The organism is Lacrimispora xylanolytica (assembly GCF_026723765.1).
In the GTDB taxonomy this organism is placed as follows: domain Bacteria; phylum Bacillota; class Clostridia; order Lachnospirales; family Lachnospiraceae; genus Lacrimispora; species Lacrimispora xylanolytica.
The window spans coordinates 2,587,471-2,645,141 of sequence record NZ_CP113524.1; the positions used below are offsets into that span (position 1 = coordinate 2,587,471).

Here is a 57,671-nt window from a genome sequence, read left to right on the forward strand (position 1 = left end):
CTCATTTCAGCAAACTCGTCAAAGATAATACAGGTAAGACCTTTATACAGCTTATCCGGAATATACGGTTGGAAAAAGCATGCCGTGCCCTTAAAACAACGAATTTAAGTATTTCTTCTATTTGTGAAATTATCGGTTATTTAAATCCCGAGCATTTTAATCGTATTTTCAAAGAAACTTATCATATGACTCCGAGTGAATATCGTAGGAACCATACAAATTAGTGCAAGGTGGTTTTGTTTATGGTAATTAAGGAGTTTCCTTAGTCTCACATCATTTCTATAGATACTCTAATACCAATCGTTTAATATTTGAATGGTAATCCTCCAGCCGCACCATTTCATCAATAAAATATTGCTCTAGCTCTTCGGTTCGTGGATACCGCATAATGCATCGCAAAATATGCTCGTAAACGTAACCGTTATGGTTATGGCTCATAAAAAATCGCCCCATTTCAATTCCTCTTGGCAACTTTAATCCTGACAAAGCCGACATCAAATGGCAAATATCTGATTCATCACAAAAAATGATTCCATTTTTAATATCATCTATTCGTTGGTCATTAATCTCCCCGACCCGGTCAATCTCCGCCTGCTCTTCCACCATCGGATAGGCATCAGCCAGCCCTTTAATATCCACTGGAAATGACTCATCTGAATGTACAAGCATCAATTCCTGTTGCAATTGATTGGCTTCCGTTATTTCTCTGCATCCACCATTAAACTTAGCTGATAATTCCTGCTTCTCACGTTTTGTCATTTGCAAATCAACACTGGTAAAATTCATATCACCCATCCGACATCCAATGGTAAAATTCTCGTTCTGTCCATTATGTAACGATCTGTACCACAAAGTTCCTTGCATAATAACAAGAGCATTTACGTCCTTACCGTCAATAGCAGCAGCTAATGCTTTATGATGACCATCTAGCAAGGTGGTCAGATAACCCTCCATATAGTATGCAATCCCCCGACAGCCAGGATTTTCCCGATAATAGTTAATCCGTTCCTTATTGCATTTGTGAATCGGCTCCGAAGCAATCGTAAAGTAAGGACGTAGATTCCCCCATTCTCCATCACCATAATAATACATACAAGCACCTTTAGACACGCCTTGATAGGGGGATTCCCAGAACAAGTGGCCATTGCCATCAGTTGGGTGCAGGCAAGTATCTAAAATCGCATAATAACCACTTTTTAATAAACCCAACAGTGGAAACAGATTTCTCACTGCATCAATAAGTAAAACCTCCTGCTTACTCTTATTGATATCTGGCATCTCAAGATGAAAGCTTTGATCCATCCCATATCCGCTGCGGACGATTTTTTCACAGGTGGGACAAAAATATTCATCGCCTTGAAACTGAATTAGCGGTCTGTCTTGCATGGCAAGGCTCCATATCTGGTTTCCTTCATAGCTGGAATATACCTCTCTCAATATTCCTTTACCGTTTTGTACTCTAACCAGTACTCCATCTGCATAGAAGTTATCATGAGCTTGCCATTCTTTTAAAATATCAATCTGGATATCATTTTGCTTAAATAATTTCTTCCAAAACATATATTAACCTTTCTGCTGTTTTCGTTCCGTCCCCTGAATATCGCAGCAATAGAAACAAATCGCTTCCTAATTAATGTTATACACATAATATCGTTTTTAAAACTTATATCCTTGATTTGTTTCCTCACGCCTTATCTTAACACTCATAAAGTAAAACTTCATATGCTAGCCAATCCACCGACCTCCCTAAATAAGTAATCGATGCTGCATATTGTTCCACAATTGTATAAGAGTTTTCAATGTATTCATGGGTATTAAAACAAATTGTTTCATCACCCTGAACATTGCACTGTAAGGAATTACATATAAATGTAAAAATGAGATAATATCAAAACCCAAAATATCAGAGTCAATACACTGCCCCCGTGGAACCTCATTTCCCAGATGCTTCAAGTGATTTTGTATAATCGGAAGATATTATTCTGCCAGAGAAACTTCTAGAATCAAGAATGAGCCATCTGCAAAATAATTTTTATAAACACGTTGGGCATCTGCCAAGCATAAAAATCGGTCATATGTATCCAATAGATTTCGTTCAAATAAATTGCTTACTTCCATTAACAACTTTGTAAAAGCTATATCATCCAAATTCCATCGTTTCCGATACTACTTTTTTCTCCCTCATGCCCCAGCAAAAAAGCAGCCAATAAAATCTTGATGTTGCTTGTTAATACAAGGACTAACCGAATACATCTGTTTAGAGAGTCCTTGAAGAAAATCTAGTGTAACAACTCTCTCATAAAGATTACATCCAATAACTTAAATGAAACACTCACCTTTCAAATCAAAACTATTGTTGTTACATTTACAATTGCTTTCTATCATACAAAAAAATATCGTAATCAATATAACAGATTTAATATAAGTAAAAACATTATATTTCTTAATATTTTAAGAAGGATACGATTTCTAACATATTCCACTTCGATTCTTATTAACTCTACGATTTCTTATTTCCACTTTTATCAATCAATTTGCAAAACAATTGCTCTTGTAAACTATTATTTATGTTTATAATTTCTAATGAACTTACATTTTTTCTCGTCATAACATTTAGAAATATCGCTTGTTGTTCCATACTTAATATCTTCTTCCATAGCCTTTGCTAAGGCAATTCTTTCATGAGCAAAATTATCTTTCGCGCCTTTTTCAATAATTAAAGAAAGAAATTCTCTATCAATATCTCTATACCCTTCTTTAAAAATTTCAATATGCTCTTTTAACATCTCTAATTGTAATTCCAAAGAATCATAAAATACATCAAAATGACCCTTTATATTTTCAATGTCCTCCCCCTTTGCCAGTACTATATTTTCATATAATTTTGTAAAAACAAATAAAGTACATATTAATGCCCAAAAAGGCCCATTCACTTTTTCAGTAGAAAAACTCATGTTTTCACTCTCGAAATAACAATACATAATATCAAAGCTACAATGACTGTACTTACATAAAAAATCATACAATGGCCTAAAGTATGTCTGTTCGCTTTCGCCAACATATTTGGAAGGGCCTGATACTAATTGCCCCAAAAATTCATCTTTATCATTTATAATTACATACTTACCTTTTAGCTTGCCTTTTTTAGCATGCCCCATCGCCATTTCATATGGGTTCATAATGAAATCTACAATTGCTTTCTCCATTTTTTCAACATCTTTTGAGCGGATTGATGTACGGATATATTGACTCATTATATAATTTTCCAAAAGACTCCTTACCAAAATAAGAACATCTTCATTCATAGGTAAATTATTATTATTTAACAGTTTCCTAATTGCCTTTAAGGTTTTTGTACTTTTAGTCATTACAAAATAATCAAATTCATATATGTATGTATACTTTGATGCACGACTTCCCCGCCCTCTATCCAAACAATTCAAATATTCAATCAGACCATCCGGGGTGGCTAGGTTTTCACAAAATCGTTTCGAATATAGTATTAATCTATTAATTATTTTATATACTCTTGTGTAGAGATACTCTATTTTTTTTAAACGTTCTTTCTCTTCAATATTTTTCAATACTATTTCACCTCAATTTTATTTTGGAATTATCAATTCTATATACTGATATCTAATCTTTCAATAATGGCTCATTTATAACTACATCACCGACTTGATCAAATTAATGTAAAGTTTTATATTATGTAAAATACGGTTAATTATTCTAGTATTTTATGCTTCATAAATATATATTCTTGATTACCCTTGTACAACAAAGATGAAAATTTCACAATTAAAAACAAGGCACATATTATTATTACTGCCCTTGTTTTATAAGACCGATTCATACACAATTAGGGGCAACTCATGATACTTTTTCAATTTAATTCGACAACCATTTTCACATTCCTTGTTGTTGTAATTCAAATGAAAGTATAGCCCAATACACCCTAGCGCTAAGATATGTTTATTATAAATAGCTACACTAATTATAACATAATAAATCTTGCTTTTTATATCTATTTACTACCTATCATACCTATATAAAACCGTTATAAAGTAGCTTGAATAACTCTATTATAGCAGAATGGTTATTTTCATATAGCAAACAACGTTATTTACGAATAAGGAATAATTGATATTTAGTACGCTATCTCTGATAGCACATTGGGCTCTATATAATTTCTACTAAAATTTTATTTCATATTATTTTTGTCCAACATAATTGCCTAGCAAAAAGGCGATTATACTATGCATGTGTTCTTCAATTTCCTCAAAATTACATCACACTCATAGTACTAAAAAAATTGGTACCTATTTAACACTGGTTCAATTAACTTTTAAAGATGGCGAATACTTTATATCAAGTCATCTTCAAGTATTTCGAAGTCACGATCTAATAAATCTTGTAATCTTATAACTATATTTTTTTTCTTTTCTAATCTATTTCCATCAATTATTTCCATCAATTCTCTTGCCTGTAAAAATAAAAACATAAATAAACTAATAAAAGACAAAATATATAATGCCATTATTATTATATCTTGAGCAGCAATTCCAGAAGTAATCCTTCCTACTGAAAATCCAACTACTGGTAAAATATATGTATTTAAAAATTTGATATTTCTCTCACCCCTGCGTTCACTTTCCCTTTCTATTTTTTCTATGGATTGATTATATCTCCGAATAAGTTGTTTTATTTTGTATTTTTCATATAAGTCATATTTTTCTAATTTTAAAATATTTTTAAGAACGTCTAATGAATCAATATACTTATCCAAATTAATATTCCAATTCTTTCTATTAGAATGCTCCACAAGACTCATTAAAACGTATACTATAAAAACGTACAAAAATAGTCCAATCAAAAAAATACTTTGGTACTTGAAATGAACATAAAGAGGTAACAATGAGAGACCCGAAAAAATAAATATCAATGTGATTTTATTCAATAAATTAGCTTGTGTTATATTTTTAACAAAATGATCTTTTTCATCTAATTTTGTTATATAAGTATTGAGTAAATTTTCTATCATTGATTCCTCCATTGATTAATTTTTTGCCTTAAGTATTATTAGTATCTACTGCATCTTTTAATCTTACAATTCTTATAAGAATAGAATCCACATTTTTTTACTTATCCTTAAATTGCATTTTCTAAATAATAATTCCTCTCCGAAAAAAATTCCTTTAAAACTCTTTTTTAACAAGCATTATATTGACAAAGAAGAAAATGCAGTTTTTAAGATAATTCTTTAAAATATCAAAATAAATCAATTATCATTTCCCTGCTTAGTATGAAGGTATTCTCTCAATCAGGATTCTTTGAAAAGTGGAACACTTGTTGTCTTCCAAAATCACTAATATCTTTTATCCACTGCTGTATGGCCTCTTTTGAATATCGTAGCAAGCCTTGTTCATCTCTACTTTTTATAAGGGCTGTATACATAACAGCATATTCCATCTCTAGAGATGTATGAAAAATACCCTGATCATCTGTATTAATTGAAACATTCAGCCGTGAAGACGGGTGCATTGAAAGATTTTTCCCATACATACGCAATATCGGATGTTCTTCATATTTCTGAAAGGGCCCAATTAATTGATTAGAAGAAGGGTTACATTCCACCGCAATTTCTTTTATAGTGAGTATAAGTCGCAGTTCTTCTTGGATTTTGGTTATAAGTGGATAATAAAGTTCATTCACTTTCCAAATCTCGATCTCTGACCCCTTATCTCTCACCTCTTGATTAAAATGATAATCTCGATAATAATTACGGCATGCCTCTTCCATACGAATGTTTGTCATTTCCTCTCCTTCCAGATAACAACATTCATTCATAGCATCTATTCCCACATAAAATTCATCCTTTAGGTATTCTTCAGGTCTATCGCCTCGCAGTTTCCATGCATTATAATAAACAAGAAATTCCAAGGATTCCTCCTCATACGTTGGCGCTGCTTCGCACTGAGCTTTCCGTACCTCTTCTGGCTGTTGCTGTTTTCTTTCCCGCATATATATTTCTTCCGAATACAATAGAAAACAGTTTCTCAGTTCATCCCTAACATCCTTATCAATCACAATACTATGTTCATAGCAAAATCCCAATACCCAGGTAACGTTATCTAAGATTTCCAATTTTTCTAATACAGATCTGTTCTTTTTCAAACTATAGTAACTTTTCGCATCAATTCCTAATGCCATTCCATGCCCAATTCTACTATGCTTTGGCAGATTGCAAAATCGAAGCGTTTCATCAATTGCACGCAAGCCACTGAAAATATCTAAGAAGTCTTCACCAACGTGATAAGTAAACTGTACCTGAGTTAAGCCACTCTTCTTATTATATTGCTGAAGTTGTCTGTAAAACTGGCCAAACACCTCGGGCCGACAGCCTATCTCACCTGCACAGGTATCATACCCTCGTACTCTCGGAATCTTACCATGATATTGATAATTAGACAGTTCTACTTTTAACAGAGCATAAGCTTCTCTTATTTGTTGATCTAAATAGTCACGAAGTTCATAATTTCTCGGTTTCAAATCAGCAAAGTCAGTATCTCTTCTTTTCGGAAAATGCAAAACATAAAAGAAATCCAACTGGCTGTCTTCCATTCTTCCATCATAATATTCTATCCGTTTTAGTGTTTCAATATAATCTTTTGGAGTGATACGAAGTTCCATTGAAGAAATCGATTGTAATCTACTCAGTGACTTAACAGCTAAGTTCATAATTTGTTCTTGGTAGCAAGGATAATCCTCTATAAAATCCTCCTTGCGATCTTGATATTCTGCAAAATTTGAAAATCCTCTCTTCCCGTTTACCTGTATCATCTCTGCTCTTATCCTCAAGCAAATAACCAAATAACGATAAAATATATTTTTTTCTAAATCCTCGAATTTATTATCAAATATAGCCTTAAAGCAACAGTATAGAAAATAACGCTCACCTATAACAGCAATCTGTTCCTTAAGAATTGGCCTTTGTTCACATTTTTTCTTGTATTCAGCCCATTCATCTCCCTTTGTGATAACATTATTCCATTCGTCACCAATTGCATAATCAAGACATTCTATTATTTCATATGAGTTCATAAACTTTTCATGCTCTGCACGACAAGCATTAATCTGGTCTTGTAGTTCATTCAAATTCTCTTCTTCTAACTCCATTGTATTATAAATAGGCGAATTTAGAAAGATCTTATTCTGATGCAGTATATTATAGAGGTATAATCGATAAAATGCTGCTTGAAGGCAGTTATCCATAAGCAATAAATGATTCTGTTGTTTTTCTTCATAGAGATACTGTGGATCTAAAAACCTATCAAAATGCTGAAAAAAAGTCTTATTAATATCTCCTATATGGTTCATCAAACAAACCCAGTTTAATGTGAATACTGGAATTGAGCCTTTTAAATGGAAATGATTCTCCGCCATGTCAATCATTCCCACCTTTTTTTTATAAGTACTATCAAATGTGGGGAATGGTGTACATAGCCATTCTGATAATTCTTTCTTTTCAATCGATGATTTGGCAAGAAGCGCAGCCATAAAAATCTCGTTTCCCATGCTTACTGAAAGTTCTCTCCAGCGCAATAGCTGTAAGTTATGTATTTCTTTTTTCTCCCCTGCATACTCTCTACAATAAAATTTAAACTCTTTCATTTCCAAAAAACACTCGGCAATATCAACAATAAAAGTAAATATACCATGTACAGCTTCTTTTCTTTTTTCTCCTTTTAGTCGGTATTGAAGCCATAGGTATATCTGTGTAATTTCATCACCGGAATAATGATTTAATACAGTTTTAGCAATTTCTAAAAATCGTTTTTCGCTTATACTATTATAAGAAATATCTTTTTGACCCTTAATCAATTCAATTTCTGTATAGTTGACTCTTCGTAATAATAATTCTAAACATATTCTTTCTGTATCCATCTCTTATATTGTTACAGACATTAAAGATCTGCGAATTGTATTATAATTTTTCGATAAAGATTCGTTAATCACATCAGAACTTTCATAATTCTTTATATAATTATTTAGCTCAATGTTTAAATTAGTAAAACTATCACTTAAAAATGCTTGCTCCATAACAGTATAATCCCCCTTGTTATTTTCATAATAATTCCTTAATTTATTTAATTTATTTTTATAATTTTGTACAGTACTATCTTTTCTAACAAATGATGGTATATTAGAAATTAACTTATCAAATGAGTCACCAATCTCTGTCACATCATCTATTTTTACTTGTTCTAAATCATCTAAAATCGGAATCATAAGTTCCTCATCAATTTGCTCTTGCTTAGTCCGTTTTATGCTTTCCCAAAAGTAAGCTAATTCATTTACTAACTGACTATAATCTCCCTCAGGCTTGGGATTTATAATCCAAGCTATTTTTAAATCTATATAACTATTAATCTGCAATAATCCCTCTATTAAACTCTTGAAAAAATGATTGTAGTAAACCTTAATATCATTATTTGTTCTGTCTTTAATATCTCGTGTACTTTCCAGATATTGAGCTATATAATAGATTGCTTCCATATTACAAATCAAAATATTACAAAGTTCTATAAAATTTTTCCAATATGCAGATAACTCCTGCTCTAATTCTTCAGTAGCTTTTATCCCCCACTTTTCAGCACTAATATTATTAAAAACAATTTTACTATCAAGTTGTCTAATGAACAAATTGTTCAAGGAAAAATCTGCTTTTGTTGCCACCATATTATTATCAGATACCATCCCTATTGTAGCTGAATCTTTTGTCCATTTGAAGGTTGATACACACCCAATCGTATACAAATGTTTTTTTAAATGCATCTCGCCATTATCAAATCTATTGAAATAGTTTCGTACTGCCGATACATTAATATTGGCAATATCTATTAAACCTGACTTTTCACCTCCTATCTTTTCAATAGATCTCTTCCAATACTCTGCAACATCGTATTTATAATGAAGCCTTGATTTATTATAAAAATTTCCTGTCTCCTCTCTAATCAGCTGGCAAATACCAAACATATCTTCACCAACAAATTCCTGTAATTTCCCTTTGGCGTTATCATAATTCAATTTAAGCATAATTATTGAAATATAGGTATTTATAGCAAAGAGTAAATTATTTAAATCATATCCCCTTACCCTATAGCACAAGCGAATACAGTTTATAATATCTCCATTATTAGGTCTCCTCCTTTCTTTCATCACTAATTCAAACTCTTTCTGTACACTACTTTCTAGAATATCCATATGAATTGATGTATCTAAGAACCCATTATTAGAAAGCCACTTACATAAATAAATGAAAATAATAGCCTGAACATCTTTCAGCCCTATCTGCCTAAGGGATACAAACCATTGTCTTTCCTTTTCTTCCAAATGATTTTCAGCCCAGGAGTCAAATAAATAATCTTCAAACAAATCTATATTTCTTTTCTTATCCCTCTCTCCCATATTACCAATTACCGAAACCATACCGACAAGCTCGCGGAGCGTATTAGGGATAAGAGGATGAACTTCGTCTTCTTTAGCAATCAAAACCAACCCTGTCTTCTTGTATAATACATTCATAAGCCCTTTTTCAATTCCCAACTTATGAGAGTCAAAAATAATTTTTTTACCATTTCGATAAAGAATATTAACTACACTAGTTCCATCGCTTGCAATTGTTCTGATATCTGGAAGCATAATTCTTCTTGTCTGAGGAAGTAGTTTTTCCAAATATTTATTTGCCATATTTTTTGCTTCCAAATTGATATCCCAACGGGAAGATTGCTCTAATCCTTCCATATCCAGCAAAAATTGCCTTTCTACACAAAAGGTCAACTGCTTAATATTCACTGCCATAACAATAATCAGTTCTGGGATTATCATATATTTCCGAATTTGCTCCATCATTTTATATGCTGAACTGATGTTTAAATCCAAGTCATCAAGGCAAACCATTAATATTTTTTTATTTCGATATTTCAGATATTCTCTTACTAACACTTGAACATCATTCTTTAAATTCATACTGTCAGCAATATCTACTAGATTTTGTATAGATCCGTTATAAATATATTCGTCTTTGATAAACCTTTCCGAATTTTTCAACACTGCAAGATTCTTATGTACCTTTTGAAATAATGTCGACATTTTAAACAATTGATCGCGATTTTGATTAACAACATTTTCACCAAATGATTGACTATTGTTCTGATTCATTGCTTTATCTATCCTATATTGCTCAAATATCCTTGATATAACAATATCTAAAATATCATGTACCGTCTCCATGGCTGTTGGGTCTATTGTTTCCAATACCTCTATATTGTCATCATTTTTCAAATTATATGTAAAATGAATCATGGCACTACTCTTTCCCTGTCCACGCTCTCCGCAAAATGCAATTATATTATTAAGATGCTCCCATATATTCTTTTTAGAATTATCCGCTTCTATTTTTTTATAATATGTTACCAAGCTATCTTTAATCTCATTTGCCATTTTATATTGATCCCAAAATATATCTTCACTTATCTCAGTTTGACTATCATAAATTTTAAATTCATTTCCTTGTTCAATAATTATTCTTCTCATACTTAATCCCTACCTCAATATCCTTTATATATTTAAACACTACGAATTATTGAAAAATTTATTTTTATTCTTTAGATTAAATTTATTAGTAACTATAAGTAATAATTCCTACGCTATAGATTACATATAAAATATAATACTAGTAAAGATAATACTCTTTTTCCTTTACTAATCAGTGTTTTGATGCCTTAATAACTATGCTTTTTCAATATTTTAAAATTAGTTCTCTTTAAATAAGTCCATCACATAATATATTTAATAAAAAATGTCACAAATTCTGTTGGCTGTTTCCTTGTCAAATCCAGCTTCATCAACCGAAATAGAAATTTCGAAATATATGCCTTTTTCATCATCTTGTATCTTCTTTGACTTTTTGTGATTTTGATAATATGTATATGCTTTTTCATAGACTGGATCTAATTTATTTATCAATATCCACTTAGGTTTATCCCAAGCCCGCAAGGAAGCGGCAATTGAATCAAATCTCGGTTCTACCAAACTAATATCAATTTGTTGATTTAAAAACTCCTCCCTCACCACTCTCACTCCTGGGATTCCAAATTTCTACCAACTTCCGCGGAACTTCCTCCAAATATATATCAAATTGAGCATAATTTGCTACCCCCCATCTTTACTAACATGAAAATCCGACTTTGAAAAAAATATATCCTTTCTGTATGTCACAGTTGTATAAACAATCCTAAGCACATCTATTACAAAAGATTTTCCAGAGTTATTTTCACCAATTATTGCATATACACCTTTATTAAAGATTAGTGATATGTCGTCTTCTTTTATAATATTTTTTTATATACATACAATTCTCCCCCTCATTTATAAATATTTTCAAAGAATTTATCTATCTTGCAATTGCCCGTTTATATTTATCCACCGATTCTTTCTTCATCGATTTTTATCTTAAAAAATCTTTCTATCAGTTGTTTCTATATATTTGATTATATATGCAAAATCATTATATCTCAACATAATAATTCAACAATATATATGAGTCAGAAAATACATTAACTTCTGTCTGACATATAAAAACATATATCAATATTTCTTGCTTCACCTAGATTCCATAAATCCAAGTAACTACATTCGTACTAATGATTTAAATATATTCGAGGTTAAAAGAAATTAGTTTATATTATAATAAAAGAATTTTCTACTCAAATAAATATCTTTTTCATACATATTTAAAGCCACACTTGAATTTTTTAACATATATCTCTATTCAGATACCTCAAATCTATAGTTTACAAATGTAATATTGTTCTGAGCCAGATACGTAAATGATAATTTGCTTTCCATATACATCTATTCTCTTTACTTAATCTTTCTAAATTGATTCTTTGTAGGAATTTCCCTACACTGTATCATCAATAGAATACTCTTAATTTCATCATCTTTTAAAGTATTTGAATCTCCACGAACTTCTGTCCCTTCCTTTATTTCAGTCCCACATCTCTATACGATTTATCCACGTTGCGTTCGACGACAATAACTTCCACCACAGTTTTCTCACTTAGATAGATTACCTAATAAATATTTACTACTATATCCATTTCCAGTGCAAATCCGTTCTCCATCTTCATCTAAAACCACCCGCCCCCTTCGAAATATGTCATCCTGAACCTGGTGAAAACATTAAGGAATATAATTCCTTCATTATTCCCCGTAACATAACACTTCTGCGCCCACAATTAACTTTCATCTTTCCGGTAAGATAATATAAGTTTTTTAAATCATAACATCTCTCTTATACTCTTCACAATTTAAATTTTTCCAAGTTACAGTATTTGCCCAAGTTGTCCAGCACGTTTCTCAAAACCCGACTGATAGACTTAGTCAATATGCTATTGATATGACCAGCTCGTACGATGGTCATCAAATCATTTAATACACTACACTTTGATTTTCTCAGACAAATCTCGCAGTTGAAAAAATGCCTGCGAATTCCCACTCTGAATTATTCAAAATCATACTCATTTGCATTTCTAAACTGTTATATTGTTCTTCAAATTTCATGCTGATATGGCAATAGGCCACAACCCATTTTTATAGTTTACACTGCTTTACAAATCTCTTACTGGTAATTTTATAACCTTTTTCATATGTTTTTCTTGATACATAAACAGCGTGAAAATTTGAATAACTTTCACGCTGTTTGTGTATCAAATATTCAATTTTCTAATTTACCACCCGCTGCAACAGAACGCAACATTCTGTATTCGCTGTTGAAGGAAACATGTCCACACAACAAACCTTCTCCACCTTATAACCTCTCTCCTGTAACACCACCAAATCCCTCACAAGGCTGGTAGGCTTACAAGAAACATAAACCAGCTTATCCACTCCAAAATCAATAATCTTGCCTAATGCTTTTGGATGTATCCCATCTCTAGGAGGATCAAGCACAATCAAGTCAGGCTTGTCCTGTAACTCATCAATAATCTTTAATACATCACCAGCAATGAATTCACAGTTCTCAAGCCCGTTACGCTTCGCATTCTCCCTTGCTGCCTCTACAGCCTCTTCAACAATCTCAACACCCACTACCTTTTTAGCTACAGGAGCCAGAATCTGAGCAATGGTACCAGTTCCGCTGTATAAGTCAAATACCACCTTATCCTTTGTCTCCCCAACGTAGCCTCTTGTAGTTTCATACAATACTTCTGCACCTAGAGAATTCGTCTGGAAGAAGGAAAACGGTGAAATTTTAAATTTCAGTCCCAAAAGCTCCTCAAAAAAGAAATCCTGTCCATATAAAATATCAGTCCGGTCATTCTTTACCACATCAGCAAGACTATCATTAAATGTATGAAGAATTCCAACAATTGTACCATTTAAAGACAAACCAAGCAAAAGATCCGTTAATGGCTGTAAGTCCATCTCTTCCTGACTTGTCGTTACCAGGTCAATTAAAATCTCGCCCGTCTTAATGGCACGTCGCACCAGAAGGTGGCGTAAATATCCGGTATGCTGCATTTTCTTATAAAATCCAGTTCCTTTTTCCTCAAAATATCCCTTTACAGCCTTTAAAATATCCGTAAAATCAGAATTAACGATCTGGCAGTTACCTGTTGTTACCACATCGTAAAAGCTTCCCCTCTTATGCATGCCAAGGGCCAAAGGACCATCCTTAAACTCATCTCCAAAGGAAAACTCCATCTTATTCCGATATCCATCTTCTATAGGACTGCCCTTGATTCCTTCAAATACATAATCCTCACAAACACTGTCAATCAGATCTTTAACCTGTTTCTCTTTAATCTTCAACTGCTCCTCATAAGGAAGTGTCTGGTACGTACATCCGCCGCATATCCCAAAATGAGGACAAGGATTCTCTGCGGTCTCAAGCTTAGAAGGCTCTAAAACTTCAAGAACCCGGCCCTCTACCTTTCCACCTCGTTTTTTATTGATCATCACACGAACCTTTTGTCCTGGCAATGTGTGCTTTATTCCTATTTTACCTTCCGGCAGTTCTATATAACCCTTATCCGGGAAATCGAACCGGCCTATGATACCTTCGTATATCTCACCCTTTTTCACTCTTCTGACTCCTATCCTTTTTTATTCCTGACCGAGCAAAAAGCGTGTCTCACTGACTGAGGCACGCTCCTTCTCTATAATAATGCCAATCTTATTGTTCCGTAGCTTCGACAGCCTGATCGTCTTCAAAAAAATCATCGTCGAAATCATCATCAAAATCATCTTCAAAATCTTCCAGATAATCCGGTGTGAAGAAGCGGTAAACGGTATAGGCGATGCCTGCCACCGCTGCCACAGCTCCTACTATAGCCAGTATCCAGAGAATACAATTTTTCTTCTTTTCTTCCTGTTCTCTTTTATGAAGCAATTCATTCACTCTGCTTGAGTTCATAAGATCTTCCAGTTTGCTCATAGCCTCTTTGCTCATTGCATCAAATCTGTTCATGTCTCCACGTCCTTTCTGAGAGCCTTGCTTTTTAAATCCTGGCAAAGGTTTGTCTCTCTGCCTATCGCAGTTATTATACCATTATATTGGGTCTTTTACTATCATTTTCACAATTTTTTTGAATTTTATGTATTGATTATTGTTTTTATAAAAGTTTTAGTTTTGCGAAGGATGCAAACATCTTTTTAACCCCTGCTTTATCAAACTGGACTGTGACCTCAAAGTCTCTTCCGCCGTCCTTAATTTCCATGACAAGTCCTTCTCCAAACTTGATGTGGCTGACCCTGTCGCCTTCCTTATAGCTTAAGGAAGATGGTTTTTCTACAGTAAATGCTTTTCCAAAGCCAGGAGATGAGGCGGGTTTTGCAGTTTTAGATGCATATGCATTGTTTCCAGGCCCAAAGCTACTGACACCGGCAGACCGCCCTGCCTTTCCCCATGGTAGTGCACTGTCATCAAAATCAGCTCCCGTGCGGATTTTTGAGATTCTTGGCTCCAGCCTGCTGGAATCCAGAAGGTGATCCGGAATCTCTTCAATAAAGCGGCTTACCTTACTGTACCTGGTCTCTCCATTTACCATACGCTGTCTTGCTGAAGTCATCATTAAAAAGTTCTGGGCTCTTGTGATTCCCACATAACAAAGTCTCCGCTCTTCTTCCACCTCTTCCTTATCATCGGAGGAAATAGACATCATGCTTGGGAAGAGACCATCTTCCATTCCGGTTAAATACACCCGGGGGAATTCAAGTCCTTTGGCGCTGTGAAGCGTCATGAGAGTCACTCTGTTTTCCGAGTCATCCATACGGTCTACATCAGCCACCAGAGCCACTTCTTCCAGGAATTCATTAAGATCCGGATGCTCATGGTCTCCTTCAAAGCTTACGGCCTTGTTAATCAACTCCTCGATATTTTCAAGACGGGTCTGGTACTCGATTTCCCCTTCTGCTTCCAGCTCTTTTAAGTATCCAGTCTCATCAAGTACATCTTCAATCAGTTCGTGAATGGTGTAAGCCTCTTCTGACATTCTATTACGGAAGTCTTCAATCAGCTCAGTAAATACAAGGACCTTATCAGCTGCCTTTCCAAGTCCCGGGACCGCTTTTGCCCGGCAAAAGGCATCGTAAATGTCAAAGCCGCGTTCTGATGCAAACGCCTGAATCTTACCAAGGCTGGTGGCACCGATTCCACGCTTGGGGACATTGATAACTCTTAAGGCGGAAAGGTCATCCTTACCATTGGCAATGGTCTTTAAATAAGCCAGGATATCCTTGATTTCTCTTCTCTGATAGAAATTGACGCCTCCTACCATACGATAGGGAACATTGTGCTGAAGACATTTTTCTTCAATGAGACGGGACTGAGCATTGGTCCGATAAAGTACGGCACAATCCTGATAATCGGACGGGCTGTTTAAAATATCCCGGACAATGGCATCCGCTTCCTCAGAAGCATTATCAAACTGCTTAAACTGCACCAGAGGGCCTTCGTCATTGGCTGTCCAAAGGGTTTTGTCCTTACGGCCTCTGTTGTGGCGTATGACCTCATTGGCTGCATTTAAGATGCTCTGGCTGGAACGGTAATTTTGCTCCAGCTTAATGACCACGGCTCCTGGGTATGATTTTTCAAAGTTCAATATATTTTCAATGTTTGCGCCTCGAAACTTATAGATGGACTGGTCATCATCACCTACTACGCACAGATTTTTATATTTCCCAGCCAACAGACTGACAAGCTTAAACTGGGCTGTATTGGTATCCTGGTACTCATCCACCAATATGTATTTAAAGCGCTCCTGGTAATAATTTAAGATCTCCGGGCTGCCTTCAAAAAGCTGCACTGTTTTCATGATAAGATCATCAAAATCAAGGGCATTGTTCTTTTTCAACTGGCTTTGGTACTCTTTATAGACCTGAGCCACCTTTTTTTGCCTGAAATCACCGGAGGCGTTCAGTTCAAACTCTACAGCTGAAATCAGCTCATTTTTGGCGGTGGAGATTACAGATAGCATGGCACGATCCTTATAAAGCTTTGGATCCATTTCCAGGCTTTTTAAGACGTTGCGCATGAGAGTTTTCTGATCATCCGTATCATATATGGTGAAATTTGTGGTATATCCCAGGCTTTCTATGTGTCTTCTTAAAATACGTACACAAGAGGAATGAAAGGTAGAAACCCATATGCTGTCGGCTCCAAAGCCCACCAGCTTGTCCACACGTTCCCTCATCTCTCCTGCTGCCTTATTGGTAAAGGTAATAGCAAGAATGTTCCACGGGTTGATTCCCTTTTCTTCTATAAGATAGGCAATTCGGTGTGTAAGTACTCTGGTCTTTCCTGACCCGGCTCCTGCCAGCACAAGAAGCGGTCCCTCCGTATGGAGAACCGCCTCCTTCTGCATTGGATTTAATGTATCGTAAATACTCATAAATTATACCGTCTCTTCCTTTCCTTCCTCTTCTATCCCCAAATACCGCTTCAAATCATCTAAATTGGCCTCAGCAAGCCTTCTTCCGTCTTCATAGAGGGATTCCAGCTTCCGCTTATCCTGTTCCGTTCTTTGCACGGTTACATGCTTATCCGGGCGTATGACAAATATCCGGCCTTCTGCCTCCAGCTGATCAATCTCTTCCTGCATCCGGTTATACCGTTCTGGCACATCCTGAAGAGCCTTTAAAAGCTTTGGCAGCGGTCCAAAATACCGCTCATATCCCTTTTTCGTCCATTTATCAAGAAGAGGCTTCCGATACCCCTTCTCTCTGGTAAGAATCACCACAACCTTTTCATATCCAAGGTCTATGGCTCTTTGATAGGCTACTGGCATAGAACAGCCTCCATCCAGATACTTCTTCCCATTCACAGAAATCATACTGGACAGAACCGGAATACTGCTTGAAGCTTTTACGGCACTGATAAAATCCTCACTGGTGCTTTTTTCAAAGTACTCCGGCTTTCCAGTCTTACATCTGGTGGCGACCACCTCAAAAATCTGCCTGGAATTGTTAAATGTATCATAATCAAAGGGAACCAGGGTATCGCTTAATTCCCCGAATAAAAAGTCAAAGTTAAATATGGAACGGTTTCTTACCATGTTGCGGAAGCTTAAAAACCGTTTGTCTCTCACGTAATCCAGATTGACTCTGATGGTCCGGCCCGATTGTTTGCTGATGTAGCTCATACCCGACATGGAGCCGGCAGAAACGCCGTTTACATAGGATAATTCTATCTCCTGTTCAATTAATACGTCTAAGACTCCGGCTGTAAAAACGCCGCGAAGGGATCCTCCCTCCAAAACCAATGCTCCTTCTGTCATCTTTTATCACCTCGACTTCTATTCTATTGCATTTCTCCCATCCGGTCAATCCCTTTTAAAGTCTAGGCAAACTGACTCTGGTACAGATTGTAGTAAGCACCCTTTAAGGCTAAAAGCTCTTCATGGCTTCCTGCCTCCATAATATTTCCCTGGTCAATGACAAAAATCCGGTCTGCTTTCCGTATGGTTGATAAGCGATGTGCGATGATAAAGGAAGTTCTACCTTTCAGTAATGCATCGATTCCCTTCTGTACCAAAAGCTCGGTATGAGTATCAATGCTTGAGGTCGCCTCATCAAGAATCAGGATTCCCGGCTTTGAGACCATGGTTCTTGCAAATGCAAGAAGCTGCCTCTGGCCGATGGAAAGACCTGCCCCTCTTTCGCTGATGACCGTATCATATCCCTCATCAAGCTTCATGATAAATTCATGGGCACTGACTGCCTTGGCTGCCTCAATAATTTCTTCTTCCGCAGCATCAAGACGGCCATACCGGATATTATCGCGGATGGTACCGGAAAAGAGAAAATTATCCTGGGTCATGATGCCCATCTGGCTTCGTAAGCTGTTTAAGGTCACATCCTTAATCTCATGACCGTCAATGAGGATTCTCCCTTCTGTGGCTTCGTAAAAGCGGCTGATTAAGTTAACAATCGTAGTTTTACCCGCTCCTGTAGGCCCTACCAGTGCAATGGTTTCCCCTGGTTTTATAAGGAAATTCACATCGCTTAATATCAGACGGTCAGGCTCATCGCTGTATGCGAAGGAAACGTTTTTAAATTCTACTTCTCCATTTAACTCCGGAAGCTCTTTCGCCCCCTCCTGGTCTACGATTTCTGCCTCTGTATCAATGATATCAAAGATGCGTTCTGCCGCAGTGATGTTGGTGGTCAGCTTATTGTAAAAGTTGGCCAGATTACGGATAGGACTCCAGAACATGGCTATATAGGTGGAGAATGCAAGAAAGGTACCGATTCCCACTTGTTCCACGCCGATGATCTTAATTCCGATGAAGTAAAGCAGGAAGCCACCAAGTCCCCAGGTGATTTCTACCAGAGGCCCAAAAGCATCTGCTACAAGTACCGCATCCATAAAAGATTTGTAGTGCTGGTTCACCAGATCATGGAACACATTTTTTGTTTCCTTCTCCGCTGCATAGCTTTGTATAATGCGGATTCCAGACAGATCTTCATGAACGTATGCATTTAAGTTAGACGTCTTTTTTCGATAAATCTGCCATCTCCTATGTACGGTTGTTTGAATCAGAAATAGTCCGATTGCAAGGATTGGAAGCGTAAGAAGGGCAGCCATAGCCAGCCGGTAATTCTTAATCAGCATGATAACTGCTACGCAGATGACTGTTAATAAATCAGGTATGAGCTGAGTCACACTGTCTGATAATACATCCTTTAAGGAATTCACATCCCCAATGATTCTTGCCAGTATTTTTCCGGTCGGGCGGCTGTCGAAAAAGCCGAATCCAAGGGTCTGGATATGCTGGTATAACTCTTCCCTGATCGTTAAAAGCACTTTATTGGATACTTCTGCCATAAGACGCATCCGGATCTTGGTTCCTGCAAGAAACAATAGGAACAAAATCAGTGCTCCACCTCCAAGCCTTAAAAGCCCTTTCATATCCTTTTGGGCTACACAGACATTGATGGCATATTCCATAATCAGGGGGGCCATCATGCTTATGGCAATGGTTCCTGCCATAATAAATAAAACGATGGTAATCTGCTTTTTATAATCCAGTAAATACTTAAACATCCGAAGCATGGTGTCTTTTTTTAGGACTGCCTTCTGTTCTTCATCTATTCTGCTGGAATTGACTGCCATGTTACTTCCTCCTCTCCGTATTGAACCTGATATGTTTTATAATACTGTCCCCTCATGTTCATCAGCTCTTCATGGGTTCCTCGCTCTATAATCCTTCCTTCAGAAAGAATCAGGATTTCATCTGCATTCCGTACTGCAGAAATCCGGTGAGCAATGATAATTTTAGAGCTTTTATTCAGCTTTGACAGATGAGCTTCAATCTCTCTCTCTGTTTCCATATCAAGAGCTGAGGTGGAGTCATCAAGAATCAGCAGAGGACTTTTCTTTGCAATTGCCCTTGCAATGCTGATACGCTGCTTCTGGCCTCCGGAAAGGCCTACTCCTCGTTCTCCAATTACGGTATCATACTGCTCCGAAAGCTTAGATATAAAGTTGTGGGCTTCTGCTGATATGGAAGCCTGCTGGACAATCTCCCATTCCGTGGCATCCTTATTTCCTGTTTTAATGTTTTCCGTAATGCTGTCGGAAAAGAGAAATACATCCTGCATAACCACAGAAATCTGACCTCTCAACAGGGACAGAGGCAGCTCCCTCACATCCACTCCGTCAAGCAATATCTTACCGTCCGTAACATCGTAAAACCGCTGAATCAGATTGACGATGGAGCTTTTTCCAGAACCGGTAACTCCCATGATTCCAAGAGTCTTTCTCTTGGTTAAAGAAAAGGCAATATCCTCAAGAATTTTCTTTCCATCAAGTTCAAAGCTTACATGGTCAAAAACAAGATCACCATTAATATGTTCCGGCCACACGGGCTCTTCGGCATCCTTGATTACCGGCTTTTCATCCATGATTGCCTTGATCTTTTTGTTGGAGGCCATGGCTGCGGCTAAATCGTTGCTCAGCCAGCCTACCATTTCCATGGGCCAGATAATGTTATTGGCATATTCGGAAAATGCACCTAATTCACCGATGGTCATTTTCTCATAAATAACAAGGATTCCTCCGATTACAATTACCGATATCATAAGGATTTTAGACAAAAATGAGATATTCGGCTGATAGCGAATGAGAAGCTTTGCCTGTTTCATGTTTAAGTCATAATATTTCTTATTGTGCTTTCTAAACTTGCCGATTTCATATTCTTCTCTGGCAAAAGCCTTTACCGTACGAATCCCAGCAAGATTTTCCTGAGCTACGGTATTTAATTCTGCCGTCTGTTCACTGATCTTATCATACACTTCTCCAAGACCGTTCTCCATCTTAATGGCATACCAGGCTATGAGCGGCATGATAGCCAATGGTACTAATGTAAGCACCGGACTGATGCGATACATGCAGACAAGCACAATAATCGTATGTATGGTACATTCCAGAACCAGCATTCCTACGAAACCGAATGCGTTCCAGATTCGTTCTGCGTCATCTTTGATTCTTGCCATCAATTCCCCGGTGTTGTGGCCATCAAAGTAATCCATAGATAAGGTCTGTATATGATCGAATAAATCCTTTCTCAGACCGCTTCCTATCCCCGCCGCAGCATAGTCAAAAATAAATTCCTTGGTGTACTGGAAAATCGCTCTTCCAAATCCGATTCCGATAAGTCCTAACAGCAGGTTCATCAGAATCTGCATATTACCGCCCACGATTACATCATCAATAATATGCTTCGTGATCTGGGGAGACATTGCATCGAGAAAAACGCTGATGAACATCGCGGTGATTGCAAGGACATACAGGAAACAATACTTCTTTAAATACTTCCACAGATTTTTCATACTTCCTCCTTTAAACATTTTTAAACTTGTTAATTTCTGCCCAAATATAGAAAAAAACCGAAAAAAACAGCGCAAAGCGGTCTTTTTCGGTAAATTCTCAAAAAAATAACCGCAGCCCATACAGACTGCGGTTCATACACATAAAGATACTCCTGTTAAGAGTCTATGATCCCTTGCTTATTACATGCAGAGATCTTCTATGTTCGATGAGGCAGACTGAATGAATTTCATATTAACTACAACATTGCCGATTCCTTTAAATTTAATTCCGTTGTTCATGTTTCTCATAGCTTCTGCCTCCTTTTCTTAATTTAATAAATATTATCAATCACTAGAATACTGCCAATATTTTCATTTGTCAAGTTATTTATGAACATTTAGATAATTTAATCTAAACCAGATACAGTTTCTTCTTTGCCCTTATGGCTTCCTTCCATTTGAAGCAATCATTGATATGAAGCATCATATGGCGTGTGGGAGGCATTAAAAGGAGTCCGGCCACATCTTTACCGCCCCAGTAGTCAAGAAGCCACTTTGAGTCCTCTTCATCCGTTACTCCGCCCTCCAGCCTTATTTTTTCTATAGCCTGAGGGGTGACCTTCCTAACCATATCTCCTGGTCGTAAGTCTGATACAATCTGTCTCGTTCTCATTCCAACAGCTGACCGATAACGTAGTAATTCTTCTATTACCAGGCTTTTGCTTAGATTCATGATACCGTTATCATCTAAGGCGTTACCAGAGTCTGTAATGGGAGCTTTCATTCTTTGCTTCCAATCCTCGTTAAACAGCTGTTCTCCTTCTGCCACCAGGATTCCCATGGTCAGATCTTCAATTCTTGCAATATGCCAGACCACCCATGCTATGGTTTCATCCTTGCTGGTAGGCATTACAGAATATTCCCATGTCTCTAAATCAGCGAACAATTGGTCGACTTCATTTCCCCCTTCTTTTGATATATTCGAAAGGTGCAGCTTTTTATGTATGTCCAGGAAAAGAGTTTTTGCCTCCTCTATCTTGTCCTTCTTTCGAATGATAGAATTTAATTCCTTATGACTTTCACTCAAACCTTCTCCAAAATACTTCATAAGCTCCTCCTCAATTACTGCACTGGAACAACTGCAAAAAATATAAGGTCCTTATCACCAGTATTAATTAAGCTGTGGGTATGTCCCTTAGGGCAATAGTGGCAAACCCCTGGAGATACAGCTTCCTCTCCCCCGTCATATATAACGGTTCCTTCTCCTTCCAGTATGTAAAAAATCTCACTGCTGGTATCGTGGGTATGCATTCCAATGGATGCACCCGGGACCAGTCTACCCTTTTGTATCTTGTTAAGCTCATCCAAATACATCCTGGTGTTGAATTCTTTTTCTCCCCCGTTAAAATGAGGAAGTACTTTTTCTTCTGTCTCATCAAAATGAATGATCATGCCTTCTCCTCGCTCTCTCCTTGTATCCCGTGCTTGCCGGGTGATAGCATATTTCTTCTATCAAATTACCACGCAGGCAAAAGAAAAACAACCCCTTCACAGGATTTTTAATAAAAGAAAGCAGGCAAAGTGTTTTTTGTAAAACAACATTGCCTGCCCATTCATAGTTATCTTTTTTCGATGATAAATTCTGTAATAAGTTCTTCTTCACCGCTGATGCAGTATTCTGGATGAACTGGTGCTCCCCAGCTGTCATCACCGCCTACACCTCTCATGGCACCTAAGATGTTTACCACGGTATAACGCACTGCCGGAAGGTCTTCTCTGTGAGTCGCTGATTCCAATTCTTCCGCCGTATATGGCAGAACAGAGACATCAAAAGGCTTATTTACTGCCCGGAAGCCAATGGAATGGCCTTCCATATCGGATACCTTCAGCCAGCGGACCTCCGTTCTGTTGCCGCATTCCTGGGGCACCAGATACCGGGATATATTGTTTTCCGGAGTATCCTTATAGATTCCAAGCCTTGCGCCCCTGTTACGGTCACTGTAATTTTCCTCCGGTCCTTTGCCGTACCAGGCAAATTTCTTTACTGCTTCCGGAGTAATCAGTCTCAAACCAAAGGCAGGAAGCTGAGGAAGCCCTTTTTGTCCCTGGTATACGGCCTTAACCTGAATGGCACCGCTTCCATCTACGAGATAAGTGACCTTTGTCGAGGATTTGGGAACAGTGGATAATTCATAGAGATAAGATACTTTTATGAAACCATCTCCCTCCTCCACTTCACAGTTCTTATTATCGTAGCGATAAAACCGTCCTGCGCCATACCAAACAGAACTGTTTACAGAGAATTTATTGCCTTTATCATTGTCCGTAGTAGCTCTCCAGTATACCGGCATCACAGGTCTTCCAACCCATTCCTTACCATCATAGACCAGGGAAACAATGCTTCCTTCCTGTCTGGAGAATAATACCCGAAAGCCTTCTCCAAAGACTCCGATGTTGACGTCACCATAAATCACCTTCAATGGCTCTTTGAAAGAGTTTTCTGTCTTCCCTTCTACCAGATAAACATTCTCTCCAAAGGAAATCTCAAATCCGGCATCAGCCCATAAGGTATCCTGTTTTAACAGGGCGGAGACCTGACGTACATATTCTCCTGGCTCTGTAAACTCCGGAACTTCCACATAAATCAATTGTGTTTGCAGGGGATCGACTTCTGCAAAGAAGCTCTTCTGGAATACAAGCTCTCCATCCTTTAACACGGTGTATACAAACTCCAAATCAGAAGTGTCTGTAAACATTCTTCTGTTTTCTATGGTTGCGCCCTTAGGATCAGGAGTGAGGCGGATATCCTGATACAGATATTTAACCTCCTGGGCCTTGGGTGATTCGGTTCGGTCTGCATATACAATACCATTGCCACAGAAGCTGTAATCCGTGGGCCGGTCTCCAAAATCGCCGCCGTATGTCATGTGCTCTTTTCCATAGGCGTCCTTCTTCATCAGAGACTGATCCATGTAATCCCAGATAAAGCCGCCCTGGTACATGTCATACTGATCTTCTAATTCTGTATACTTGTGCATTCCGCCCAGAGAATTTCCCATGGCATGCATATATTCACAAAGAATAAATGGCTTTTCCGGATCGCCTTTTAAGTATTCTGAGACGTCAGATGCGGTTGCATACATACGACTTTCCATATCACTGATCCTGTCATATTCCCGGTTGTGGAAAACGCCTTCATAGTGAACCAGTCTTCCCGGATCCCGCTCTCTAAAGAAATCAGCCATTGCAAGAATGTCTTCTCCCGCATAGGACTCATTTCCACATGACCAGATCAGTACGCTTGGGTGGTTCTTATCCCGTTCCAGCACGGACTTTGCACGGTCCACAACGCATTCCTTCCATTCCGGAAGATTGCCCGGTACATTCCAGGAAGGTTCCACAGCACCCATCTTCTGCCAGGAGCCGTGACTTTCTAAATTCGCTTCATCAATGAGATAGATTCCATATTCATCACAGAGCTCATACCATAGACTCTGATCAGGATAGTGGCATGTACGCACGGCGTTGATATTGTGGCGTTTTAAGAAGCGGATATCCCACATCATATCTTCTTTGGTAATGCTCCGCCCTCTTCTCACATTAAACTCATGACGGTTGATGCCTCTAAATACGATTCGTTTTCCGTTTAGATGCATGATACGGTCTTTCATCTCGAAGCGCCGGAACCCTATTTTCTGAGGGATGACTTCCCTTACGCTGCCCTGATCGTCGGTAAGCACGAATGTCAGTTCATAACGATAAGGATCTTCTCCGGACCATAAACGGGCTTTTTTCACGCAGGTAGTAAATTCTACGTCCCTTTTTGCCGGGACAGCGTCCCATTTGGTAACTTCTACCCCTTCCCCATCCCTCAAAATGGCAGAAATGGTTCCGCTTATTCCTCCAGTGAGCTTAAGCTCTGCCCGTAACAGGCCATCCTCGTAATCATCGGAAACATCTCCGTGAATAAAGATATCTTCTACATGGCATTCCGGTATTGCATACACATAAACATCACGGAAAATACCGGAAAACCGGAAGAAGTCCTGATCCTCAATCCAACTGGCGCTGCTTCTTTTATATACCTCCACGGCAAGACGGTTGGTACCTTCTTTTAATGCATGTGTAATTTCAAACTCAGATGGGGTGAAGGAATCTTCTCCATAACCGATAAAGATTCCGTTTAGCCATACATAAAAAGCGGTCTCTACTCCCTGAAAGGATATAAACTGACGTTTTCCCTTAAGTGGCGCTTCCAGCTCAAAATCTCTTAGATAACTGCCCACCGGGTTGTTGCTTTTATCTGTAAACGGCGGACGGATATCTGCCAGTCCATCCCATGGGTACATGGTGTTAATATACTGGCATTGACCGTATCCGTTTAATTCTATATGACCTGGCACCTCAATGGTACCAAATTGGTCCGCTGAAAAATCGGCTTTATAAAAGTGTTCTACCCTCTCTCCTGGATTGTCTGCATAGGAAAATTTCCATATGCCATTTAACGACTGACGAAGCCTCATTTCCCCAAATTCCGCTTCTTCTGCAGATTCATAATAACAATGATCGGAATGGGCCTGGATACGATTTACCGCAAAAACCTGCGGATCCTCCAGCCATTCCAGCTTTGCTGTTTTCAGTTCCATAAAGAACCCCTCCTTTGATTCAAACTGTGGTTCCATTATAATCCACATAAGGAAAAGACGCTACCTTATTTTCAAATTTAAGTGTACCGATTCATGGATTACATATAGGTTTCTACTCTGGTCTCCAGACGTATGGGTTCCCCTTTTTTTATCCGGTAAACCACTGCCGGAATGGACGCGTTAGGATAAAGCACATTGGTGTTTGGATCTGCTTCAATGACAATGCCTTTTGCCTCCGGACCTTTCCCGGAAACGTGGCAGCCCTGCTTGTTATAAGACACAGAGGATTTCGTTCCTTCTGCCCTTTGCTCATAGCCTTCCGTGAACTTTTCAACGGAAAAGCCACAGTCATATGCCATGCAATCGTACTGGCTTTCTATCTCATGGATTCTTTCATGACCATATTCTTTGGGAACAATGGTGGTCGTTACTGTTATGCCCGGAAACGGATGCCAGCGACTGATTACACGATCTTCCAATACCTCATAGGAATCACTATATTTTCTCACAAAAACATAATCATCTCCGTCAATGACAAAGGCAAGGGATGAATCCGGTGCATTTTCATGAAGTATGATCTGGCTTCTTGCAACAGAGAATCCAAATCTGGTGGAATAGGCAAATTTAGAGTATTTTTCTGGTACATGACCGTGTCCGTACTTCTCACAAACGCCTGCCGGATAGGAAATAACATCACTGCCGTGACGATGCATCAGCATATCCGCCTGCTTTAACAGCTTTATTTCAGAAAGGGGAGGAAGTTCCTTTGCTTCAGCCTTCCAGAAGGGGTGATCATCAGGAAGGGCGAGACATAAGAGTATCTTCATTCCCCAGTAGGGAGAACCTGGCGCATTGTACCGTTCCGCCATTATAAGGTTTGGGTAGCTGTAGCCAATGGTTAAGACTCCATCCCGGTCAAACATCTTTTGATCCATCCACCAGCTTATATGGCGGCTGATGATTCCTTTTACAACACCTAAGGGAATATCATCAAGTCCTGCAAATACGTAGGCCGACCAGAAAGCTGCTTCCCCAAAACGATAGGAAAGACTTCTTCCGTATGGAAGCGCGGCACCATTTTTATCAAACCAGTAAAGGAAGTCTCTGGCAAATAAAACAGCCCGTTCTTTAAAACGAAGACACCGGTCAGGGTCATCCTCTTCCATGGCCTTAGCATAAATCAGCCCATAGTAATGAAGGGCAAAGGAAATATAATAATCCTTTTGACTGGAACCGCCATCCCGGTACCAGCCTTCTCCAGTATAATAGCTTTCTATTTTCGAAAGGCCAGACTCCAGCCGTTCCTCGTTATAGCGGCGGCCAAGTTTCTTTAAGGCTACATTGACTAATATCATGAAAAACTGCCAGTTGCAGTCTGGGATTATATGTTCATTGATTCCGTAAAGCCAGTTTGCCAGGTTTTCTTTACCCGTTTCACCCAAAGGCTCCCATACTTTTTCAGGGGTAAAGATAAGACCGCATGCAATAGCCGCCATCTCCACAAATCTCTGGTCATAATCCCCGAATCCTCCCCAATATTCCGGATGATCTGGGTCTGTACCATTCTTAAGTCCTTTTTGGTATATCTCTTCAAATCCCGTTCCTCCACCAAACCAGAAAGGCACCAATGCCCATAAGGGACGGGAAAATGCTTCCATCTCTATACTGGTCTTTGGATAGGTAACACCGCTGTCTCCCAGGTGAAGCCTTGCACAGCCACGGCTGTACAATGGCTTCAATGGGTTTAAGACCTGGAACATCCACTGAGAAAACTCCTGCTTTGTATCAAGTTTCATATACATTCGCCTCTTTTCAGATTATTTTGATTATTACCAATATGGATTCCAGTCTCCAGACAGCCGGGTAAGAGCTTCCATATAAAAGTAATCGCCCCAGATATTACACTCATCAACGCCTTCCGGTGTGCAGGTATTGTACGGAGACTTTTTGGAATAGGTGCTGTGAAGAACAAGGCCATTGGATTCTTTAAGATCTTTAACTGCATAATTTTTTACCACAGATGCCATTATCTTTCTAGCCAAAGAGGTGTAGGTAGCAGCATCCTTCTCATCTAAATATTTTGCCATCTCAAGCATTCCACAGGCAGCGATGGAGGCGGAAGAAGAATCCCTTGGCTCCTTTGAACCTTCGCCAAATTCCAGATCCCAGTAAGGAACCAGATCAGACGGAAGGTGTTCCAGGAAATAATCGGTCACATGCTTAAAATCTTCAATGTATTCCGGACGCTTCGTATAGCGGTATGCCATGGCACAGCCGTAAACTCCCCATGCCTGGCCTCTTGCCCAGGCAGAACCATCCCGGTATCCCTGGCAGGTCGCGCCATGACTTGGTTCTCCTGTTTCCATGTTCATGAAAAAGGTATGCCAGGTAGAGTAATCCTCTCTAATGACATTGGCAATGGCTGTGTGAATATGCTTTTCAGCAATTTCCCGGTATTTCTCATCACCCGTCTCCTCGGTTGCCCAGTATAAGAGAGGCAGGTTTAACAGACAGTCAATAATAAAACGGTAATTTTCCGGCTGGTTCATGGGACCCCAGGCCTGGATAAATCCGCCCACTGGTTGAAAGCGGCTGATAAGCTGATCCGCTGCCTTAATAGCTGCTTCTTTTCCCTTTTCATCTCCAGCCAGCTTATATCCTGCAACACAGGATGGGGAATACAAAAATCCCATATCGTGATGGTCAACCTCTATCTTCTGGTCGATCCGGTCTAAAAAGCTTTCAATCTGTATCTTTCCAGCCTTTTCAAACGCCTCATCCTTGCTCCATTCATAGGCAAGCCAGATCTGTCCGGTCCAGAAGCCGGTAGTCCAGTTTACATTGGCAGTCGGCTGATAAAAGCCATCCTCGCTGAATGCTCTCTTAAAGGAATGGGTAAATTCCTTTAAGTTCTCTCTTACCTGCAAGATAGCAAAATCCATTGCTTTGGTGCATTCCATTTCCGTAAGTTCTGCTTTATTTCCAAATAAGGTTTCAATCTCTTTGCTCATTCTTTCTTACCTCCTCATAGAATTTTTTCATGACTGTAAACGCAGGCTTTTCCCTTTTCCGGTCAGCCGTTACCAGTCCTTTGATGTTGTACCCCTTCTGATAGGCTCCCAGGCGCTTTGGTGTCCGGTAATCGAATAAGATCCATGGCACGGTTCCTTGAATATAACTGGTCTTTTTAAAGAGTTCTACCTGCATCTCATAAATTTCTTTCTGCTCCTCTTCTGAGCCTCTTACCTTATTCATATTTTCACTGGTAGACGCAAACCCATCGGCACCAAATTCGCTGATAACCACTGGCTTTTCCGGCTTGGATTCTTCCAGTATGGTAATCAGTTTTTGATAATCCGGATCATACCAGCCATAATATTCATTAAACCCAATGATATCAAGGTGCTCTTCCAGCCGGTCCGATATCTTTAAGTTCACTGCATCCACCAGGCATGCAGCTGAAATCAAACGGCTTTTATCCAATTCCCTTGCTGTCTCTGCCAGTTCACGCATAAAATGATATCTTTCGTCCGTATCTGGATTTTCATTGCCAACAGACCAGATTATGACGCTGGCCCTGTTATAATCCCTCTTAATCAGCTCTGTCAGCTGGTTCTTTGCATCTGCAAGGGTCTTTGGATTGGAGAAATCAATCCACCAGTATACTGGTATCTCCTCCCATAGCAGGAGGCCTTCTTCATCTGCCAGTTGGGATACCCATTCGGTATGGGGATAATGGGCAAGACGCAGGAAATTGCAGTTCATTTCTTTTGCCTTTATAAAGGCATTGCGAATGTCTTCTTTGGTTACTGCCTTTCCGTTCTCTTCTGTCTCTTCATGAAGACAAACACCTCTTAAAAAGACAGGCTTACCGTTTAATATAATTTCATTTCCCCTTGTCTCTATAGTCCTGAAACCAATCCGGTCTCTGACCATATCTATTACCGTTCCCTCTTTTAAGTATGACAGCTGAACGTCATAAAGCTTTGGACTTTCTACACTCCATAGGGAAAGCGCCTCTGCCACAAATGTTAATTCTGCCGTTCCACCAGGTCCCAGTGAAATGGATTCTTTAATCTGAAGCTCTGGTATGGAAAAAACAGCCTCTCCCCCTTCATAATGGCTTGCGCCACCTAAGGATACGGAAACAGAGACTTGTTTTTCTCTCCAGCCCTCTAAATGTACATTCATACTTTTAATATAAGTATCAGGTACAGAAAAAAGGGATACCCCTCGGTAAATCCCTCCATATAAGAACCAGTCTGTGTTCTCACTGGGTATCTGGTCTTGACGTCTGGTGTTATCTGCCACTACTATGAGACGGTTTTCCTCTTTTAAATATGAGGTGACTTCCACACAAAAAGGTGTGGAACCACCAAGATGAAGTCCAAGAAATTCACCATTTAAGAAAACCCTTGCTTCATAGGCTGCTGCACCAAATCGAAGAAACACATGCCCCTCTGTTTTCCCGTCAAAAAGAAACCGGCGGCTATATACCGCCGGTCCCTCATAATAAAAATATTCCGGTTTCACAAGGTTCCATACTGCTGGTACCGGGATCTCTTCCCAGTCATCAAATCCGTAATCCAGAGGGACCTTTCGCCCCTCTGAATTGGTTTCTTCCTCCAGGAACCATTTGGCCCTCAGACAATTATCGTACATATCTACAGAGAAATTCCAGGAGCCGTCTAAGGACACTTCCCTTCTACCGCCTGTAAACACATAAGATTCTGCATCCAGGACAGGAGCGAGATAATAATCCTTATAAGCTTCGTTATGGATATTGTCCACGAAATTTTTTATCATTTTTATATCCTTACCCTTTCACACCGGTTGCAGCAACACCCTCAACGAAATGCTTTTGCAGAGATAGGAACACGATAAGTACCGGAATTAAGGAAAGAACCGAAGCTGCCATAATGAGTCCATACTCTGAACTATACTGACTGATAAACATTTTAAGTCCTAACTGCAATGTCTTTTTCGCTTCTGTCTTTAAATAAATGAGTGGTCCTAAGAAGTCATTCCAGGTATTTACAAAGGTAAATATGGTGAGCGTGGATAGTGCCGGCTTTGACAGGGGCAGCATGATTCTTGCATAAATCTGGTACTCATTCATACCATCAATTCTAGCTGCTTCACAAAGCTCATCGGGAATTCCCTGATAGAACTGGCGCATCATGAACACACCAAAGGCAGAGAATGCCTGAAGGAAAATTATGGCTAAGTGGGAATCATTTAACCCGAAATTTCTCATCATCATGAACTGAGGCACCATATATACCTGCCATGGAACCGCAATGGTAGCGATGTAGGCCATAAATAAAGTATCTTTATACCTGAATTTTAATTTTGCAAATGCGTAAGCCGCAAAGCTGCTGGTGAGGAGCTGTAAAAAAGTTACGATTAGAGTGATTTTCACCGTATTCGTTACAAAGGTGAGAAGTGGAATCTTGGTCCAGATATCCAGATAATTCTGCCACCTGGGGTTTTCAGGAATCCAGCGGATCGGAAAGATAAATACGTCTTTATCCAGTTTTAAGGAAGCAGAGAGCATCCATACAAAGGGTACCAGCATAGCAGCGGTCAGAAGGAGCAAAACCACATACAGGAGGCATCTGCTGATTTTATAATTTGTGCTTTTTACTTTCATTTTAGAATCCTCCTTTTCTTAGTTTGCATATTTCTTCTCACCACGGAACTGAACCAGTGTGATGACAAGTACCATTAAGAACAATATCATAGCAACTGCGCTTGCATAACCAAGATTCCAGTTACGGAACGCTTCTTCATAGATGTGGTAAACCAGGACCATGGCCTGGGAGCTTACAATACCATTGGAACCTCCTGCCAGCATGTATACGATGTCATAAACCTTAAAGCAGTTAATAGTCAGGATAATGGTTACGAAGAAGGTAGTAGGTTGAAGCTGAGGCCAGGTAATATAGCGGAATCTCTGCCATGCATTACAGCCATCAAGTCCTGCTGCCTCATAAAGCTCTCCGTTGATTCCCTGAAGGCCGGCAAGATAGATAACCATGTAATAGCCCATATTTTTCCAAACGCTGAATAAAACGATGGTAAACATAACCCAATGAGGATCCGCAGACCACTTGGGAAGGCTTTTTGCATGAACGCCCAGGTTATAAAGAATCATATTGACAGGGCCGCTCTTCATGGGGCTAAAGAGCATATTCCATACAGCGGCTACTGCTACTAAGGAAGCTACGTAAGGGAAGAAGCCAACGGTACGGAAGAAGTTTCTTCCTTTGATCTTCTGGTTTAAGACGACCGCAAGACCAAGGGCACTGGCCAGTGTTAAGGGCACCGTTGCCAGACAGTAGACAATGGTATTTACAAAGGACGCCCGGAATCTGGCATTGGCAAACATATCTATAAAATTCTTCAGTCCTGTAAACTGCATGGGACTGTTCCCATCCCATTTCATAAATGCCAGGACAAAAGCAAAAATAATCGGTCCCAGGGTGAAAACAGCAAAGCCGATAAAATTAGGAGCAATAAAGGAATATGCAATCAGATTCCTCTTTTCCTGCCTTGTAAACCGCTCTCCTGTCCTTACTTTTTTAATCTGTTCATCTATTTTTTCGATTTTCGCAATCAGCCCATCACGTTTTCCTGCACCGTCGGCACTTCTAAGCTTAAGACTTAGAGCATCCCGTTTTTTTTGCAAAGCTGTGATTTTTTCCTGCTTTTGCGACTCTGTTGTTGTCTTTGCCATATATGGGTCTCCTCCTTTTATTTCTATCATCAAATCAGAAGTTTTCTTTAAATGAGGCGGGCTTTTATCGCCCGCCTCTCTTTGTATCTTAGAATTTACTTGCCTAAAATCGCACCAATTTTTTCATTCATCTGAGCAATACCGTCATCTACGGACATGCTGCCTGTCATGATTGCATCATGAGCTTCATTTAAAACTGTTTCAATTTCAGAACTCTTCTCGTTAACTGGCATTTCAAGATAGAGCTTAGAGGTATTAAGAGCGTCTACGCTTGTTGTATCATCCTTAGGGAAGCCTTCTGTTCCGGAAACAAGATCAGCAACTGTACTGTTCATAACTGCCGGGATGGTTCCTGTAGATGCAAGAATCTCTGCGCCGTCTTTGCCGCTTACAAAATTAATGAATTCCCATGCAAGATCCTTATGAGGTGCATTTGCTGGAATTGCAAGGGATGTGATAGTTGCAAGAGTAGAACCTGGCTCTACACCTTCTGCGTGAGGATATTTTGCAATTCCCCAATTGGTAACGTCGGTATATTCACCTGTACGGATTTTCTCCATTAAAGTAGAAATAAACCATGTACCCATGTTCATCATAGCTACGTTACCCTGTGCAAATGCGCCGGAGTAATGAAGTCCACTTGTCTTTAAGGTTGCATAATCCTGAGCAATGCCATCTTCCTGCTCTTTTAATACCATCTCATAATATGGTTTTAAGAATTCATATTTGCCGTCTAAAATAGTATGCTTTCCATCAAGTACACCGAAAAGCTGTACTGCGGATCTCCAGGTATGGTAATGAGCACCATATACTTCCTGTCCTGGTGTGTCAACTGCAAGACTTCTTGCAAGAGCATCGTACTGTTCAAATGTCATATCATTGGTTGGATAAGATACGCCTGCTTTGTCAAAGATATCTTTGTTATAGAACACTACCCAGAAATCGTTACGGAAAGGAAGTTCATATAACTTTTTATCAACGGTAATCTGATCGGTAAGACCCTTATACTGAGTTAAATCAACATTAGAGGACTGGATATAGCTGTCCAGAGGCTCTAATACGCCTTTGTTTACCAGTGTCATATAACCTGGTACGTCTTTAACGGTTACTACGTCAAAATTAGAACCGCTTCCTGTTAATTCTGTTGCAAGAACGGTCTGATAGTCTGTAGATCCTAAGTCTACCATCTCGATCTTCACGTCTGGATGAGCCTTCTCAAATGCATCAATAAGAGGCTGATAGTAAGTGGTTGAGCTGATATCCCAAACGGACCATTTTAATGTAGTCTTACCATCTGCTGTTTTTGTTGCCTCTGACTGTTTGGTCTCTGCTGCGCTTTCGGAAGAAGCCTTTGTGGCATCTTTTGGTTCACCGGCACATCCAGCAAGGCTGGCTGCCACCATTGCACAGGCAAGAGTAATGCTAAGCATTCTTTTTTTCATTGTATACCCTCCTGATTTGAATAATTAAACAGCAACTTCTTAATCCTAAGAATTTACCATACCTGAATTATATATGAATGTTCCCTTTTTAAGAATGGAAATTCTTTAAGAAAAGATTCACTATTTATGCCAGAACTTTTAAAATATCAATGAAACATGCAATATTTTATGATTAGCAGTAATATTTCTCTTTTGCATACATATTGACCTGTTTCCTTAAAAAACAGGCCGGGTTTTTCATTGACATTTTACAAAAAATACGCTAACTTTGTAGATGTTACCGTAAGACAACACTGCAAAAACAGAGAGGAGACACCGTTTTATTATGTGGAAAAAGCTCATTCCCAAAACTATACGCGGAAAGCTCATGACACTTACCGCCTCTGTCACCCTGCTTATTACCCTCCTGACGACTTCGGTCTGCTTTTCGGTTTTTCAGTCTTTTTTAAGAAAGAACCAGATTCAGTCAGCCGAATTCAGCTTACAGGTCGTAAACAACAATATAGCAGCTGATATGAAGGACATTATATATTTCAGTAAATGGTGCTGCTCCAATGGTGCTATTTTAGATTATCTGGAAGCCTTAAAGGGCCAGCCAAAGCTTCCTACGGCACAAAAAGACATGGCAAACCTGCGGCCGCTTGCTCTCTCTACACACAACCGGTTAAAGGAAGAATACTATAACACCCGTTCCAACGAATATATGTCACGGGTCATCGTTTCCTCCATCGACGAGAACAATTTTCTTCAGATGGCTGCTTCTGCTAATTACACCTCCTCTTATGCCGCCATGATTATCCGGAAGCAAAGCTTTTTTAAAACGCTGTATGAATCTCCGGACTTTCGTTGGATTGGCCTTGTAAAGGATCCTTTTTCAGATATTAGCCAGGAAACCTTCCTTCCAATCGTCCGGCCCGTTTACAATGAATTCAATTCAGAGATCCTTGGCTGGACCTATGTGGAAATTTCCTCACGCATTTTTACAGATTATCTTTCCTCATATCCTTTGCCTGAAGACAGCAATCTATTCTTGTCTATAGGAGAAAAAAATTATGTATTTAACAAGGGTAACTGGAAGGAAACAAATTATCCTTTTAAAGAGAAAGAGCGGCTGTCAGAATCCGACTCCTTGTCCCAGGGAACACAGGTGCTTTCTGTCACCACGGATGGAGGAGAAAAACGGATAGTCGTGGAGCGCCCCATTGAAGGCATTGAAGGAATCGAAGATTTCCGTTTATACCAGGTGCTGTCAGAGCAGCAGTTTAAGCAGCAGAAGAACCTCTACATGCTGATTCTTCTTGGTATCTGCCTCTTCATTCTGTCTCTTGGAATCTTATTGATATTTTTCTTAAACAGGATTATTATGGACCCCATTCGTAAAGTGAGCAGTAAAATATCAAGAATTTCTGACGGGGATTTCTCCAAAGACCCTGCCATTGAATGGGACCACGAGCTTGGACAGGTTGGCAGAGGAATTAACAGCATGTCAGAAAATATTATGACACTGCTCGATAAAAAGGTTTCCGATGAAAAGCAGAAAAAAGATCTGGAATATCAGATCCTTCAAAGCCAGATCAATCCCCACTTTTTATACAACACTCTTAATTCGATTAAATGGATGGCCACCATACAGAATGCAAACGGCATCGCCGATATGACAACAGCTCTTGCAAGGCTGTTAAAGAACGTTTCCAAAGGAACCGCTTCCTTTATCACCTTAAAGGAAGAATTGGACCTGGTAAAGGATTATTTTCTCATTCAGCAGTACCGTTATGGAGGCAGCGTAACCATTGATTATCAAATTGAGTCTGAAGATCTCTATCAATGCCGGATTCACCGTTTTTCCCTTCAGCCAATCATAGAAAATGCCTTGTTCCATGGAATTGAACCAGCTAAAACAACGGGTCATATCATTGTCTCCGCCCAGACAGAGCTTGAGGAGGATAAAAAGATTCTAAAAATCGATATCACTGACAACGGAATTGGCATGACTCAGGAGATGATAAATAAGGTGATGCAAAATGATACGGACGGCGTTAACAACACCGAGTTCTTCCGTCATATCGGCATCAGCAATGTAAACAAACGGATACAGCACGATTTTGGCCCGGAATATGGAATCACCATCACCAGTGAGCCTTTAGAATTTACTACCATGAGCATACGAATCCCCTACCAACTTTTCGGGGACAACCAGGGAGCAGAAAGGTAAGATTATGAAGAAATTATTGATTGCAGACGACGAACCTTTGGTTCAAATTGGAATAAAATCCATGTTAAACTGGGCGGATTATGGAATTGAAATCTGCGGCACTGCTGTGAACGGGCAAAATGCCCTTGAGATGATTGAAGAATACTCTCCCGAAATTGTTATATCTGACATCCGTATGCCAATCATGAACGGCTTGGAGCTGGCTAAAGCAAGCCGGGAGACTTATGGAAGAATTCCTCTTTTTATCTTTCTTACCAGCTACGAGGAATTTCAGCTGATTAAAGAAGCCATGTCATATGAAGCCATCGATTATCTCATTAAACTGGAGTTAAATGCCGACTCCCTTTCAGAAGCCGTAAAAAAGGCCCTCTCCCGCCTGGATACCCTACAGGTCTCTATGGAATACAAGGAATCGGGCCGTCCCCTGCTCCAGAGTTATTATGAAAAATTCTTTATGAGACTTCTTCATAATCTCTTTGACAGCGAGGAGCAATTTTTGCTTCAGGCCAAAGATCTGAAACTGGATTTTGAAGAAAAATGCTATTTCGCGGCTTTTTGCGAAATCAGGGAAGATAGTCATAAGGATATGGATTATACAAAACTAATGAACCTGTATAACAGCACCCTCCAGATGGCAAAGGAAATCATATGTAAGCATCTTCCTGCTTATGTGTTTTCCCTGGATATGAAACACTTTGCTGTGGTATTTCATCTTCCTGGGACCGATGACTTTAAAGAAAGTGTGGTCTCACAATGCTTTATCCATACGGCGGAAATGGTAAATAACTATTTTAACGTCTCCCTGTTTACCGGAGTGGGGACCCCTGTAAGCCATCCTTTAAAAATCAGCGAATCTTATCAGGAGGCCCGTCAGGCTTTTGTAAGGTCCTCTGAGACTGAACCAGCCGTTATTTTCACATTATCGGATACTGCCTCCATGCGAAATGCCTTTAATATTTCTGTATTTAAAAGCGAAATAACAAAAGCGTTTAATGAGTTTGATACGGATGTGCTTTATAAGACATTGACAGAAATCATTGAACTGTTTGAATCCCACCCCATGCGATTTTCCCAGGCGGCAGACGGAGCCTGCAACATTCTTTATCTGGCACTCTCCCTGCTCCCAGATGGAGAAACGAACATGGCTGAAATTTTTTCTTCCTATCGTGATGGCTACCGTTCTATCTACCGTTTTACCTCAGTGACACAGGTCTCAGAATGGATGGTAACCTTCAGGGATGGCTTATGCGAAGTCCTTAGATCTAAGAGAAAAACTTACAAAGCTCATGTGATCACAAATGTACAAAAGTATATCAACAATCATATTACAGAGAAGCTGAGCTTAAATGAAGTTGCAGGAATCTTTGGCTTAAGTCCCAACTATCTAAGTATATTATTTAAGAAGAACTGCCAGCTGGGTTTTTCAGAATATATTGCCCAGGCTAAGATAAACAAAGCCAAATCCCTTCTTCTTGAACAGGATATGAAGATCTACGAGGCAGCTGACCAGCTGGGCTTTGAGAGCGCTTTCTATTTCAGTAAAGTATTTAAGAAGGTAACAGGCTTGTCACCAAGAGAATTTATCCAGCAAAATACCATACGTGAATACGATGAAGAATAAGGAGAAGGAATTGTGATTGCTGAGCTTATAAAAAACATAAAAAAACCATTATCCTGTTTTCAACCATATCCCCAGGCTTCCAAACGAGACCAGTGGGAGGCACTTCCTGAAGATATCAAAGAGCAGCTTATAAGAAACGGGGAAGCTTATCTAAATTTTGATTACCCCGCTCTCACTGCCGTGGATTTTATGGAGTTCACCAGGACCGGGAACCGAAGCCGTTATGAAGACAAGCAGTTCTTAAGACGGAATGCTCTGGACAATCTGGTCTTGGCGGAATGCGTGGAGCATAAGGGACGCTTTCTTGACGATATCATCAATGGCATATATGTGATATGCGAAGAACATGCATGGCAGCTGCCTGCACATAATTCCTATATCCGTGACACGCCTCAGTTGATTCTTCCCGATATCACACGGCCTGTCATTGATCTTTTTTCCGCAGAGACTGCTTCCGTTCTCTCTATGGCAGAATATCTGTTACGACAGGAGCTTAAAAACGTAAGTCCCTTTTTGTCAGTTATGATCAATAAAAACCTGGAAGAACGTATTTTCATTCCCTATTTGAAGGAACATTTTTGGTGGATGGGGGATGGTGAGAGCCAGATGAACAACTGGACCATCTGGTGTACTCAGAATATCCTTCTCTCTGCATTCAGCCGTGATTTGCCAGAAATACAAAAGGAAGAGATTTTAAAGAAAGCAGTGAAAAGCATGGACTATTTTCTTCAAGAATACGGAGAAGACGGTTGCTGTGACGAAGGAGCTCAGTACTTCCGTCATGCCGGACTATGTCTATTCAACTGTCTGTTCTTATTAAATGAGATAACCGAAGACGCATTTTCCTCTGCTTATGAATGGGATAAAATAAAAAACATAGCGTCCTATATTTTAAATGTACACATCAATGATATTTATTACGTAAATTTTGCAGACTGCTCTCCCGTTGCTGGGCGATGCGGGGCGAGGGAATTTCTCTTTGGCAAAATGACAAAAAACAAGGAGCTTATGGCCTTTGCCGCCTCTGATTACCAAAGCAGCGAAGATCCCTTGACTTTGGAAGAACATAATCTTTTCTACCGATTACAAACCATTTTTACTCATAAGGAAATGATGTCCTGGGATAAGACCCTTAACATTACTCATAAAGACATCTGGTATGAAAGCGTGGGAATCTTCCTATCAAGAGACGAGCATTATTGTCTTGCAGTAAAGGCTGGGGATAATAATGACAGCCACAACCACAACGATACAGGAAGCTTTACCATATACAAAGATGGATTTCCTCTCCTGATTGATGTAGGAGTAGAAACCTATAGTAAGAAAACCTTTTCTCCTGAACGATATGAGATATGGACTATGCAGTCCTGTTATCACAACCTTCCTACCTTCTTTGATGGCGGAATGCCGATTCTTCAAAAAGATGGGGAAGTATATCGGGCAACGGAGGTATCCTACCAGTTTGGTCCAGCCGAAAACCGGATATCCCTGGAGCTTAAGTCTGCTTATCCTGATGAACGAATACGCTCCTATATACGCAGTGCTGTTCATAAAAAAGGAAAGGAAATTGTGATTGAGGACCATTACGAGGGCAGCCTTATGTCTCCGGTCCTGTCCCTGATGTTTTATGAAGAACCCACGGTTACGGGGGATGTTATATCCATCGGTAATCTTGGAAAATTGTCTGTAACAGGTGCAGCAAACATTAAGAAGGAACGAATTCCTATTACAGATTTACGCTTAAAGACTGCCTGGAAACACGATATCTATCGGCTTCTAATCACGATGGATCATCAGGATATAAAACTGATTATTCAATAAGTAAAGCCGTTTCTTTTAAGATCATGTCTTTTTCATAGACATGTATAACAAACCCATCCATTCATGAAACAGCGGCATGAAGATACCTCTACAAGCCGCTGTTTTTTCTTATGAAATGTTCCGGAAGTAACTCCTTGTACATGCCTATGATACGTCAGGATTGTCCTATGAAGAGCTGTCCTCTTCTTTTATTTCCCCATCTTTTCCCATAAATTTCCCTTCATTTTAGATGAAAAACATAAATTATGAGATTCGAATCCATATTTTTGGATCAAGTTTATTTTGTCTCTATCAAACTTAAGACTTCATACATATGATATGTTATAAAGGAAAGTAAAACCTTTATGAACAATACTCATCTACAAAAACATTTACAAGAATATATTTCGCCTTGACAGGAGGGAGTTATAATGAATAATTGTAGAGATTGGGACGGAAATCGCCATGGTTGTGGTTGCGGTGGCGGTGGCGGTGGTTGTGGTTGCTGTGTAGGACCACAAGGGCCAAGAGGATGCCCCGGACCACAAGGGCCTACCGGACCTCAGGGACCTAGAGGCTTCCAGGGACCTACCGGACCTACCGGACCTCAGGGAATTCCTGGGCCTGATGGCCCAACAGGACCACAAGGACCTCAGGGACCCGTAGGACCTCAGGGACCACAGGGTATCCAAGGACCTACCGGGCCTACTGGACCTACTGGTGCTACCGGCGCTCAGGGACCAGTTGGACCTACTGGTGCTACTGGTGCTACCGGCGCTACTGGCGCTACTGGACCTACCGGACCTACTGGTGCTACTGGTGCTACTGGTGCTACTGGTGCTACCGGACCTGCCGGACCTACTGGACCTACTGGTGCTACCGGCGCTACCGGTGCTACTGGACCTACCGGACCTACTGGTGCTACTGGTGCTACCGGCGCTACCGGCGCTACTGGACCTACTGGACCTACTGGTGCTACCGGCGCTACCGGCGCTACCGGACCTACCGGACCTACTGGTGCTACCGGCGCTACTGGCGCTACTGGACCTACCGGACCTACTGGTGCTACTGGCGCTACCGGCGCTACTGGACCTACTGGACCTACTGGTGCTACTGGCGCTACCGGCGATACAGGACCTACTGGACCTGCCGGCGCTACTGGACCTACTGGACCTACCGGACCTGCCGGACCTCCAGCACAGTTTAGAGGTCTTCAGGCTCAATTAACAGTGGAAGGCGGATCAGTTGCAAATGGAGCACCCGTACTTTTCAATACTGTTTTAAACGATCAGAGTCTTAATATTTCTTACAACCCAGCTACAGGTGTCGCCACAATCGTTGCAGAAGGTAATTACTTCGTAACGTGGTGGATAGCTACAGACGGTGCAGGACCTTCTACGTTTGTAGACTTTACGCTTCAAATCAATGGCAGCGGTGGAGTATCAGCAAGTTCACCAATCGTTACAGGTCAGTTGAATGGATCAGCATTAGTTACAGTAGGAGCAATTCCTGCTACCTTACAGCTGGTTAATACAACTGGTCAGACTGTTTTCTATGCAACAACTCCAGTCGTTGCAAACATTGTTATTTTGGAAGTTGCAGCACCGTAATGATATACCAATAAAAAATGCGTCGGAAGTTATACTTCCGGCGCATTTTCCGTTAAAGGGGCTACATCAAAGGGGCGAACAACCTAAGAGCACGGCCTGCGAACCTCTCATACCAGGGGTCTTTATTTAAGTCTTCCATGCTGACACTTCTGCACTGTGCTAAGGTTTCCTTAAAATCCCTGTCAATATCCCTTATTACCTCATTACAATAAAGGTAAGCGGCGCATTCAAAATGAAGATAAAGACTCCTAAAGTCCATGTTAATGGTACCCACCACCGCTTTTATGCCATCACTGCTGAATACCTTGGCATGAATAAAGCCCGGCTTGTATTCAAATATCTGAACACCTGCCCCGATTAATTCTTTATAATGGGATCTGGCAAGAAGAAATGCATACTTTTTATCCGGTATTCTAGGCATGATAATAATCGTCTCAACGCCACGTTTGGCCGCAAAAGTAAGAGCTCTTACCATTTCATAATCCAGAATCAAATAAGGCGTCATGATCTGTACATACTGCCTGGCAGAATTAATGATATCCAGATATACCTGCTTTCCAACGGTTTCCCCATCCAAAGGACTGTCCCCATATGGGATCACAAATCCTTCCCGGCTAAGCTCCAAGGGGTAGAAATATTCCGGATCCCTTAGATATCTGCCGTATTCTTCCGGTTCCTTTTCAGAAATGTTCCACATTTCCAGAAACATCATGGTAAAGCTGGTTGCTGCATCCCCCTTTAACATGATTCCAGTGTCCTTCCAGTGGCCAAACCTAACCCGACGGTTGATGTATTCGTCCGCCAGATTGACACCGCCTGTAAATGCAGTATGTCCATCCACTACAAGAATCTTCCGGTGATCCCGGTTATTCTGATAGGTGGTTAGTACAGGCTTTATGGGGGAAAACTCCTTAGCATTGATCCCTTTTTCCTTTAGCTCCTCAACATAGCCGCTTGGCAAAAGAGCAATGGTACACATTCCGTCGTACATGAAACGGATTTCTACACCTTCTTTTGCTTTTCTCTCTAGAATTTCAAGGATTTCATCCCACATTTCCCCACGCTCAACAATAAAAAATTCCATAAAGATAAATCTTTTCGCGGCTTCCAGCTCCTTTTTCATAGCCGCAAACATCGTCTCACCCACAGAATAATACTGAACATTGGTATTACCATAGGCAGGATAATGACCTGTATTTTTAATGTATCTGGCGAGATTTGCATCCTGCTTACTAATTCTTGCCAGCTGGTCCATCACCTTTTGATTTTGCACCAGATATGGTTCCGTCTGTTTCATATTGTCACGCAGCTTTTTATCCATCAGTTTTCCAATGATTTGAAGCTCTGCAAACAAATAAAACAGGATTCCAAAAACCGGAACCGCAGCAATAGGAATCATCCAGGATAGCTTAAAGCTGGGGTTCTCCTCTTTATTGAGTATGTAAATAATGACCAATGCACTTAACAGTGTAAAACCGCCATAAAAATAGACGATATAACGGCTCAAAAAGCGGTAAATCCAAAAAAATATGGCTACCTGAGCTATAAGAGACACAACTCCAAATGTAGTCCGGCCAAAAATGACCCTCAGCATTCCCCTGATTTGTTTCATCCTCTTAACCTCCATATGCCAGTCCCGATAACTTTAATATGATTCTCCTAGTTTATCACAAATGCAATTGGAAATAAAGTACCAAATCAATTCTTGAATTCCCTATCCATCTACAGTATAATGAAAAGATAATAAAATTTATCAAAAGGAGACCGGTCATGGAGAAATCAAAGGTTTATTACACAAACTTTCATACCACGTTTCGAGAGAACCTGCCACAAAAGCTCAAGCGACTGATAACAAAGGCTGGAATGATGGAGCAGATTGATTTCCATAACAAATATACAGCAGTCAAGATCCATTTTGGAGAGCTGGGTAATCTGTCCTATCTGCGCCCCAATTACGCAAAGGTAGTTATTGATCTGATCAAAGATCAGGGCGGCAGACCATTTTTAACGGACTGCAATACTTTATATGTAGGAAGCCGGAAGAATGCTTTGGATCATCTGGATACTGCATACGAGAATGGCTTCTCTCCTTTTTCAACGGGGTGTCACGTAATCATTGCGGACGGTTTAAAGGGAACGGATGAAAGCCTGGTTCCCATCAATGGAGAATACATAAAGGAAGCTAAAATTGGACGAGCCATTATGGACGCTGATATTTTTATTTCCCTATCTCATTTTAAGGGACACGAAAGCACTGGTTTTGGAGGCGCATTAAAGAACATTGGAATGGGCTGTGGATCAAGAGCTGGTAAGATGGAGATGCACAACTCTGGAAAGCCGCATGTAGCGGAAGAACTCTGTATTGGCTGTCATGCCTGCGAGAAGAACTGTGCCCACAGCGCCATCTCTTTTGAAGAAAAGAAAGCATCTATTGATCATGAATACTGCGTAGGCTGCGGCCGCTGTATCGGTGTCTGTCCTGTAGATGCGGTAGAAACCAACTTTGATGAATCCAATGATATTTTAAACTATAAGATTGCAGAATACACCCAGGCAGTTTTAAAGGACCGCCCTCATTTTCATATCAGCCTGGTAATGGATGTTTCTCCTTACTGTGACTGTCATTCAGAGAATGATATTCCCATCATTCCAGATGTAGGAATGTTCGCCTCCTTTGATCCTGTCGCCTTAGACATGGCTTGTGCAGATGCGGTAAACCGCCAGCCCGTCATGGCAGGCAGCATTTTAGAAAAGCATGGCAGCCATCACCATGACCATTTTAAGGATACTCACCCCACTACCAACTGGCAGTCTTCCATTGAGCATGCAGTAAAAATCGGCCTTGGAAGTGACGAATACGAAATCATCACCATCTAATGCAAAGAGAGCACCGGATCCATAAAATCCATGTGCTCTCTTTTTTAACTTCCTGTTTGAAAATGATACGTTCCAGCTTCACTTAAAGGAACCTTATCCCTGCCTATCTGCCAAACGGATATCTCCGAATCTATGGCCTTACGTTCAGGGATATCTTTTGCTATGATTAACTGAGGCCATACATACGTGGTTTCTGCTGCTTTTCCGTCAAAGCAGATTTTAGAGTATGGGGTAAAATTATTGCCATAAATCAATACATTGGAATCGTTAAAGACCACCTTATCTATGGTGATGTTATCCACACCCATCTTTAGGTTTGAACTTTCATAAGGATTCTCTCCTCCATAGACCTCATGGTTTCCATAGAGAATGTCGTATTCCAGTGTTTTCATATCACGAAGATAACCTTCACTGTCTGCACTCTTATCATTCAAAAATTTTTGATGGAATCTCATCATGGTTCCTTCATGAATGTTCAGCATATCAAGTACGTGTGCTGCCAGCTGATACGCCTCTACATCTTTTTTTACCACAGGAAGATTCATGTTATTCCAGATAACATATTCTGTCTGAAAAAGAGAATTATTCTTCATCTCATTTTCCGTCCAGCTAAACCCAGGCAAATGATCTCCGTACATAACTAAAACCGTAGGCTCTTTCCTTGTCCGAAGGGTGTTTACAAGAGAACGAATAAACTCATCCATCTCTCCGATCTGCTGACAGTAATATTCAAAGCTCGGATACTTTCCATGCCCCTGTACCGATATGGTATAAATATAATCAGGCCCTGGTGTTGAATCCAGAGTTTTAATAATCTCACCGGTCAGAATCTTATCCTTGCACCAGCCGGTAGGATTCCGTTCAAAATTGTTCATATACTCTATGGGAGTAAAGGTATCAAAGCCAAGCTGTGAAAACACACGGTTCCTATCATAAAAGGTTGCCTCATTGTTATGTATCGCATGGGCACTGTAACCTATATTTTTCAAATCAAACGCAACACTTTCTGCCGACGTTCTCTTTAAAACCGTTTTATATGGATATTCCCCTGGCCCGAAAAAATCCAGATTCATACCGGTTATGGATTCAAATTCTGTATTTGCAGTACCCGCTCCCACCACCGGAACATTTAAATATCCGCTTGGATAATTCTTTTCCAGCTGGTGGAAAAATGGAATGGGATCGTGTTTTACTGGATTACTTTTCCATAAGGTGGGATCAAAGAAGGATTCCAATTGAATCATAATAACGTTTGGTTTGGTCCCCTCTGATAAGGCATACGTATTTTCCTGAACTAATTCTTCATCCTTTATGGCCTCCATAGCCTTATCGCTATAGCCTTCTGGCTTTGATATCCCTGTATTAAAGATGGAGTTAGAAAAACAGTAAGGAAAGCCATAGGTTCGAAACCCGTCTCCAATATTACCAAAATGAACGGCTACCAGGCCTGTCCTCATGGATAAACTGGTGGCCCCAAGAACAGTTACTATACAGGCCAATATGGTAACAGAACCAATTCCATACCTATTTTTCTCACAGGAAACCGGAGCTTTTTTCCATACAAATAAAAGCAGTGTTGCTGCAAACCCAAATCCAATTACCATAAGTATAATCTGCATCCAGGTAAAGTAGACAGTAGCAAGACTGATGGCATACTTAACCAGCCGGAAATCTGCTGCTGTAAATGGAGTGGTACGGAAAATGAGAAGAATTCCGTTTGTTATTCCCATAAAGAGCCACATGACGGATACAGCAATACAGCAAAAAACCTTCCTTCTTGTAATAAATACCAACGTAAAAGGCAGCAGAATGATTATGGTATTGAGCAGATAAATCAAAAATCCATCCCGCATATAGGTATAAAGGCCTGTCAGAGATTTTCTGGCCGCCAGTTCGATCAATATATTGATAAGGGCGGAAAGGAAAATAAGCTTTCCCAGCCACCTGACATTTGCTTTCATATTATACCTCTTTGTATCTTCAATCATTTGTGAGTCGGCTCTAGTCTATCACATTTTACCGAAAATTTACATACCTTTTTTGAAAAAGCAAAAATTGACAAAAACAGGGACCGGCCATATTGCCGATCCCTGTATCATTAATCCTGTTCTTCTGTAGGCTCAAAAGCCTCTTCACTCACTTTATTGATCCCAGAAGCCGTAGTTTCATCCTCCTGTAATGGAGCTTCTTCTGGTTCCTCAATTATCTCTTCATTTGTTACCGGACTTTGGGCGGCTTCCTTTACATGTGCACCGCACTTTCCGCAATAAATGGAATCCTTTAAAATCTTTGCACCGCACTCTGCACAAATACGGGTTCCCTCGCTTTGGGTCAGTTCAATCTCCAGAGCGGCAATTCTTTCCCGGCTGGCCCTGATGGCTTCGTATGCCTTTGCATACGCTTCCTCTGGTTCTCTATTCGCTTCATAGAATTGTTTACCGATGACTGCATAAGCTTCCTCCAGCTTCGTTTTTTCAGCACTGATCTGTGTCTTTAACTGAATGGTCTCAGTCAACGCTTTTGCCTTGGTAGCGACTTCTTTGCCGGTGTCGCTGAGTGTCTTTCCCAGCTCTTCAAAAAATGCCATCCGTGACTCCTCCTTTGACTTATACTTCTCCTATTTTAACTTTATTGGAAGAAAAAGTCAATGAAAGACTGTTTACCGATCGTTAATTATGCTTTGAAACTCATTTTTCAGAAAATCCGGTAGTTTGTTTCTTGGAATCGAGTATGAAATCTCAATTCTGCTTCCTCCGTAAGAAGTAACAGCAGAAAAGATGATCGAAGCATACTCGGAGTCAGTAAATGGATTCATACTGGAGTACTCTTCCAGGGTAGCAACATTCATAATTTGCTTGATTTCGTCGGGATCAGTGATCGTCATATACGGGGCTTCCAACTCTTCCGTTGTCATCTCATCGCTATTAAACTGAATTTTATCAATATTAATTTCTTTGATCTGACTTAAGTCATTCCAGCTGTCTACATCTATATTATATTCTCGTAATAGATCAAGAGTCTTTACAAAGGATGGATAAATAGGATAATACCCTTTTTCAATGATATAATTGTATTCCCATTTGTTATTGGTATCTGACTTTAATTTTGTCAATTCAGCCTGCTGCTTTGTTATAAACTGAATGGAAGCAATTGGATTTTCTTTTTGCATGGTATCGACCTTCAGATTCATAAGCTCTTCCTGATAGGTCAGCAGTAATTTATCAGTCATCGCCTTATCTGTACCGTTTCTGTCCAGGCTTACTATGCTCATTTGACCACCTCTGCCAACTTTAACGCCAGCAGTGTTATCGATTGTCTGAGTCAGTATGGGATAAACGGCCTGACGGAATTCAGGATTCTCATATATTTGTACAACTTCCTGACTTAATAAAGCTCTCGGTATATCATAAGTACGATAGATCGTCTTTCCATTCTTCAAAGTATACTTGACCGAAAAGCTATAAAATCTTGTATATTGCCCTCCATCTTCCATGGGCTGTAATTCACGGTCGAAACGAGGATTCTCTTTCATTGCCTTTATTGATTCTTCCACCAGCGTAAGAACCGGTTCAATATCCTTAAGCTCCATGTGGTTAAAGAGATAATCATCAGAGGACATGTATTTCCACTCAAAATCACTCAAATCATCCTCAGGTGCTATTATCTCTCCGTAGTTGATCCAGTCATTGGTGTTTCTAAAGGATATACCAACATGCTTTATAGAGTCTTTTGCCGGAACGTAACGATCATAACCAAAAATATCATAGCGGAAACTTGAAAATACAGCGGCCGCCAGAACTCCGCATAGTATCATCTGCTTCCAATTACAAAAGAGCTTACGGAAATCAAAATGATAAATGATCTCTATGGCGCAATGGGACAGTAAAAGTCCGCAGATAAGTCCAAACACTGCCCAGCCCAGTGTAGAATGAACCAGCCAGAAAAACAGGCTTCCGCTAAGTGATGCAAGAATTACAATGGGAATCCGTATGATTGGCATGCTTATGTGAAAAGCCATAGCCTTTCCAGCCGCTTCTGATCCTCTCTTTTTATAGAGCAAGAAAGAAAGAAGAGCCAAAATCACCGTAATGACACAAACGACTACAATTCGAAGAGCGACCCCTTCTACAGATCTTCCAGGTCTCATTTCCTCTACATTTGCCATAAAAAGAAATAAAGGTGATGTTTTATTAAGCATCAACGTGAATAAGGATTTGCTTCCACTGTAGCTGGTATTGAAAAAATGCTGATAACATAATTCCAAAACAGCAAAGACACTGCTTCCGTAGAATTCAAATACAAGGGTTCCAAGAATTCCAACCAGAATATTTCCTGTCAACATCATTGCAACCACTGTTACCGTATACAGAAGGAAATAATGGAGCATAAAAAGACAAAAACTTTTAATTCCAATTCCTGCGATTTCTGGTGTCAGAATTCCATTGACAGCTGCAACTCCATAGGAAAATATTAAATTGATTGCATAAGATGCTATCACAATAAAAATGCCGTTGAAATAATTAGCCCAGAACAAATTCTTTCTATTGACTGGTATACTGTGGTAAAAATCAACTTTTTGTCTGGAATGAAGATAGGAAAAGCTGGTCACTGCCATAATCAAAGACAAAAGTATAATAATTGCTACCAGATAGCCGTTCTGAAAGCTCATCCATTTCTCAACACTTGCCAATAGATTCCTTCTGCTCAGCTCATCGTTGAATTTATCTCCCACCGTTAAGGCTACTCCTACCGGTAACGCAAAGAAAAATAATATGAAAGTAAGAGCTACAGACCAAAGGCGCTGTTTTACATCCTCTTTTAACAAATTAAAAAATAAGCTTCTTGATGTCATAACCGGCCACCTCCGTTTCACTAATAAATATTTCTTCCAAAGATAATGGAATCATCTCATAGAATATTGGCTGATAGGATTCCACCAATCCTTCTATCTCTTCTTTGCTCCCCCGTACAGTTATGGTGTAGAGCTTTCCTCTTTTTTCTGTCTTGATGCGGTTTAGAGCAGTGAGATCGCTTTCTTCCATTCCCTCTTTTAACACACATTGTACTTTATGGATATTAAGCTTCATATCATCTAAATCTCTGGATAGCAGGATTCCGCCCCTGTGGAGAAGGCCCACGTGGTCACAGATATCCTCAAGCTCTCTTAGGTTATGGGAGGCGATAATGGGTGTTAAATTCCGTTCTGCCATGTCATTGGCAAAAAGGCTTTTTACTGCCTGTCGCATCACCGGATCCAGGCCATCAAAGGTCTCATCACAGAAAAGATAATCTGTATTGGCACAGATTCCGCATATGACGGAAAGCTGTTTCTTCATTCCTTTAGAGAAGGTCTGAATCTTTCGTCTGGTATCCAGGCCAAATTTCTCCATGAGGCTTTGAAAACGTGCCTTATCAAATGCCGGATAGACTTTCGCGTAAAACGACATCATATCGGCTGGTGTTGCATTATTAAAATAATATTGGTCGTCAGAAATATAAAAGAAACGCTCTTTTACTGCCTCATTTTCAAATACCGGCTTTCCATCAATGGTTACATTTCCTTCATCGGGCTTTAATATCCCGCTGAGCATCCGAAGAAATGTACTCTTTCCTGCACCATTAGTACCAATCAGACCAAATACGCTTCCATCCCGTATCTCAGCGCTTACGTGATCAACGGCAACAATCGTATCAAACTTTTTTGTAAGGTTCTCCGCTTTAATCATTCTATCTCTCCTCCCCTTGCAGAAATTCTTGTTTAATCCACCCTTCTGCGATCCAGGTGTGGGCTTTATCTTCTGTAAGACCTGATCTTTTTGCCTCATCAATCCAGTTTCCAAGCTTAATCCTAAGCTCACCGTTCTTTAATGCCTGTATGGAACTGGTATCCGCTACAAAGCTTCCTCTTCCTTTTACGGAATAGATGAATCCTCTTCGCTCCAGCTCCGCGTATGCTCTTTGAATGGTATTGGGATTGATAGATAAGTCAGTGGCCAGGGTCCGGACGGACGGTAGCTGGCTATCCTGTTCCAGTACACCACATATCATTAAGTCTTTTAATTTTTCTACAATCTGTTCGTATATCGGCCTGCGGTCTTTGTAGTCTAACAATATCATATTCCACCTCCTACATCTGTATTAATACATCTAATACACTAAGGATAGCAAGAAACCTCTGATTTGTCAACCAGAGGTTTCAATTCTTTTTATTTTTTCAATTTCTTCTATCTTCCACAATAAGTATACGAATGGCATTCTGAGTCAGACTCCAGTTAAACACATACATGGTGTAGGAGACATTGCCTCTGATGTAAATGTTAGACGTCAGGATAAGATTTCCGCTGTACACGCTGCTGCTGGAAACAGAGACCATGTAATAACCGGTCGTAGCATATTGAAAATTGGTTACCTGCTTATAATCCACATCCCGAAATATAATATTAGCTCCATTTAGCATAACATTAATCTTCCGGTTAGTGATGGAAAGGTTACAGACTCTAAAACATCCGGTATTGATTCCACCGTTACATAAATAATCGTCAACTACCATGATATCGAGACCAGAATCTGTGTTATAAAGTGCAATTGTGATTGCACTATTCACAGGTACCTGCACCTGTTTTTTTAGATACACATAATTATTATCATCTGTAACCGTAATGGTCTGATCCCCGGCAGATACTCTTCCATATTGACTCATATCTCCATTGTCAAGTCCCTCAACTGCCACCTGATCATTAATGTAAACCCAAAATGGCGGATAGTTTGCCGCAGCATTTAATAGCCGCACAAGGCCCACCTGATCGGTGTTACAGGAATAGCAGGGAATAATAGGCTTTGGAAACATCGTAATGATCGAACTCCATGTGCCGCTAGCTTCTCCTTCTTCCGGAGAAGGAGGATTAAGTTCAGGCCATTCAACCTGAGGATTTGGTTCCAATATGTTAGACTGCTCTCCTTCCGGCGAAACAGGACCTGTTTCATTGGATGTATTTTGATTACCAACGTCAACGGTTGGCCCGTATTCCCCTGCATTAGAACTATTTTGCATATAGATTATAGTACCCATGGAAAACCTCATATATAATCGTTATATAGTAAGTTTATTCTAACAATATTAGCCAGTGCCTGGCCAACTGCTTTTGTTTGTCTTAACTTTGTTATATTTCCAGACTTTTATGGGATAAATATAAAATGCTACTGTTTGTATCCCTATTATTATATTTGACTTAATAGTATATAATAATATACAAATTACAATAAATATCATTATAATATCATTTTTATGTATAATATGACGTTTTTTAATTAATTTGCATTTTTTTATTTAAATTGACAATATTTTCCTGTATAATGAATATGTATATTACAAAAGAAAGGAAGGTCTCAATTTATTATGAATGAATATTTATCTATGTGGAAGAATTTCTTCAATTTTAAGGACCGTACTACTGTGAAAGGATATTGGATGGCGATCCTTATCAATGCAATCGCTTTATTTATTTTAGGTTTTCTTGGCGCGACTGTAGATTTCTTTATGATTATCTATCTGATTTATGTAGTCGCACTCATTATTCCAGGTATTGCCCTTCAAATTCGCCGTATGCATGATATCAACAAATCCGGTTTCTGGATCCTGTTACCATTTATTCCGATTGTGGGAACTATAATCTTCATCGTTTTTCTCTGCAAAGGCAGCGTAAACGAAGACAATCAGTATGGAACAACACAGGTATAATTAGCCAGACCATATTTTTATGCTACATAACAATGAATGAATTAGTAATGCTCCTCTAATAGTGGTCGTTTTCCTTATACGGCTTGCCAGAAGAGGAGCATTTTTATATTATGAAACAAATTTCATCAATACTCTTTTGCTATCATTGACAGAAATAAAGCTTGGCTCTGTTAGCCGTTGGGTTTATAATACTATTAATAAATTAGTTTGAAAGGAGAACATTTGTGATAGGAACTTTTGTAAATGCCGGCACGATTCTGGCAGGCAGTGTGGCTGGCAGCTTAATAAAAAAGGGATTAAAAGAAAAATATCAGAACATTCTATATGATGCCATGGGACTGGCCGCAACGGGCCTCGGATTGCATGCTGTGGTGAAAAATTTATCTGACAGCACGTATCCCGTATTGTTTATTATAAGTCTTTCTTTAGGAGGCATCATAGGTACTGCTATTGATATAGACAGTAGATTCCAAAAGCTGGTACAAAGATATTCTAAAACAAACCTGGGACAAGGCTTATCTACTGCAATTTTACTATTCTGCATTGGCACCTTATCCATTCTAGGGCCAATAGAAAGTGCTCTGAATCATAATAATACATATTTGTTTACCAATGCGACCCTGGACCTGGTCACATCACTTGTATTAGCTTCCAGTTATGGTATTGGCATAGCCATCTCTGCTTTGATATTGTTTGTCTGGCAAGGGAGTATTTATCTTCTTGCTCATCAGGTCTCCCCTTTTCTAACACCTGAATTCATGACCGAGATTTCCATTGTTGGGGGCTTTCTTATTTTAGCTTCCGGGTTATCTATTTTAAAGATTAAAACGTTTCAGACATTAAATTTATTGCCAGCCTTATTGGTACCTGTTGTGTGGTTTCTCATTCTTAATATCCGCTTATAGCAAAAAAACGCCAGTCCCAAAAGGACTGGCGTTCTTTATTTACCACTGCTCAAATCGCATATCTGGCTTTTACGTCAATTATTCATTTCCGTATAAAGTAACCAGTTTCTGCAGATATTCGTATCTTGCCTTTGCATCTGCTTCATTCTGTTCGAATAATTCAGCTGCTCTCTCAGGATTCTTCATTGCTAAGGAAGAGTAACGAACCTCACCCTTTAAGAATTCCTGATATCCCTCTAATACAGGAGGCTTACTGTCTAAGGTGAATCTCTTCTCTGCAGATGGATTGTAACGGAAGTTGTTCCAGTATCCGCATTCTACAGCCAGCTTCTCTTCTGTCTGTGCCTTTGACATACCCTTCTTGATACCATGGCTGATACATGGAGCATAAGCAATGATCAGAGATGGTCCTGGATAAGCCTCAGCCTCTGTAATGGCCTTAACGGTCTGATTATAGTCAGCACCCATAGCGATCTGTGCAACGTATACATAACCGTAGCTCATTGCAATGCTTGCTAAGTCTTTCTTCTTGGTATCCTTACCGCCGGCAGCGAACTGAGCTACTGCACCAGTCTTTGTTGCCTTGGAGGACTGACCACCTGTATTGGAATAGATTTCTGTATCAAATACCAGGATGTTGATGTCTTTGCCGCTGGCAAGAACGTGGTCAACACCACCGAAACCGATATCATAAGCCCAGCCGTCACCACCGAAGATCCACTGTGATTTTTTGCCGAGGAAATCTTTACTCTTTAAAATATCTTTGCCTAACTCACAGTCACAGCCTTCTAATGCTGCAATCAATTTGTTAGAAGCAGAACCATTGGTTGCACCAACGGTATAGGTGTCAAGGTATTCCTGGCATGCTGCCTTTACAGACTCGGAAGCTTTGTCAGAGTTTAAGATCTCTTCAACCTTAGATCTTAATCCGCCTCTGATTGCATTCTGAGCTAAAAGCATACCGTAACCGAACTCTGCATTATCTTCGAATAAAGAGTTGGACCATGCCGGACCCTGTCCGTTAGCATTTACAGTATAAGGTGTAGATGGTGAGGAGTTACCCCAGATGGAAGAACATCCAGTTGCATTGGCAATGTACATTCTGTCACCGTATAACTGAGTCACTAATTTAGCGTAAGGAGTCTCGCCACAACCAGCACATGCTCCGGAGTACTCAAGAAGAGGCTTCTTGAACTGGCTTCCCTTAACGGTAGTTTCTTTGAATTTATCAATTACTTCCTGCTTGATTGGAAGTGTCTGACCGAAGTCAAATACCTTCTGTGTTACATCGCAGTGAGCTTCCATATTTACCATAGTAAGAGCCTTCTCGCCCTTCTTTCCTGGACATACGTTTGCACAGGAACCACAACCAGTACAGTCAAATGCTGATACAGTGATTGCGAACTGATATCCTGGCATACCTGTCATTGGAAGAGTTGTCATCTCTTCTGGTCTGCCAGAAGCTTCGTCTTCTGTCAGTGCAACCGGACGGATTACAGCGTGAGGACATACATAAGAACAGAAGTTACACTGGATACAGTTTTCTGGGTTCCAGCTAGGAATATTAACAGCAATACCACGCTTCTCAAATGCAGAGGAACCAGATGGTGTGGAACCATTGGCATAATCAACAAAAGCGGATACTGGTAATGTATCACCTTCCTGAGCGCTTACCTTTGTCTGAATGTTATTTACAAAGTCAACAACATCCTGTCTTCCTTCGCTAATTACCTTATAGTCAAGACCTTCATCTGCAGCGTTCTTCCAGCTTTCCGGTACCTCAACCTTAACAACACCCTTAGCACCTGCATCAATCGCTGCCCAGTTCTTCTGAACAATCTCTTCGCCCTTACGACCGTAAGTAGCTTTTGCAGCAGCCTTCATCAGTTCATTTGCTTTTTCAGCAGGAATAATTCCTGTCAGTTCAAAGAATGCAGACTGAAGAATGGTGTTAATACGTGTTGGTCCCATGCCAGTTTCAATACCGATCTTAACACCGTCGATGGTGTAGAACTTAATATTGTGATCTGCAATGAATTTCTTAACCTGTCCTGGTAAATGCTTCTCAAGACCTTCTGCATCCCATGGGCAGTTTAATAAGAATACACCGCCGTCAACCAGCTCCTGAACCATGTTGTACTTACGTACATAGGAAGGATTGTGGCATGCTACGAAGTTTGCCTTACGGATTAAATAAGTGGATTTAATCGGCTTATGTCCGAAACGTAAATGGGACATAGTAACACCGCCGGACTTCTTGGAATCATAGTCAAAGTAAGCCTGAGCATACATATCGGTGTTATCACCAATGATCTTAATGGAGTTCTTGTTAGCACCAACAGTACCGTCAGCACCAAGACCCCAGAATTTACAGTTAGTTGTTCCTTCTGGTGTTGTGATGATTGGTGTACCGCTTTCAAGAGAAAGGTGGGTTACATCATCCACAATACCGATTGTAAATGGAGTTTTTGTCTTGTTCTCATATACAGCTGCGATCTGAGCCGGAGTTGTATCCTTGGAACCTAAACCATAACGGCCAGTTAAGATCTTAATCTGATCAAACTTTGAGCCCTTAAGAGCAGCTACAACGTCTAAGTATAATGGCTCGCCTAAAGAACCTGGTTCTTTTGTTCTGTCTAAAACAGAAATTGTCTTAACAGAATCTGGAATTGCATCAATCAGTCCCTGTGCTACGAATGGTCTGTAAAGACGAACCTTTACAACACCAACCTTGTGTCCTGCTTTTACCAGATAATCAATGGTCTCTTCAATGGTTTCATTTACAGAACCCATGGAAATGATTACATGATCTGCATCTGCAGCTCCGTAGTAGTTGAATAATTTATAATCGGTACCGATCTTAGCATTAACCTTGTCCATGTACTTCTGTACAATGCCTGGAAGAGCATCGTAATATGGATTGCAGGCTTCTCTTGCCTGGAAGAAGATATCAGGGTTCTGGGCGGAACCTCTAAGGTTTGGATGGTTTGGATTTAAAGCATTGCGACGGAATTCATCAACAGAATCCATGTTTACCATCTCTTTTAAATCCTCGTAATCCCATGTTTCCACCTTCTGAATCTCATGTGAGGTACGGAAACCGTCGAAGAAGTTGATAAATGGTACTTTACCCTCAAGAGCAGCCATATGAGCTACTGGAGTCAAGTCCATAACTTCCTGTACACTGGATTCACATAACATAGCACAGCCTGTCTGGCGACATGCATATACGTCAGAGTGATCACCAAAGATAGATAATGCATGGGTTGCAATCGCACGTGCTGATACATTGATAACGGCTGGCAACTGCTCACCTGCAATTTTATATAAGTTCGGAATCATAAGTAACAGACCCTGGGAAGCGGTATAGGTAGTAGTCAGTGCACCTGCTGCTAAGGAACCGTGAACTGCACCTGCTGCACCTGCCTCAGACTGCATCTCTGTAATCTGCACTGTCTGACCGAAGATGTTTGTCCTTCCGTCTGTTGACCACTCATCTGTGGCCTCTGCCATAGGTGAAGATGGGGTAATCGGATAAATAGCCGCAACATCAGTAAATGCGTAAGACGCATGCGCTGCTGCGTGGTTACCATCCATGGTTTTCATTTTTCTTGCCATTTTAGATTTCCTCCTGCAAATGTGAATATAAATAAATGGTTCCCTTTTAGGGAAAGTGACCTGACATTATTATAACAATTATTTATCAAAAAGCAAATATTAAAACTGGAAATTTAAGTATTATTTTTGGAACAATCGGAAAACAGGACCGAACAGCATAAACTGTCCGGTCCTGTCTGCATTTGTCACCATTATTAATTAAGAGGATTTGGTGGAATAATGTTTTCCGTGGCCGAGGAGGCCTCTCCCCCATTATCAGCAGGTCCCTGGGCTTTTGTAGGCTGTGTCTCAGGAGTAGTGGGCTTTTCCGGCTGCGTTTCTGTATTCGCTGTGCTTCCAGGTCCTTCACTTCCATGAGCTGCCGTAGTCTCTCCGCCACTTTGAGAACCTGCACCACCTCCAGTTTCAGATGGATTGGTGGCCGGAACTACAACGCCTGACGTATTTCTTTTAATGGTCGCTGGTTTTCCACGATATGTGCTGTTGTGGAAAAATTCATCGCTTGTGACCGTTCCGTTTTTCTTTGTTACCAGATTGGTCACCCAGCGGCTTCCCTTGGTCTCCGCTTTCACAATCTTCTGCTCATTGGGCTGAAGTGTCTGATCCTCCTCATAAACAGGTGCGGGTGCATCGAGCTCCGCTGTCTTTTTGGAAGTCATGGAAAGGGTCACGCCTTCTTCTAATATAGGAATGCCAACGATGGATATCTTAAGCTTCTGCTTGGAGAAGCTGGTTCTGATTGCGATAGCGCTGGAAGAATTATTTACAAATTTCATATCAGGTCCGCCAAAGCTTACCATGGCATCTTCACCAGGAGTAACATAGGAAGGCTCATAGCTGTGGGCGTGACGCTCTGTTGTGGTAAGTCCTGAAAAAACAACTGCATTATATAAAGTAGAGGATACCTGGCATACACCACCGCCTGGTTCTTCCACCAATACGCCGTTTAGATATGCACCTGCCGGGCGATATCCCTTGGCAGAGGATCTTTCTCCTGTTGTTTTATTAAAAGAGAATTCTTCCCCTGGTTTTAGGATCATTCCATCCAGTGCCGCAGAGGCCAGTTCTATGTTTTTATTTCTGTC

At 40.1% G+C, this 57,671-nt stretch carries 39 protein-coding genes (2 of these 39 only partly in view); 9 read left to right on the forward strand and 30 right to left on the reverse strand.

Features of this window, described 5'->3' with window-relative positions:
* Positions 1-224: the final stretch of an AraC family transcriptional regulator gene (locus OW255_RS12195; protein WP_268114239.1), read on the forward strand. The gene continues 826 nt to the left of window position 1, outside the view; only the last 224 of its 1,050 coding nucleotides appear in the window; the start codon falls outside the window, past its left edge; it ends in the stop codon at positions 222-224.
* A 55-nt stretch (positions 225-279) separates the two neighbouring features.
* On the opposite strand, the gene OW255_RS12200 is transcribed toward OW255_RS12195, so the two are convergent.
* The 21 genes from OW255_RS12200 to OW255_RS12300 form a co-directional block, all read right to left on the reverse strand.
* Positions 280-1,560, reverse strand: coding sequence for a hypothetical protein (locus tag OW255_RS12200; RefSeq protein ID WP_268114240.1), 1,281 nt, complete (start codon positions 1,558-1,560; stop codon positions 280-282).
* Positions 1,561-2,561: 1,001 nt separating this feature from the next.
* Positions 2,562-3,584 carry a DUF5677 domain-containing protein gene (locus tag OW255_RS12205; RefSeq protein WP_268114241.1) on the reverse strand — a complete coding sequence of 341 codons (1,023 nt, stop codon included), beginning with the start codon at positions 3,582-3,584 and terminating at the stop codon, positions 2,562-2,564.
* 779 nt (positions 3,585-4,363) lie between these two features.
* The gene (locus OW255_RS12210; protein WP_268114242.1) at positions 4,364-5,041 is read right to left on the reverse strand and encodes a hypothetical protein; all 678 of its coding nucleotides are present in this window, start codon (positions 5,039-5,041) and stop codon (positions 4,364-4,366) included.
* Positions 5,042-5,316: 275 nt separating this feature from the next.
* The gene (locus tag OW255_RS12215; protein WP_268114243.1) at positions 5,317-7,944 is read right to left on the reverse strand and encodes an amidohydrolase family protein; all 2,628 of its coding nucleotides are present in this window, start codon (positions 7,942-7,944) and stop codon (positions 5,317-5,319) included.
* A gap of 3 nt (positions 7,945-7,947) precedes the next feature.
* Positions 7,948-10,596 (reverse strand): hypothetical protein, encoded by a 2,649-nt coding sequence (locus tag OW255_RS12220; RefSeq protein ID WP_268114244.1) that lies wholly within the window; start codon positions 10,594-10,596, stop codon positions 7,948-7,950.
* Positions 10,597-10,851: 255 nt separating this feature from the next.
* Positions 10,852-11,133, reverse strand: coding sequence for a hypothetical protein (locus OW255_RS12225; RefSeq protein WP_268114245.1), 282 nt, complete (start codon positions 11,131-11,133; stop codon positions 10,852-10,854).
* Between the two features lie 1,656 nt (positions 11,134-12,789).
* Positions 12,790-14,151: a 23S rRNA (uracil(1939)-C(5))-methyltransferase RlmD gene (gene rlmD / locus OW255_RS12230; protein ID WP_268114246.1), complete on the reverse strand. Its 1,362-nt coding sequence runs from the start codon at positions 14,149-14,151 to the stop codon at positions 12,790-12,792.
* A 91-nt stretch (positions 14,152-14,242) separates the two neighbouring features.
* Positions 14,243-14,536 carry a hypothetical protein gene (locus tag OW255_RS12235; RefSeq protein WP_024835656.1) on the reverse strand — a complete coding sequence of 98 codons (294 nt, stop codon included), beginning with the start codon at positions 14,534-14,536 and terminating at the stop codon, positions 14,243-14,245.
* A 145-nt stretch (positions 14,537-14,681) separates the two neighbouring features.
* Positions 14,682-16,958, reverse strand: coding sequence for a DNA helicase PcrA (gene pcrA / locus OW255_RS12240; RefSeq protein WP_268114247.1), 2,277 nt, complete (start codon positions 16,956-16,958; stop codon positions 14,682-14,684).
* 3 nt (positions 16,959-16,961) lie between these two features.
* On the reverse strand, positions 16,962-17,843 hold the full coding sequence (locus tag OW255_RS12245) for a patatin-like phospholipase family protein (protein WP_268114248.1): 882 nt from the start codon (positions 17,841-17,843) through the stop codon (positions 16,962-16,964).
* Positions 17,844-17,905: 62 nt separating this feature from the next.
* Complete coding sequence (locus OW255_RS12250; protein ID WP_268114249.1) at positions 17,906-19,681, reverse strand: ABC transporter ATP-binding protein; 1,776 nt, start codon at positions 19,679-19,681, stop codon at positions 17,906-17,908.
* Positions 19,657-21,399, reverse strand: a complete 1,743-nt coding sequence (locus OW255_RS12255; RefSeq protein WP_268114250.1) for an ABC transporter ATP-binding protein — start codon at positions 21,397-21,399, stop codon at positions 19,657-19,659. Before OW255_RS12255 ends, OW255_RS12250 begins: the two co-directional genes overlap by 25 nt.
* A 391-nt stretch (positions 21,400-21,790) precedes the next feature.
* Positions 21,791-22,486, reverse strand: coding sequence for a DinB family protein (locus OW255_RS12260; RefSeq protein WP_268114251.1), 696 nt, complete (start codon positions 22,484-22,486; stop codon positions 21,791-21,793).
* A gap of 14 nt (positions 22,487-22,500) precedes the next feature.
* Positions 22,501-22,830: a cupin domain-containing protein gene (locus OW255_RS12265; RefSeq protein WP_024835650.1), complete on the reverse strand. Its 330-nt coding sequence runs from the start codon at positions 22,828-22,830 to the stop codon at positions 22,501-22,503.
* Positions 22,831-22,997: 167 nt separating this feature from the next.
* The gene (lacZ, locus tag OW255_RS12270; protein WP_268114252.1) at positions 22,998-26,024 is read right to left on the reverse strand and encodes a beta-galactosidase, LacZ type; all 3,027 of its coding nucleotides are present in this window, start codon (positions 26,022-26,024) and stop codon (positions 22,998-23,000) included.
* Positions 26,025-26,122: 98 nt separating this feature from the next.
* A complete protein-coding gene (locus OW255_RS12275) occupies positions 26,123-27,820 on the reverse strand; it encodes a DUF2264 domain-containing protein (RefSeq protein ID WP_268114253.1) in 1,698 nt (565 codons plus the stop codon).
* A gap of 33 nt (positions 27,821-27,853) precedes the next feature.
* Positions 27,854-29,035: a glycoside hydrolase family 88 protein gene (locus OW255_RS12280; protein WP_268114254.1), complete on the reverse strand. Its 1,182-nt coding sequence runs from the start codon at positions 29,033-29,035 to the stop codon at positions 27,854-27,856.
* Entirely contained in the window at positions 29,019-30,830 is a 1,812-nt protein-coding gene (locus tag OW255_RS12285) for a glycoside hydrolase family 2 protein (protein WP_268114255.1), read from the reverse strand. Before OW255_RS12285 ends, OW255_RS12280 begins: the two co-directional genes overlap by 17 nt.
* 10 nt (positions 30,831-30,840) lie before the next feature.
* On the reverse strand, positions 30,841-31,677 hold the full coding sequence (locus tag OW255_RS12290; protein WP_024835645.1) for a carbohydrate ABC transporter permease: 837 nt from the start codon (positions 31,675-31,677) through the stop codon (positions 30,841-30,843).
* Positions 31,678-31,695: 18 nt separating this feature from the next.
* Positions 31,696-32,763 (reverse strand): carbohydrate ABC transporter permease, encoded by a 1,068-nt coding sequence (locus tag OW255_RS12295; protein WP_081752271.1) that lies wholly within the window; start codon positions 32,761-32,763, stop codon positions 31,696-31,698.
* A 95-nt stretch (positions 32,764-32,858) separates the two neighbouring features.
* A complete protein-coding gene (locus tag OW255_RS12300; protein WP_268114256.1) occupies positions 32,859-34,205 on the reverse strand; it encodes an ABC transporter substrate-binding protein in 1,347 nt (448 codons plus the stop codon).
* A gap of 325 nt (positions 34,206-34,530) precedes the next feature.
* Here OW255_RS12300 and OW255_RS12305 point away from each other — a divergent pair, with 325 nt between their 5' ends.
* From OW255_RS12305 to OW255_RS12325, 5 genes are all read left to right on the forward strand, one after another.
* Positions 34,531-36,417, forward strand: coding sequence for a sensor histidine kinase (locus tag OW255_RS12305; RefSeq protein WP_268114257.1), 1,887 nt, complete (start codon positions 34,531-34,533; stop codon positions 36,415-36,417).
* A gap of 4 nt (positions 36,418-36,421) precedes the next feature.
* Positions 36,422-38,038, forward strand: coding sequence for an AraC family transcriptional regulator (locus OW255_RS12310; RefSeq protein ID WP_024835641.1), 1,617 nt, complete (start codon positions 36,422-36,424; stop codon positions 38,036-38,038).
* 12 nt (positions 38,039-38,050) lie between these two features.
* Entirely contained in the window at positions 38,051-39,859 is a 1,809-nt protein-coding gene (locus tag OW255_RS12315) for a heparinase II/III domain-containing protein (protein WP_268114258.1), read from the forward strand.
* Positions 39,860-40,558: 699 nt separating this feature from the next.
* Positions 40,559-41,065 carry a hypothetical protein gene (locus OW255_RS12320; RefSeq protein WP_268114259.1) on the forward strand — a complete coding sequence of 169 codons (507 nt, stop codon included), beginning with the start codon at positions 40,559-40,561 and terminating at the stop codon, positions 41,063-41,065.
* 2 nt (positions 41,066-41,067) lie between these two features.
* Positions 41,068-41,448: a hypothetical protein gene (locus OW255_RS12325; protein WP_268114260.1), complete on the forward strand. Its 381-nt coding sequence runs from the start codon at positions 41,068-41,070 to the stop codon at positions 41,446-41,448.
* A gap of 61 nt (positions 41,449-41,509) precedes the next feature.
* Here OW255_RS12325 and cls read toward each other — a convergent pair whose 3' ends face one another.
* The gene (gene cls / locus OW255_RS12330; protein ID WP_268114261.1) at positions 41,510-43,060 is read right to left on the reverse strand and encodes a cardiolipin synthase; all 1,551 of its coding nucleotides are present in this window, start codon (positions 43,058-43,060) and stop codon (positions 41,510-41,512) included.
* A gap of 158 nt (positions 43,061-43,218) precedes the next feature.
* Between cls and OW255_RS12335 the strand changes: the two genes are divergently transcribed.
* Positions 43,219-44,325 (forward strand): DUF362 domain-containing protein, encoded by a 1,107-nt coding sequence (locus tag OW255_RS12335; RefSeq protein WP_024835637.1) that lies wholly within the window; start codon positions 43,219-43,221, stop codon positions 44,323-44,325.
* A 44-nt stretch (positions 44,326-44,369) separates the two neighbouring features.
* Here OW255_RS12335 and OW255_RS12340 read toward each other — a convergent pair whose 3' ends face one another.
* The 6 genes from OW255_RS12340 to OW255_RS12365 all read right to left on the reverse strand — a co-directional run bounded on the left by OW255_RS12340 (position 44,370) and on the right by OW255_RS12365 (position 51,394).
* Positions 44,370-46,286: an LTA synthase family protein gene (locus tag OW255_RS12340; RefSeq protein WP_268114262.1), complete on the reverse strand. Its 1,917-nt coding sequence runs from the start codon at positions 46,284-46,286 to the stop codon at positions 44,370-44,372.
* A gap of 137 nt (positions 46,287-46,423) precedes the next feature.
* A complete protein-coding gene (locus OW255_RS12345; protein ID WP_268114263.1) occupies positions 46,424-46,912 on the reverse strand; it encodes a zinc ribbon domain-containing protein in 489 nt (162 codons plus the stop codon).
* A 72-nt stretch (positions 46,913-46,984) separates the two neighbouring features.
* On the reverse strand, positions 46,985-49,177 hold the full coding sequence (locus OW255_RS12350) for a DUF6449 domain-containing protein (RefSeq protein ID WP_268114264.1): 2,193 nt from the start codon (positions 49,175-49,177) through the stop codon (positions 46,985-46,987).
* Positions 49,152-50,051 carry an ABC transporter ATP-binding protein gene (locus OW255_RS12355; protein WP_024835633.1) on the reverse strand — a complete coding sequence of 300 codons (900 nt, stop codon included), beginning with the start codon at positions 50,049-50,051 and terminating at the stop codon, positions 49,152-49,154. Before OW255_RS12355 ends, OW255_RS12350 begins: the two co-directional genes overlap by 26 nt.
* Before the next feature lies 1 nt (position 50,052).
* Complete coding sequence (locus tag OW255_RS12360) at positions 50,053-50,442, reverse strand: GntR family transcriptional regulator (protein WP_024835632.1); 390 nt, start codon at positions 50,440-50,442, stop codon at positions 50,053-50,055.
* Between the two features lie 97 nt (positions 50,443-50,539).
* Positions 50,540-51,394 (reverse strand): DUF4397 domain-containing protein, encoded by an 855-nt coding sequence (locus OW255_RS12365; protein WP_268114265.1) that lies wholly within the window; start codon positions 51,392-51,394, stop codon positions 50,540-50,542.
* Between the two features lie 327 nt (positions 51,395-51,721).
* Between OW255_RS12365 and OW255_RS12370 the strand changes: the two genes are divergently transcribed.
* The gene (locus OW255_RS12370) at positions 51,722-52,063 is read left to right on the forward strand and encodes a DUF805 domain-containing protein (protein ID WP_024835630.1); all 342 of its coding nucleotides are present in this window, start codon (positions 51,722-51,724) and stop codon (positions 52,061-52,063) included.
* Between the two features lie 224 nt (positions 52,064-52,287).
* Positions 52,288-52,968, forward strand: coding sequence for a DUF554 domain-containing protein (locus tag OW255_RS12375; RefSeq protein ID WP_268114266.1), 681 nt, complete (start codon positions 52,288-52,290; stop codon positions 52,966-52,968).
* 78 nt (positions 52,969-53,046) lie between these two features.
* On the opposite strand, the gene nifJ is transcribed toward OW255_RS12375, so the two are convergent.
* Positions 53,047-56,586, reverse strand: coding sequence for a pyruvate:ferredoxin (flavodoxin) oxidoreductase (nifJ, locus tag OW255_RS12380; RefSeq protein ID WP_024835628.1), 3,540 nt, complete (start codon positions 56,584-56,586; stop codon positions 53,047-53,049).
* Between the two features lie 194 nt (positions 56,587-56,780).
* Positions 56,781-57,671, reverse strand: the 3' portion of a protein-coding gene (locus OW255_RS12385) for a VanW family protein (RefSeq protein WP_268114267.1). It continues 825 nt past the right edge of the window; 891 of the gene's 1,716 nt are visible here — the last part of the coding sequence; its start codon lies beyond the right edge, outside the window; it ends in the stop codon at positions 56,781-56,783.

Coding starts and splice junctions, on each gene's coding strand:
- OW255_RS12200 (WP_268114240.1), bottom strand. CDS start 1,560: ATGTTTTGGAAGAAATTATTTAAGCAAAATGATATCCAGATTGATATT.
- OW255_RS12210 (WP_268114242.1), bottom strand. CDS start 5,041: ATGATAGAAAATTTACTCAATACTTATATAACAAAATTAGATGAAAAA.
- OW255_RS12215 (WP_268114243.1), bottom strand. CDS start 7,944: ATGGATACAGAAAGAATATGTTTAGAATTATTATTACGAAGAGTCAAC.
- OW255_RS12220 (WP_268114244.1), bottom strand. CDS start 10,596: ATGAGAAGAATAATTATTGAACAAGGAAATGAATTTAAAATTTATGAT.
- OW255_RS12235 (WP_024835656.1), bottom strand. CDS start 14,536: ATGAACAGATTTGATGCAATGAGCAAAGAGGCTATGAGCAAACTGGAA.
- pcrA (WP_268114247.1), bottom strand. CDS start 16,958: ATGAGTATTTACGATACATTAAATCCAATGCAGAAGGAGGCGGTTCTC.
- OW255_RS12245 (WP_268114248.1), bottom strand. CDS start 17,843: ATGACAGAAGGAGCATTGGTTTTGGAGGGAGGATCCCTTCGCGGCGTT.
- OW255_RS12250 (WP_268114249.1), bottom strand. CDS start 19,681: ATGGCAGTCAATTCCAGCAGAATAGATGAAGAACAGAAGGCAGTCCTA.
- OW255_RS12255 (WP_268114250.1), bottom strand. CDS start 21,399: ATGAAAAATCTGTGGAAGTATTTAAAGAAGTATTGTTTCCTGTATGTC.
- OW255_RS12260 (WP_268114251.1), bottom strand. CDS start 22,486: ATGAAGTATTTTGGAGAAGGTTTGAGTGAAAGTCATAAGGAATTAAAT.
- OW255_RS12265 (WP_024835650.1), bottom strand. CDS start 22,830: ATGATCATTCATTTTGATGAGACAGAAGAAAAAGTACTTCCTCATTTT.
- lacZ (WP_268114252.1), bottom strand. CDS start 26,024: ATGGAACTGAAAACAGCAAAGCTGGAATGGCTGGAGGATCCGCAGGTT.
- OW255_RS12275 (WP_268114253.1), bottom strand. CDS start 27,820: ATGAAACTTGATACAAAGCAGGAGTTTTCTCAGTGGATGTTCCAGGTC.
- OW255_RS12280 (WP_268114254.1), bottom strand. CDS start 29,035: ATGAGCAAAGAGATTGAAACCTTATTTGGAAATAAAGCAGAACTTACG.
- OW255_RS12285 (WP_268114255.1), bottom strand. CDS start 30,830: ATGATAAAAAATTTCGTGGACAATATCCATAACGAAGCTTATAAGGAT.
- OW255_RS12290 (WP_024835645.1), bottom strand. CDS start 31,677: ATGAAAGTAAAAAGCACAAATTATAAAATCAGCAGATGCCTCCTGTAT.
- OW255_RS12295 (WP_081752271.1), bottom strand. CDS start 32,763: ATGGCAAAGACAACAACAGAGTCGCAAAAGCAGGAAAAAATCACAGCT.
- OW255_RS12300 (WP_268114256.1), bottom strand. CDS start 34,205: ATGAAAAAAAGAATGCTTAGCATTACTCTTGCCTGTGCAATGGTGGCA.
- OW255_RS12305 (WP_268114257.1), top strand. CDS start 34,531: ATGTGGAAAAAGCTCATTCCCAAAACTATACGCGGAAAGCTCATGACA.
- OW255_RS12310 (WP_024835641.1), top strand. CDS start 36,422: ATGAAGAAATTATTGATTGCAGACGACGAACCTTTGGTTCAAATTGGA.
- cls (WP_268114261.1), bottom strand. CDS start 43,060: ATGAAACAAATCAGGGGAATGCTGAGGGTCATTTTTGGCCGGACTACA.
- OW255_RS12335 (WP_024835637.1), top strand. CDS start 43,219: ATGGAGAAATCAAAGGTTTATTACACAAACTTTCATACCACGTTTCGA.
- OW255_RS12340 (WP_268114262.1), bottom strand. CDS start 46,286: ATGAAAGCAAATGTCAGGTGGCTGGGAAAGCTTATTTTCCTTTCCGCC.
- OW255_RS12345 (WP_268114263.1), bottom strand. CDS start 46,912: ATGGCATTTTTTGAAGAGCTGGGAAAGACACTCAGCGACACCGGCAAA.
- OW255_RS12350 (WP_268114264.1), bottom strand. CDS start 49,177: ATGACATCAAGAAGCTTATTTTTTAATTTGTTAAAAGAGGATGTAAAA.
- OW255_RS12355 (WP_024835633.1), bottom strand. CDS start 50,051: ATGATTAAAGCGGAGAACCTTACAAAAAAGTTTGATACGATTGTTGCC.
- OW255_RS12360 (WP_024835632.1), bottom strand. CDS start 50,442: ATGATATTGTTAGACTACAAAGACCGCAGGCCGATATACGAACAGATT.
- OW255_RS12365 (WP_268114265.1), bottom strand. CDS start 51,394: ATGGGTACTATAATCTATATGCAAAATAGTTCTAATGCAGGGGAATAC.
- OW255_RS12370 (WP_024835630.1), top strand. CDS start 51,722: ATGAATGAATATTTATCTATGTGGAAGAATTTCTTCAATTTTAAGGAC.
- nifJ (WP_024835628.1), bottom strand. CDS start 56,586: ATGGCAAGAAAAATGAAAACCATGGATGGTAACCACGCAGCAGCGCAT.